Origin of the sequence: Micromonospora costi, from assembly GCF_003626655.1 — a bacterium.
GTDB lineage: Bacteria > Actinomycetota > Actinomycetes > Mycobacteriales > Micromonosporaceae > Micromonospora > Micromonospora costi.
This window is the reverse complement of record NZ_RBAN01000007.1, coordinates 114,072-171,081: the sequence shown is the minus strand read 5'-3', so window position 1 is coordinate 171,081 and position 57,010 is coordinate 114,072. Positions and strand designations below refer to the sequence as shown.

General features: G+C 73.7%; 55 protein-coding genes and 2 pseudogenes (2 of these 57 only partly in view). 37 read left to right on the top strand and 20 right to left on the bottom strand.

Going from position 1 to position 57,010, the window contains the following annotated elements:
• The 13 genes and pseudogenes from D7193_RS29590 to D7193_RS29530 form a co-directional block, all read left to right on the top strand.
• Positions 1–531, top strand: the 3' portion of a protein-coding gene (locus tag D7193_RS29590) for an alpha/beta fold hydrolase (protein WP_120782938.1). It extends 333 nt beyond the left edge of the window; the window shows 531 of its 864 coding nt (coding positions 334–864); its start codon lies beyond the left edge, outside the window; it ends in the stop codon at positions 529–531.
• A gap of 9 nt (positions 532–540) precedes the next feature.
• Positions 541–1,080 (top strand): annotated as a pseudogene (locus D7193_RS29585) (flavin reductase family protein); the annotation flags it as partial.
• 162 nt (positions 1,081–1,242) lie between these two features.
• The gene (locus D7193_RS29580; protein WP_120782936.1) at positions 1,243–1,605 is read left to right on the top strand and encodes a DUF485 domain-containing protein; all 363 of its coding nucleotides are present in this window, start codon (positions 1,243–1,245) and stop codon (positions 1,603–1,605) included.
• Positions 1,583–3,256, top strand: a complete 1,674-nt coding sequence (locus tag D7193_RS29575) for a solute symporter family protein (protein WP_120782935.1) — start codon at positions 1,583–1,585, stop codon at positions 3,254–3,256. The genes D7193_RS29580 and D7193_RS29575 overlap by 23 nt, the downstream gene beginning before the upstream one ends.
• Before the next feature lie 213 nt (positions 3,257–3,469).
• Positions 3,470–4,447 carry an NAD-dependent epimerase/dehydratase family protein gene (locus D7193_RS29570; RefSeq protein ID WP_120782934.1) on the top strand — a complete coding sequence of 326 codons (978 nt, stop codon included), beginning with the start codon at positions 3,470–3,472 and terminating at the stop codon, positions 4,445–4,447.
• A 101-nt stretch (positions 4,448–4,548) separates the two neighbouring features.
• The gene (locus D7193_RS29565) at positions 4,549–5,781 is read left to right on the top strand and encodes an LCP family protein (RefSeq protein ID WP_120782933.1); all 1,233 of its coding nucleotides are present in this window, start codon (positions 4,549–4,551) and stop codon (positions 5,779–5,781) included.
• 207 nt (positions 5,782–5,988) lie between these two features.
• On the top strand, positions 5,989–7,206 hold the full coding sequence (locus D7193_RS29560) for an LCP family protein (protein ID WP_120782932.1): 1,218 nt from the start codon (positions 5,989–5,991) through the stop codon (positions 7,204–7,206).
• A gap of 354 nt (positions 7,207–7,560) precedes the next feature.
• Positions 7,561–8,499 (top strand): LCP family protein, encoded by a 939-nt coding sequence (locus D7193_RS29555; protein WP_120782931.1) that lies wholly within the window; start codon positions 7,561–7,563, stop codon positions 8,497–8,499.
• 117 nt (positions 8,500–8,616) lie between these two features.
• Positions 8,617–8,952, top strand: coding sequence for a rhodanese-like domain-containing protein (locus D7193_RS29550; protein ID WP_120782930.1), 336 nt, complete (start codon positions 8,617–8,619; stop codon positions 8,950–8,952).
• 8 nt (positions 8,953–8,960) lie between these two features.
• Positions 8,961–9,755 carry a glycerophosphodiester phosphodiesterase gene (locus tag D7193_RS29545; protein WP_120782929.1) on the top strand — a complete coding sequence of 265 codons (795 nt, stop codon included), beginning with the start codon at positions 8,961–8,963 and terminating at the stop codon, positions 9,753–9,755.
• A gap of 67 nt (positions 9,756–9,822) precedes the next feature.
• The gene (locus tag D7193_RS29540) at positions 9,823–11,280 is read left to right on the top strand and encodes a sensor histidine kinase (RefSeq protein WP_120782928.1); all 1,458 of its coding nucleotides are present in this window, start codon (positions 9,823–9,825) and stop codon (positions 11,278–11,280) included.
• Positions 11,281–11,344: 64 nt separating this feature from the next.
• Positions 11,345–11,761: an ATP-binding protein gene (locus D7193_RS29535; RefSeq protein WP_241563630.1), complete on the top strand. Its 417-nt coding sequence runs from the start codon at positions 11,345–11,347 to the stop codon at positions 11,759–11,761.
• 62 nt (positions 11,762–11,823) lie between these two features.
• Positions 11,824–12,708, top strand: a complete 885-nt coding sequence (locus tag D7193_RS29530; RefSeq protein WP_120782926.1) for a DUF5926 family protein — start codon at positions 11,824–11,826, stop codon at positions 12,706–12,708.
• Positions 12,709–12,750: 42 nt separating this feature from the next.
• Here the strand turns inward: D7193_RS29530 and D7193_RS29525 are convergent, their stop codons facing one another.
• Positions 12,751–13,962: an arginine deiminase gene (locus tag D7193_RS29525; RefSeq protein ID WP_120782925.1), complete on the bottom strand. Its 1,212-nt coding sequence runs from the start codon at positions 13,960–13,962 to the stop codon at positions 12,751–12,753.
• A gap of 163 nt (positions 13,963–14,125) precedes the next feature.
• On the opposite strand from D7193_RS29525, the gene D7193_RS29520 reads away from it, so the two are divergent.
• The 5 genes from D7193_RS29520 (at position 14,126) to pheA (ending at position 17,597) form a co-directional block, all read left to right on the top strand.
• Positions 14,126–14,866, top strand: coding sequence for a hypothetical protein (locus D7193_RS29520; RefSeq protein ID WP_120782924.1), 741 nt, complete (start codon positions 14,126–14,128; stop codon positions 14,864–14,866).
• Positions 14,867–15,043: 177 nt separating this feature from the next.
• On the top strand, positions 15,044–15,502 hold the full coding sequence (locus D7193_RS29515) for a hypothetical protein (protein ID WP_120782923.1): 459 nt from the start codon (positions 15,044–15,046) through the stop codon (positions 15,500–15,502).
• A 72-nt stretch (positions 15,503–15,574) separates the two neighbouring features.
• The gene (locus D7193_RS29510) at positions 15,575–15,964 is read left to right on the top strand and encodes an ACT domain-containing protein (RefSeq protein WP_120782922.1); all 390 of its coding nucleotides are present in this window, start codon (positions 15,575–15,577) and stop codon (positions 15,962–15,964) included.
• 135 nt (positions 15,965–16,099) lie between these two features.
• Entirely contained in the window at positions 16,100–16,630 is a 531-nt protein-coding gene (locus D7193_RS29505) for a hypothetical protein (RefSeq protein WP_377456416.1), read from the top strand.
• 10 nt (positions 16,631–16,640) lie between these two features.
• Complete coding sequence (gene pheA / locus D7193_RS29500; RefSeq protein ID WP_120783022.1) at positions 16,641–17,597, top strand: prephenate dehydratase; 957 nt, start codon at positions 16,641–16,643, stop codon at positions 17,595–17,597.
• A 45-nt stretch (positions 17,598–17,642) separates the two neighbouring features.
• Here the strand turns inward: pheA and D7193_RS29495 are convergent, their stop codons facing one another.
• From D7193_RS29495 to D7193_RS29485, 3 genes are all read right to left on the bottom strand, one after another.
• Positions 17,643–18,365 carry an AIM24 family protein gene (locus tag D7193_RS29495; protein ID WP_120782920.1) on the bottom strand — a complete coding sequence of 241 codons (723 nt, stop codon included), beginning with the start codon at positions 18,363–18,365 and terminating at the stop codon, positions 17,643–17,645.
• Positions 18,366–18,489: 124 nt separating this feature from the next.
• The gene (locus D7193_RS29490) at positions 18,490–18,837 is read right to left on the bottom strand and encodes a metallopeptidase family protein (RefSeq protein ID WP_174242774.1); all 348 of its coding nucleotides are present in this window, start codon (positions 18,835–18,837) and stop codon (positions 18,490–18,492) included.
• A gap of 111 nt (positions 18,838–18,948) precedes the next feature.
• Positions 18,949–19,380 carry an OsmC family protein gene (locus D7193_RS29485; protein WP_120782919.1) on the bottom strand — a complete coding sequence of 144 codons (432 nt, stop codon included), beginning with the start codon at positions 19,378–19,380 and terminating at the stop codon, positions 18,949–18,951.
• Positions 19,381–19,509: 129 nt separating this feature from the next.
• Here D7193_RS29485 and D7193_RS29480 point away from each other — a divergent pair, with 129 nt between their 5' ends.
• Positions 19,510–20,223: a hypothetical protein gene (locus D7193_RS29480; protein WP_120782918.1), complete on the top strand. Its 714-nt coding sequence runs from the start codon at positions 19,510–19,512 to the stop codon at positions 20,221–20,223.
• A gap of 9 nt (positions 20,224–20,232) precedes the next feature.
• On the opposite strand, the gene D7193_RS29475 is transcribed toward D7193_RS29480, so the two are convergent.
• Positions 20,233–20,754: a GNAT family N-acetyltransferase gene (locus D7193_RS29475; RefSeq protein WP_241563612.1), complete on the bottom strand. Its 522-nt coding sequence runs from the start codon at positions 20,752–20,754 to the stop codon at positions 20,233–20,235.
• A 200-nt stretch (positions 20,755–20,954) separates the two neighbouring features.
• Here D7193_RS29475 and D7193_RS29470 point away from each other — a divergent pair, with 200 nt between their 5' ends.
• Positions 20,955–21,776, top strand: coding sequence for an HAD family hydrolase (locus D7193_RS29470; protein WP_120782916.1), 822 nt, complete (start codon positions 20,955–20,957; stop codon positions 21,774–21,776).
• A pseudogene (locus tag D7193_RS29465) lies at positions 21,776–22,592 on the top strand (HAD family hydrolase). Before D7193_RS29470 ends, D7193_RS29465 begins: the two are co-directional and overlap by 1 nt.
• 7 nt (positions 22,593–22,599) lie before the next feature.
• Here D7193_RS29465 and D7193_RS29460 read toward each other — a convergent pair.
• On the bottom strand, positions 22,600–23,202 hold the full coding sequence (locus D7193_RS29460) for a bacterial proteasome activator family protein (protein ID WP_120782915.1): 603 nt from the start codon (positions 23,200–23,202) through the stop codon (positions 22,600–22,602).
• Positions 23,203–23,285: 83 nt separating this feature from the next.
• On the opposite strand from D7193_RS29460, the gene D7193_RS29455 reads away from it, so the two are divergent.
• Together D7193_RS29455 and D7193_RS29450 are read left to right on the top strand one after the other, a co-directional pair.
• Complete coding sequence (locus D7193_RS29455; protein ID WP_120782914.1) at positions 23,286–24,113, top strand: alpha/beta hydrolase family protein; 828 nt, start codon at positions 23,286–23,288, stop codon at positions 24,111–24,113.
• 45 nt (positions 24,114–24,158) lie between these two features.
• Complete coding sequence (locus tag D7193_RS29450; protein WP_120782913.1) at positions 24,159–25,349, top strand: ABC transporter substrate-binding protein; 1,191 nt, start codon at positions 24,159–24,161, stop codon at positions 25,347–25,349.
• A gap of 158 nt (positions 25,350–25,507) precedes the next feature.
• Here the strand turns inward: D7193_RS29450 and ddaH are convergent, their stop codons facing one another.
• Positions 25,508–26,341, bottom strand: coding sequence for a dimethylargininase (ddaH, locus tag D7193_RS29445; protein ID WP_338324147.1), 834 nt, complete (start codon positions 26,339–26,341; stop codon positions 25,508–25,510).
• 59 nt (positions 26,342–26,400) lie between these two features.
• On the opposite strand from ddaH, the gene D7193_RS29440 reads away from it, so the two are divergent.
• Both D7193_RS29440 and D7193_RS29435 read left to right on the top strand, forming a co-directional pair.
• Positions 26,401–26,859, top strand: a complete 459-nt coding sequence (locus tag D7193_RS29440) for an Lrp/AsnC family transcriptional regulator (protein ID WP_120782911.1) — start codon at positions 26,401–26,403, stop codon at positions 26,857–26,859.
• Between the two features lie 169 nt (positions 26,860–27,028).
• The gene (locus D7193_RS29435; protein WP_120782910.1) at positions 27,029–27,985 is read left to right on the top strand and encodes a zinc-binding dehydrogenase; all 957 of its coding nucleotides are present in this window, start codon (positions 27,029–27,031) and stop codon (positions 27,983–27,985) included.
• Between the two features lie 18 nt (positions 27,986–28,003).
• Here the strand turns inward: D7193_RS29435 and D7193_RS29430 are convergent, their stop codons facing one another.
• From D7193_RS29430 to mobA, 3 genes are all read right to left on the bottom strand, one after another.
• On the bottom strand, positions 28,004–29,119 hold the full coding sequence (locus tag D7193_RS29430; protein WP_120782909.1) for a T3SS (YopN, CesT) and YbjN peptide-binding chaperone 1: 1,116 nt from the start codon (positions 29,117–29,119) through the stop codon (positions 28,004–28,006).
• 125 nt (positions 29,120–29,244) lie between these two features.
• Complete coding sequence (locus D7193_RS29425; RefSeq protein WP_120782908.1) at positions 29,245–29,508, bottom strand: DUF6457 domain-containing protein; 264 nt, start codon at positions 29,506–29,508, stop codon at positions 29,245–29,247.
• Positions 29,505–30,107: a molybdenum cofactor guanylyltransferase gene (gene mobA, locus D7193_RS29420; protein ID WP_120782907.1), complete on the bottom strand. Its 603-nt coding sequence runs from the start codon at positions 30,105–30,107 to the stop codon at positions 29,505–29,507. Before mobA ends, D7193_RS29425 begins: the two co-directional genes overlap by 4 nt.
• Before the next feature lie 51 nt (positions 30,108–30,158).
• Between mobA and fdhD the strand changes: the two genes are divergently transcribed.
• Complete coding sequence (gene fdhD, locus D7193_RS29415; RefSeq protein WP_120782906.1) at positions 30,159–31,013, top strand: formate dehydrogenase accessory sulfurtransferase FdhD; 855 nt, start codon at positions 30,159–30,161, stop codon at positions 31,011–31,013.
• Between the two features lie 16 nt (positions 31,014–31,029).
• On the opposite strand, the gene D7193_RS29410 is transcribed toward fdhD, so the two are convergent.
• A complete protein-coding gene (locus tag D7193_RS29410) occupies positions 31,030–31,755 on the bottom strand; it encodes a GAP family protein (RefSeq protein WP_120782905.1) in 726 nt (241 codons plus the stop codon).
• Between the two features lie 114 nt (positions 31,756–31,869).
• Complete coding sequence (locus D7193_RS29405; protein ID WP_120782904.1) at positions 31,870–32,916, bottom strand: DUF4192 domain-containing protein; 1,047 nt, start codon at positions 32,914–32,916, stop codon at positions 31,870–31,872.
• Between the two features lie 217 nt (positions 32,917–33,133).
• Here D7193_RS29405 and D7193_RS29400 point away from each other — a divergent pair, with 217 nt between their 5' ends.
• The 5 genes from D7193_RS29400 to D7193_RS29380 all read left to right on the top strand — a co-directional run bounded on the left by D7193_RS29400 (position 33,134) and on the right by D7193_RS29380 (position 39,875).
• A complete protein-coding gene (locus tag D7193_RS29400; RefSeq protein WP_120782903.1) occupies positions 33,134–34,048 on the top strand; it encodes a fructosamine kinase family protein in 915 nt (304 codons plus the stop codon).
• Positions 34,045–35,058, top strand: coding sequence for a GTP 3',8-cyclase MoaA (moaA, locus tag D7193_RS29395; RefSeq protein WP_120782902.1), 1,014 nt, complete (start codon positions 34,045–34,047; stop codon positions 35,056–35,058). The genes D7193_RS29400 and moaA overlap by 4 nt, the downstream gene beginning before the upstream one ends.
• Positions 35,055–35,336, top strand: coding sequence for a MoaD/ThiS family protein (locus D7193_RS29390; protein ID WP_120782901.1), 282 nt, complete (start codon positions 35,055–35,057; stop codon positions 35,334–35,336). Before moaA ends, D7193_RS29390 begins: the two co-directional genes overlap by 4 nt.
• Before the next feature lie 11 nt (positions 35,337–35,347).
• Positions 35,348–36,592 carry a metallophosphoesterase gene (locus tag D7193_RS29385; protein ID WP_120782900.1) on the top strand — a complete coding sequence of 415 codons (1,245 nt, stop codon included), beginning with the start codon at positions 35,348–35,350 and terminating at the stop codon, positions 36,590–36,592.
• A gap of 88 nt (positions 36,593–36,680) precedes the next feature.
• Positions 36,681–39,875 (top strand): UvrD-helicase domain-containing protein, encoded by a 3,195-nt coding sequence (locus D7193_RS29380; protein WP_120782899.1) that lies wholly within the window; start codon positions 36,681–36,683, stop codon positions 39,873–39,875.
• A 210-nt stretch (positions 39,876–40,085) separates the two neighbouring features.
• Here the strand turns inward: D7193_RS29380 and D7193_RS29375 are convergent, their stop codons facing one another.
• Complete coding sequence (locus tag D7193_RS29375; RefSeq protein WP_120783020.1) at positions 40,086–40,733, bottom strand: prepilin peptidase; 648 nt, start codon at positions 40,731–40,733, stop codon at positions 40,086–40,088.
• 10 nt (positions 40,734–40,743) lie between these two features.
• Positions 40,744–41,742, bottom strand: a complete 999-nt coding sequence (locus D7193_RS29370; RefSeq protein WP_120782898.1) for an EamA family transporter — start codon at positions 41,740–41,742, stop codon at positions 40,744–40,746.
• Between the two features lie 405 nt (positions 41,743–42,147).
• On the opposite strand from D7193_RS29370, the gene D7193_RS33800 reads away from it, so the two are divergent.
• Both D7193_RS33800 and D7193_RS29360 read left to right on the top strand, forming a co-directional pair.
• A complete protein-coding gene (locus tag D7193_RS33800; protein ID WP_174242773.1) occupies positions 42,148–42,657 on the top strand; it encodes an LppU/SCO3897 family protein in 510 nt (169 codons plus the stop codon).
• Between the two features lie 127 nt (positions 42,658–42,784).
• Positions 42,785–44,026, top strand: coding sequence for an ATP-binding protein (locus D7193_RS29360; protein ID WP_120782896.1), 1,242 nt, complete (start codon positions 42,785–42,787; stop codon positions 44,024–44,026).
• Between the two features lie 55 nt (positions 44,027–44,081).
• Here the strand turns inward: D7193_RS29360 and D7193_RS29355 are convergent, their stop codons facing one another.
• On the bottom strand, positions 44,082–44,633 hold the full coding sequence (locus D7193_RS29355) for a GNAT family N-acetyltransferase (RefSeq protein WP_120782895.1): 552 nt from the start codon (positions 44,631–44,633) through the stop codon (positions 44,082–44,084).
• A 135-nt stretch (positions 44,634–44,768) separates the two neighbouring features.
• Between D7193_RS29355 and D7193_RS29350 the strand changes: the two genes are divergently transcribed.
• Together D7193_RS29350 and D7193_RS29345 are read left to right on the top strand one after the other, a co-directional pair.
• The gene (locus D7193_RS29350; protein ID WP_120782894.1) at positions 44,769–45,314 is read left to right on the top strand and encodes a DoxX family protein; all 546 of its coding nucleotides are present in this window, start codon (positions 44,769–44,771) and stop codon (positions 45,312–45,314) included.
• Between the two features lie 216 nt (positions 45,315–45,530).
• Complete coding sequence (locus D7193_RS29345) at positions 45,531–46,970, top strand: glycosyltransferase 87 family protein (protein WP_120782893.1); 1,440 nt, start codon at positions 45,531–45,533, stop codon at positions 46,968–46,970.
• 51 nt (positions 46,971–47,021) lie between these two features.
• Here the strand turns inward: D7193_RS29345 and D7193_RS29340 are convergent, their stop codons facing one another.
• The 5 genes from D7193_RS29340 to D7193_RS29320 all read right to left on the bottom strand — a co-directional run bounded on the left by D7193_RS29340 (position 47,022) and on the right by D7193_RS29320 (position 53,226).
• Positions 47,022–47,450 carry a molybdenum cofactor biosynthesis protein MoaE gene (locus tag D7193_RS29340; RefSeq protein ID WP_120782892.1) on the bottom strand — a complete coding sequence of 143 codons (429 nt, stop codon included), beginning with the start codon at positions 47,448–47,450 and terminating at the stop codon, positions 47,022–47,024.
• Entirely contained in the window at positions 47,447–48,706 is a 1,260-nt protein-coding gene (locus tag D7193_RS29335; protein WP_120782891.1) for a molybdopterin molybdotransferase MoeA, read from the bottom strand. The genes D7193_RS29340 and D7193_RS29335 overlap by 4 nt, the downstream gene beginning before the upstream one ends.
• A 76-nt stretch (positions 48,707–48,782) precedes the next feature.
• Positions 48,783–49,253, bottom strand: coding sequence for a MogA/MoaB family molybdenum cofactor biosynthesis protein (locus tag D7193_RS29330; RefSeq protein WP_120783019.1), 471 nt, complete (start codon positions 49,251–49,253; stop codon positions 48,783–48,785).
• On the bottom strand, positions 49,250–49,741 hold the full coding sequence (gene moaC / locus D7193_RS29325; RefSeq protein WP_120783018.1) for a cyclic pyranopterin monophosphate synthase MoaC: 492 nt from the start codon (positions 49,739–49,741) through the stop codon (positions 49,250–49,252). Before moaC ends, D7193_RS29330 begins: the two co-directional genes overlap by 4 nt.
• A gap of 353 nt (positions 49,742–50,094) precedes the next feature.
• Positions 50,095–53,226, bottom strand: a complete 3,132-nt coding sequence (locus tag D7193_RS29320) for an AfsR/SARP family transcriptional regulator (RefSeq protein WP_120782890.1) — start codon at positions 53,224–53,226, stop codon at positions 50,095–50,097.
• 444 nt (positions 53,227–53,670) lie between these two features.
• Between D7193_RS29320 and D7193_RS29315 the strand changes: the two genes are divergently transcribed.
• Together D7193_RS29315 and D7193_RS29310 are read left to right on the top strand one after the other, a co-directional pair.
• On the top strand, positions 53,671–56,184 hold the full coding sequence (locus D7193_RS29315) for a putative bifunctional diguanylate cyclase/phosphodiesterase (RefSeq protein WP_120782889.1): 2,514 nt from the start codon (positions 53,671–53,673) through the stop codon (positions 56,182–56,184).
• A gap of 47 nt (positions 56,185–56,231) precedes the next feature.
• On the top strand, positions 56,232–57,010 hold the 5' portion of the coding sequence (locus D7193_RS29310) for a glycosyltransferase family 87 protein (RefSeq protein WP_120782888.1). The gene runs 565 nt beyond the window's last position; only the first 779 of its 1,344 coding nucleotides appear in the window; the start codon lies at positions 56,232–56,234; the stop codon falls past the right edge of the window.

The following is a 57,010-nucleotide window of genomic DNA, read 5'->3' as shown; positions in this document are numbered from 1 at the left end:
CGGATGGCGCTGGCCGACCCGGGCCGGATCACCGGCCTCGTGGTGCAGAACGCGGTGGCGCACGAGGTCGGCCTGAGCCCGCTGTGGGACAGCCGGCGGGAGTACTGGCGGGACCGGGCGGGGCACGAGGCGGCCGTACGGGAGAACTTCCTGTCCCTCGACGCGGCGCGTACCCGGCACATCGGCACCGACCCGGACCCGGAGCGGTACGACCCGGACCTCTGGACCGACGAGCACGCCTTCCTCAGCCGCCCCGGGCAGGCCGAGATCCAACTCGACCTCTTCTATGACTACCGGACCAACGTGGCGTCCTATGCCCGGTGGCAGGAGTGGCTGCGCCGGAACCGGCCGCGGCTGCTCGTCGTGTGGGGCCGCTACGACACGTCGTTCGAGGTGGCGGAGGCGGAGGCGTACCGCTCGGACGTTCCGGAGGCCGAGGTGTACGTCCTGGACGGCGGGCACTTCGTGCTGGACACCCGGGCCGACGAGGTCGCCTCGTTGGTCCGCGGCTTCGCGTCCGCCGCTCGGTGAGCCCGGCGCGCGGGCACAATGTTTCACGTGAATCATGAGCCGGGCGCAGAGATCCACCACGTCGACCCGTTCGCCGTGCCGGCCGGTCAACGCTCGCCCGCGCGTCGGCTGCGGGGCCGGCTGGCATCGCCGGTGACACTCTGGACGGCGCCCGGGCCGGCCGGGCTGACGGTGTCCTCCACGCTCGTCGCCGAGGGCGAGCCGGACCGGCTTCTCGGCCTCATCGACCCGGAGTCCGACCTGTGGGCGGCGGCCGAGGCCGCGGGGCGGTTCGCGGTGGCGCCACTGGCGCCCACACACCGCCAGCTCGCCGACCGGTTCGCCGGGTTGTTCCCGTCGCCCGGCGGGCTCTTCGCCACCGGCACCTGGACCGACACGCCGTACGGGCCGGTGCCGGCCGACGCCGGCGGCTGGGCCGGCTGCCGGCTGGACACCGCCCGGGAGTACGGCTGGGCGCTGCTCGTCGAGGCGATCATCGAGACGGTCGACCTCGTCGACGAGTCCGGGCCGCTGCTGCACTACCGGGGCCGTTACCGCGAGTTGGTGTGAGCACCACCGACCGCTCGGCGAAGTGACCTGAGTCACTCGGCGCAGCCAGCCCGCCGTTCGGCGCAACCGCCGACCGGCGCCGATCTCGGCCTTCCCCGCCGGGGAGCGCGCTTTCTACCGTGCGCGAAAATCCCCGACGCCTGTGAAGGTGGTGATCCACAGATGTCCACGGACACACCCGCGCCGGCCGCGTCCACGCCGGACCGGTACCTCGCCGTACAACGGTCGGACGAGTTCGCCGGGTTGCGGCGCGCCCTGCGCGGCTTCGTCTTCCCGATGACCGTCGCGTTCTTCCTGTGGTACGCGCTCTACGTGATCCTGTCCGCGTACGCACGGGACTTCATGGGCACGAAGCTCTTCGGCAACGTCAACGTGGCGCTCATCTTCGGCCTGCTCCAGTTCGTGTCCACGTTCCTGATCGCCTGGCTCTACTCCCGGTTCGCCGACCGGCGGATCGACCCGGTCGCCGACCGGATCCGCGCCGAGGTGGGGGAGGTGACGCATGAACACGGTCCTCGCGGCTGAGGCGGGCGACACCACCGCCCGCAACCTCACCATCACGCTCTTCCTGATCTTCGTGGCGATCACGCTGGCGATCACCGTGTGGGCCAGCCGGCAGACGAAGACCGCCACCGACTTCTACGCCGGTGGCCGCTCCTTCTCCGGCTTCCAGAACGGCATGGCGATCGGTGGCGACTACATGTCGGCCGCCTCGTTCCTCGGCATCGCCGGCCTCATCGCCCTGTACGGCTACGACGGCTTCCTCTACTCGATCGGCTTCCTGGTCGCCTGGCTCGTGGCGCTGCTGCTCGTCGCGGAGCTGCTGCGCAACTCGGGCCGCTACACGATGGCCGACGTGCTGGCGTTCCGCATGCGCCAGCGTCCGGTGCGTACGGCCGCGGCCGTCTCCACCATCACCGTCTCGATCTTCTACCTGCTGGCGCAGATGGTCGGTGCCGGCGCGCTGGTCGCGCTGCTGCTCGGAATCCGGCCGGGCACCACGTTCCTCGGGATGGACGCCGACGCCGCGAAGGTCGCCACCATCATCATGGTCGGCGCCCTGATGATCATCTACGTCACGGTGGGTGGCATGAAGGGCACCACCTACGTCCAGATCGTCAAGGCGTTCCTGCTGATGGGCGGCGCCGTGATCATGACGGTGCTGGTGCTCGCCAAGTACAAGTTCAACCTCTCCTCGCTGCTCGGCGACGCCGCGTCGTCCTCCGGCAAGGGCGCCGCTTTCCTCGAACCGGGGTTGCGCTACGGCGTCGAGGTCGCCGGCAACTCGACGCAGACCTTCTACAACAAGATGGACCTGCTGTCGCTGGGCATCGCGCTGGTGCTCGGCACGGCCGGCCTGCCGCACATCCTGATCCGCTTCTACACGGTCCCGACCGCGAAGGCGGCCCGCAAGAGCGTGCTCTGGGCGATCGGCATCATCGGCACCTTCTACCTGCTCACCCTGGCCCTGGGCTTCGGCGCGGCGGCCCTGGTGGGCGGCGAGGCGATCACCGCCCAGGACAAGGCCGGCAACACGGCGGCGCCACAGCTCGCCGAGGCGCTCGGCGTGGACTTCCTCGGCGGCGACCTGGGCGGAGCCACACTGCTCGCGGTCATCGCAGCGGTCGCCTTCGCCACCATCCTCGCCGTGGTCGCCGGTCTCACGCTGGCCTCGTCGTCGAGCCTCGCGCACGACTTCTACGCCAACGTGCTCAAGAACGGGCAGGCCTCGGAGCGGCAGGAGGTGAACGTCGCCCGGATCTCCGCGCTGGTGATCGGCGCGATCTCGATCGCGCTGTCCATCTTCGCGCAGAGCCTGAACGTGGCCTTCCTCGTGGCGCTCGCGTTCGCGGTGGCGGCGTCCGGCAACCTGCCGGCGATCCTCTACAGCCTGTTCTGGAAGCGGTTCAACACCTCCGGCGCGGTCTGGGCCATCTACGGTGGCCTGCTCGCCGCGGTGGTGCTGGTGTTCTTCTCGCCGGTCGTCTCCGGGGCGCCGACCGCGATGTTCCCCGACCACGACTGGCAGTGGTTCCCGCTGTCCAACCCGGGCCTGATCTCCATCCCGTTCGGGTTCCTCTGTGGCTGGGTCGGCACCCTCCTCTCCCGGGAGCGTGACGACGCGAAGTACGCGGAGCTGGAGGTGCGCTCCCTCACGGGGGCCGGCGCACACTGACCGACCGCTGGGCGGCACCCGCGCCGCCCAGCGGTCGGGGCTGTGCGGCACCCCCGCCGCACAGCCACCGGGCCCCCTCCGCACGCCGGAGGGGGCCTGTTCGCGTCACGGCGGCGGAGCCGGTCCCCGGCACCGGTTCGACCGGCGTCGGGAGCGGGCCGGCTCTCGCGGCCGACCGGCGGGACGCCGACCACGCTGAGTAAGCTGACCGGCATGAAGGTCGCTCCCCGCTTCGGCTCCGGTCATCGCATCCTCGTCACCGGCGGTGCCGGCTTCGTCCCGTCGCATCTGGTGGACGCCCTGATCGCGCGGGGCTGCACGGTGGTCGCGGTGGACAACTTCGTCACCGGGTCGAAGGAGAACGTCGCGCACCTGCTGGACACGCCGACCTTCACGCTGGTCGAGGCGGACATCTCCGACGGGCTGCCGGCGCACCACCCGGCGTTCGCCGAGCGGTTCGACGCGATCCTGCACATGGCCTCCCCGGCGAGCCCCACCGACTTCGAGAAGCTTCCGGTGCAGATCCTGCGGGTCGGCTCGGTGGCCACTCTCCACCTGCTCGACCGCGCGCTCAACGACGGCGCCCGGTTCCTCATGGCCTCCACGTCGGAGGCGTACGGGGACCCGAAGGAGCACCCGCAGCGCGAGACGTACTGGGGCAACGTCAACCCGATCGGGATCCGCAGCGTCTACGACGAGGCCAAGCGCTTCTCCGAGGCGGCCACCATGGCCTACCACCGCAGCCACGGCCTGGACGCCGCGATCGTGCGGATCTTCAACACGTACGGCCCGCGGATGCGGCCGGACGACGGCCGCGCCATCCCCACCTTCATCGCCCAGGCACTGCGCGGCGCGCCCCTCACGGTGCACGGCACGGGCAGCCAGACCCGCTCGATCTGCTACGTGGAGGACCTGGTCCGCGGCATCCTGCTGCTGCTCGACTCGACCGAGACCGGCCCCATCAACTGCGGGACCGAGCACGAGATGAGCATGCGGCAGCTCGCCGAGACGATCGTGTCGCTCTGCGGCAGCAGCTCCGAGGTGACGTACGTCACCCGCTCGGCGGACGATCCCGAGATGCGGCGGCCCGACCTGACCCTGGCCCGGGAGCTGCTGGGCTACGAGCCCGTCGTGGCGCCCGAGGACGGGCTCCGCCGCACGATCGACTACTTCCGCGACCGACTGGGCTGAGCACGCCGCGCGGCGCAGGTACACACCTGCCGCGGCGCGCGCGGCGGAACCTGGGCGTCGCCTGAGGGCGACCATGGCCGGGGCTACGTACCCTGAGTTACATGTCAGCGACCTCCCCCGCCGAGCTCCCGCACCCGTACCTGCACCGTAGCGCCGGGCGCGCGTCGGTTCCCGGCCCCGCCCGGGGTGCCGCCGGGCGTGCGCGACCGTCGGACACGCGCCGCTACCCGTCGTACGACGAGGAGCCGCTGGGCGGCGGGCCAGCCGGCCCGACGGGTCCCACGGGGCCGGGCGGTCCCGGCGGAGGCGGCGGGCCCGGCCGGCGCGGTCCACGGCCGCGCTGGGGCCGGATCGGCCTGGTCGCCGGCGTGGCGGTGCTCGTGCTCGCGCTTCTGGGCGGAGTCGGCGCCTGGCTCTACGTGCGGAACCTCGACAACGACCTGGCCCGCACCGACCCGTTCGCTGAGATCACCGGCGGGCGTCCGGCCAAGCCGGTGGAGGGCGCGCTCAACATCCTGCTGGTCGGCACCGATTCGCGGGACCCGGACGCCCCGGTCGACCAGGCCGGCAAGTGGCGGGCCGACACGATCATCGTGATGCACATCCCGGCTGACCACCAGTCGGCCTACCTGGTCTCCATTCCGCGCGACCTGTACGTGCCGATTCCCGAGAGCGCCGGCGCCGACTGCGGGTCGGGCCGGCGGGCGAAGATCAACGCGGCCTTCGCCTTCGGTGGGCTGCCGCTCGCGGTACGCACCGTCGAGTGCTTCACCGACGTCCGGCTGGACCATGTGATGTCGATCGACTTCGCCGGCTTCAAGCAGGTCACCGACGCGTTGGGCGGGGTCGACCTGAACGTCGAGCGGACCATCACGTCCATCCACAAGCCCTACCGGACCTTCACTAAGGGCATGAACCACATGGATGGCGCCGAGGCGCTGGACTGGATCCGGCAGCGCAAGCAGTTCCCGGACGGCGACTTCGCCCGGATGCGCCACCAGCAGGAGTTCCTGCGCGCTCTGCTGGACAAGGCGGCGAGCAGCGGCACGCTCAGCAACCCGAGGAAGCTGAACGCCTTCCTCCAGTCGGTGACCGACGCCGTGACCGTCGACCGGACGTTCTCGTTGGTCGACATGGCGGTGCAGTTCCGCAGCCTGCGCGGTGACAACCTGACGTTCGTCACCAGCCCGAACTCGGGCAGCGACACGATCGACGGTGAGTCGGTGGTGGTCTCCGACCGGGAGAAGGCCCTGTCCATGTACCAGGCGATGTCGGCCGACACGATGGCGGACTGGGTCAAGGCCAACCAACCGAAGAACACCGACGGCGGCTGACGGGGGCCGGGGGCGCTCACGCCGGATGGTGAGGATCTTTCCAGTTACTGAAAGGCGGTGACCTACCGGTCGCCCGGGAGCCGGCCGATCGGTCAATATCCTGGGTGACTTTCCGGGTAACGGCAGTTTGCCGTCCGACGAACTCGCCAGGACCGGAAAGTGTCCGTACAGTGATCCCGCCCCCTGATCACGCGAGCTGGAGCACGCATGCCGGTTCAGACCAGCCGTCGCCCTCCGTCGCTGGACTCCACCCGCCCGCCCGCCAGCGGGTCCGCGACCATCCCGCCGCAGGCCCGCACCCGCGGTGGCGCCGATCCCGTACCTCCGAAGAAGCGTCCCGGGCGCCGGGACCCGCTCTGGGCCCGGCTCACCGTCGTGTTCGGCGCGGTGCTCATGCTGACCAGCGGGATCGCCATCGTCGGCAGCAAGGCGCTGATCAGCCAGGCGACCGGCAACATCGCCCAGCGGAACCTGCTCGGTGACGCCGGCAAGTCCGACGCCGAGGGCGGCGCGAGCCTGGACGGCCCGATCGACATGCTGCTGCTCGGCGTGGACGCGCGGGAGCGGTGGGCGGCCGACGACGTCCGCTCGGACTCGATCATCGTGCTGCACATCCCGGCCACGCACGACCAGGCGTACCTGATCTCCATTCCCCGGGACACCGAGGCGCAGATCCCGCCGTTCGCGAAGAGCAACTACCCGGGCGGCACCGACAAGATCAACGCGGCCTTCCAGATCGGCGCCCGTAACGGCGGTGGCTGGGAGGGCGGCGCGCAGCTCATGGCACAGACCATCAAGAAGCTCACCGGCGTGAGCTTCGACGGCGCCGCGATCATCAACTTCGGTGGGTTCAAGAACGTCATCGACACCCTGGGCACCGTGCGGATCTGCGTGAAGCAGGAGGTCAAGTCGCACCACATGTCGTACGTCGACGGCAAGCCCATGTGGAACGCGGACGCCAAGAAGACCGGCAAGAAGATGACCCCGGTGGTGCACAAGAAGGGCTGCCAGGAGATGGAGGGCTGGGCGGCGCTCGACTACGCCCGGCAGCGCTACGGCCTCACCAACAGCGACTACGACCGGCAGGCGAACCAGCAGCAGCTCATCAAGGCGATGGCGAAGAAGGCCACCGAAGGGGGCATGCTGACCAACCCGCTCAAGCTCCAGCAGCTCATCAAGGCGGCCGGCAAGGCGTTCGTGCTGGACACCGGCGGGGCCGCGATCGAGGACTTCGTCTTCACCATGCGCGGCGTCACCGCCAACGACCTCACCATGCTCAAGACGAACAACGGCACCTTCAACGGCAACGGCAACGGCCGGGAGGTGCTCAGCGCCGAGACGTTGGACATGTTCCGGGCCGTCAAGCAGGACAAGCTCGCCGAGTTCGTGTTCACCCACCCGGAGGTCATCTCCACCCGGAAGTGACGCCGACTCGTGATCGACTCGGGTTGCGTGGATGTCGCGGTGTCCGGGTCGGGTGGACACCGCGACTTCGCGGATGTCGAGTCGATCAAGCTGGCCCACCGGGCCCGGCAGCACGGCGGCCGCCGAGCGCGTCGGCGCTCGGCCCGCCTTCCCATCGGTAAGTCGGCAAACCGGACCAACCCGGGCGGTCCCGCCCGTAGCCTGACGTGAGCAGGTCTCACATGGCGGCTGCGGGGAGGAAACACGTCCAGGTCGGGCCGGGACGACGCGCAGGGGGTCGAGGCGGATGCCCCGGCCGCCCGGCCGCGGCGCGCCCGCTGGCCCCGCATCCTGCTGGGGATCGGCCTGACCCTCGTGGTGCTGGCCGGGCTCGCCGTGTTCGGGCTCCACGCCCTCACCGACCGGTACGACCGCAGCGTGGCCCGGGAGGAACTGCTCGACCCGGGCGCGCGCACCGCGCGGCCGAACCTCTCCGGCCCCCTCAACTACCTCCTGATCGGCACCGACAAGCGGCCCAACGACACCACCTCGGAGCAGCGCGCCGACACCATCCTCATGGTGCACGTGCCGGCCGGGCTGCGGGAGGCGTACCTCGTGTCGATCCCCCGGGACCTGCTCGTCGCCATTCCCGCCGGGCACGGATACGGCGGCGGTCAGGACAAGATCAACGCGGCGTACGAACACGGCGGCGGCGGGCGCTCGGGCGCCCAACTGCTGTCGGCCACGCTGACCCGGATGACCGGGGTCCGCTTCGACGGGGCCGCCCTGATCGACTTCTCCGGGATCCGGAAGGTGGTCGACCTGCTCGGCGGCGTCCGGATGTGCGTGGACCGGGAGGTCCGCTCGATCCACACCAACCGGGTCTTCAGCCCCGGCTGCCGGCAGATGAACGGCGCCGAGGCGCTGGACTACGTCCGCCAGCGCTACGACCTGCCCGGGGGCGACTACGACCGGCAGCGGCACCAGCAGCAACTCCTCCGGGCGCTGCTGGACCGGGCCGGCGAGACGAACCTGCGCAACAACCCGGTCAAGCTCGACCAGGTCATCCGTGCGGTGGGCGAGTCACTGACCGTGGACACCAACGGCGCTCCCCTCGACGACCTGGTCTTCGCGCTGCGCGGGCTACCCGCCAACGCGTTGCAGGGAATCCAGGTGCCGTCGTACCCGCAGGTCATCGACGAGGTGTCGTACGTCGTGCTGGACAACGGGGGCGACGGCCTCTTCGCGGCCGTGAGCGGCGCCCGCATGCCCGACTGGGCCCGGGGCAACCCCCGCTGGGTGGTGCGGCTGTGAGCGCGAGGAGTGCAGCGAAGCGGAGCCCCGCAGTCGCGAACGACGGACGGCTCCTGTGAGCGCGGCGACGGCCGGGTCGGCGGCGATCCGGCCGACGAGGTTCTAGGCTTGGTACCCGTGTTCGGACCCCAGGTTCCCACCATGACCGTGACCGACGTCGCCGACGACACCTACCTGCTCGACGTCCGGGAGGACGACGAGTGGGCCGCCGGCCACGCGCCCGACGCCCACCACCTGCCGATGATGGAGCTGCCGTCCCGGCTCGCCGAGGTGCCGACCGACCGGGAGGTGGCCGTCATCTGCCGTTCCGGCGGCCGCTCCGCCCAGGTCGTCGCCTACCTCATGCGTAACGGCTGGGACCAGGTGCGCAACGTCCAGGGCGGCATGGGCGAGTGGCTCGCCGCCGGAAAGCCCGTGGTCGGCGAGAACGGGCAGCCGGGCCGAGTGCTCTAGGGCGGGACATGGGCGACCAACCCCTGGTGTTCGCGCACCGCGGCGCCTCGTACGACCTCCCCGAGCACACCCTCGCGGCCTACCTGCGGGCCCTCGCCGAGGGCGCCGACGGGCTGGAGTGCGACGTACGGCTAACCCGGGACGGGCACCTGGTCTGCGTGCACGACCGCCGGCTCGACCGCACGAGCAACGGGCGGGGCCTGGTCAGCGCGCGCACCCTGGCCGAGCTGGAGATGCTGGACTTCGGGTCGTGGCACCCGGGGTGCGTGCCGGCCGAGGGGGACGAGCCGCCGGACGAGTCGCACACACGGCTGCTCACGCTGGAACGGCTGCTCGACGCGGTGCGGGAGGCCGGCCGTCCGGTGCGACTGCTCATCGAGACCAAGCACCCGACCCGGCACGGCCGTGACGTCGAACGGCGGCTGGTCGCGGTGCTGCGCCGCCACGGGCTGTCCGAGCCGCGGCCGGACGACCTGGTCCAGGTCACCGTGATGTCCTTCTCGCCGCTGGCCGTCCGCCGGATCCGTGAGCTGGCCCCCACGCTGCCCACCGTGCTCCTGCTCGAGGTGTTGCCGCGCTGGCTCCGGCTCGGCCGGCTGCCCTTCGGCACCCGGATCGCCGGGCCGGGCATCGGCCTGGTCCGGGCCCGTCCGCACCTGCTGCCGGCGCTGCGCGCGGCCGGCAACCAGGTGTACGTCTGGACGGTCAACGAGCCGGCCGACCTGGATCTCGTCCTCACCGCCGGGGTGGACGGGATCATCACGGACCGTCCCGCGCACACCCTGGCCCGCCTCGGCCGCTGACCGCCGGGGGATCCGGGCGGCCCGGCCGGGGGTGCCCAAAACCGGGCCGGCGGGGCACACTCGGGGCATGCCGGAGCGCACCGACTTCGCCGCTCTCATCGCCGGCCACACCGTCGTCATCGAGATGATCAACTCCGGCGACGCCGGGCTGCCCGTCCTCACCCAGCTGCTCCGGGTGGCGCAGCCGGCGCTCGGCGCGGCCGCCATGGCGTTCGTCGAGTTCGGCCCGACCGGAGGCCGGGTGATCTCCGCGACCGGCGCCGCCGAGTGGACCGTGGGCCGCCCGCTGCCCGCCAACGACCCGGCCACGGTGTGCCTGCTCTCCGGGCCGCGGGTCCAACAGGTGCGGACGGACCAGCTCGACGGCAAGCTGCTCGACGAGCTGGCCGAGCGGGGGCTGCGCCGGATGGTCGTGTCGCGGGCGGAGATCGGCGGGTACGCCGTGGGCAGCCTGCACGCGCTCTACGAGGACGGTGACGACGAGCCGGTCGCCGAGCAGCACGCCGTCGTCGCGTACCTCGCCTCCTGCATCGCCCACATGTACGGCGACCAGACCGGCCTGCCGGTGCACGGCGACGGCCCGGTCGTCGCGGCGCTCGCCGACGGGCTGGCGGTGGTCGACCGGGACGGCCGCGTCCGGCTCTGGAACCCGGCGGCCGCCCAGGTGACCGGCCGGGCGGGCAACCAGGCCCTCGGCCGCCCGCTGCCGTTCCCCATCCCGCCGTCCGGGCAGGTGCTCGACCACCGCCTGCCGGACGGGCGCTGGCTGCGGATCACCTCGGGCGAGCTGCCCGGGCCGGGCGCCCTGTGGGTGGTCACGTTCCGGGACATCACCGACCAGCAGCGCCGCGACCACGAGCGCGACCTTTTCGTGGCGGTGACCAGCCACGAGCTGCGCACACCGGTCACCGTCATCAAGGGGTACGCGGACACCCTCACCGACCACTGGGAGTCGCTGACCGACGCCGACCGGCGTCAGGCCGCGCGGGTGATCGGCCAGCGGGCCAACGAGCTGGCCCGGCTCGTCGACCGGCTGCTCTCCTCGGCGGCCGAGTCCGGGCCGGGCGACGAACCGCCCGCCCCCTTCGACCTGGGCGAAGCGCTCCGGGTCGCGGTCACCGACCTCCCCTCCGAGCTGCGCCACCGGCTCGTCCTCGACCTGCCGGCCGACCTGCCCAAGGCCCTGGGCCACCGGCCGAGCCTGGCCACGGTGCTGACCGAACTCGCCACCAACGCCGGCAAGTACTCGGCACCGGGCTCGCCCATCGAGGTCAGCGCACGGGCGGACGGCCAGATGGTCTCCGTCCGGGTCAGCGACCGGGGCATCGGCATCCGGCCGGAGCACGTCGAGCGGGCGTTCGACCGGTTCTGGCAGGGCGAGTCGGGCGACCGCCGCGGCTACCCGGGCGCCGGACTGGGTCTCTATCTCGTCCGTCGGATCGTTGAACAGCAGAATGGATGGGTATCCCTCCGACCGAGGGCCGGTGGCGGTACGGTCGCAGAGGTGCGGCTGCCGCGCGGGTGACCGGCGACGGCAGGGGCGTGAAGGGGCGGCGGTGGCGACGGGAACGGGCGAGCGGGCCTGGTGCGTGGTGGTTCCCCACCACGCCAGTGGCGCGCGGCTGGCCCGGCACCGGCTCGCCGCCGATCTTGCCGACCTGGTGCCGCCCACTCTCCTCGCCGATCTCGTGGCGGTCCTGGCCGAGCTGGTCGGCAACGCGGTCCGGCACGCCCGCCCGCTGCCCGGTGGCGTGGTGCGGGTGGCCTGGCGGTTGCGCGGGTCGGTCGACAGCCCGGGGATCCAGCTCCGGGTCACCGACGGTGGCGCCGGCGAGGGCCCGCGCATGCGGACGGCCGACCCCGACGCGGCGGACGGCCGCGGGCTGCACATCGTCGCGGGGCTGGCCAGTCGCTGGGGAGTCGACCGGGACGGGCTCGGGCAGAGCGTCTGGGCCGAATTCGACCCGGCCGGGTTGACGCGCCCCGACCTCGTCGTGGCCGGCTGAGGCCCCCTCGTGGGGCGGGTCCTCCCCACGCCGGTCGCCCCGGGCCTCTAGGCTGTCTCGCCGTGAGCAAGCGTCGAAAGAGCCAGCGGGCCGCCGAAGCCACCCCGAAGCGGGAGAAGGTGCGCGACATCTTCGTGCCGCGCCCGTTCGAGGGGCTGGTCGACGAGCCCGAGTGGATCGCGCTGCGCGAGCTGGTGCCGGCCGCGTCCGCGCCGCTGCGGCTCACCCCCGCGCTGGTCGAGGAGTTCGGCGACCGGCCGGTGACCCTGGCCACGGTGCTCCCGATGGCCGCCCCCGCCATGACGAAGCCGGACGGCCGGGTGTTCGTCGGGCTCCAGCGTCACCAGCAGTCCGGTGACGTGTCGCGCGACCTCGCCGAGGCGCTGCTGTGCGCGCTGCGCACCGAGCCGGGCGACCCGGTGACCGTGCCGCCGCTGCCCGGCCCGGGCCCGCGGTTGCAGGACGTCCTGGTCGACGGTCCGCTGGAGATCACCATGCACGACGGGTTCGAGTTCTGGCTCGACCCGGGCGCCACCGACGACCCGAACGTGCAGGCGTCGCTGGAGCGCGCGAACGCCGCCATCTACCCGACGGTGCGGCTGGGCGCCGCGAAGGCCGCGTACTGGTGCCAGGTGCCGGAGAAGGCGCACGTGCGCTGGGTGCTGCCCGAGGACGAGGACACCGCGCTCGACGCCCTCGCCCGCCTCGGTGCCGCCGGCACGTTGACCATCGGGGACGACACCCGGTTCGCCGGCATGTTCCGCGCGCACGGGCGTCTCGTGCCGGTCTGGGATCTGCCCGAGCAGACGCCCGCCGCGGACTGGGAGGAGCCGGTCGCCCAGTTCGGCAAGCGGTACGCCGAGGCGCTGGCCGACACCTCCCCGCTCGACGCGGCCGGGCGCCGCGCCCGGCAGGGCCTGCTCGGCCGCCAGCTCACCCTGCGCTGAGGCCCGTCGGGCGGGCCGGAACCCGGCCCCACCCGCGGGCTCTCAGCGGCGCAGCGGCTCGCGGACCATGGGGCAGGACATGCACCGGGGGCCGCCCCGACCCGAGCCCAGCTCCGAACCGGCGATCGGGATCACCTCGATGCCGGCGCGCTCCAGGTGCGCGTTGGTCTCGACGTTGCGCTCGTAGCCCACGCAGAGCCGCGGGGCGAGGGCGAGGGTGTTGTTGCCGTCGTCCCACTGCTCCCGCTCGGCGGTGACCGGGTCCAGGCCGGTGTCGATCACCCGGAGCTGGTCGAGGTCCATGGCGTCGGCGGCGGCACGCAGGAAGGGCGCGGGGCCGTCCACCCGCGGGTCCTCCCCGTCCGCGCCGGCGATGACGGTGTACGCCGACAGCGTGTCGGCCACGTTCGGGTACATGAGCACCGCGTCGACGTCGACCATCGTGCAGACCGTGTCCAGGTGCATGGTGGCGCGCTCCTGCGCGATGGGCACCACGAGGATGGTGTGCGCGAGGCCGGCGGCGAAGACCTGCCGGCCGAGCCGTTCCGCTCCGGCCGGCGTGGTGCGCTCGCCGACCCCCACCGCGAGCACGCCGGGTGCCAGCAGCAGGACGTCGCCACCCTCGAGGTGTTCGAGGCCCGGGTGGTAGACGAACTCGGTGCCGGCGAAGCGGGGATGGTGGCGGTAGATGGCGTTGGTGATCGTGCTCTCCCGGCGCCGGGCCGGCATGGCCAGGCTGGTGACGCCGACCCGGTCCCGGATCCAGAGCGACGAGTCCCGGGTGAAGAGCAGGTTGGGCAGCGGGGCGATGACGAAGTCGTGCCGGTCCATGAGCGTGTAGACGAGGCCGCCCGGCCGTTCGGGGCTGATCCGCAGCTCCTCGTGGGCGAGGCCGGCGATGAGGACGTCGGCGAGCGCGACCGGATCCAGGTACGCGAGGTGGTCGGCGACCCGCGCGCGCAGCGAGTCGCCCAGCCGGCGCGACCGGAGCACCTGCTCGGTCAGCTCGGCGCGCGCGTCGGCCACCGCCAGCGTCTCGGCGAGCAGGGTCGCGAGGTAGAGGACCTCCACGCCGCGGTCGCGCAGCGCGGCGGCGAAGGCGTCGTGCTCCTCCTGGGCCCGCCCCACCCAGGGGATCGCGTCGAAGAGGAGGGAGTCGTTGTTGCGAGGGGTGAGCCGGGCCAGTTCCGGGCCGGGGCGGTGCAGCAACACCGTTCCGAGCCGGCCGACTTCACTGTCCACGTAGTGGGTCACCCTGGCAGCGTAGGGCAGGGTTTGGCGGCATCCGGCAAAAGAACTGTGGATGAATATGGCATTCATCCACAGTCACTCCGGCGCTCCACCTTGCCGAGCCCCCGGAGTGGCAACGTAGGGTAGTGAGGACATAACTTCGAGGGACCTTTTGCCGGAGGTCGCGATGACTGTCTTCCCCGCTCGACGAGCCGTACCCACCGCCCGGGCACTGCCGCCCGCCACGGTGCCACACCCACGGGTGGAGTCGCCGGGGGTTCTCGACCCGGCCCGTCCGACACCGTTGGAGTGGGCCCGTCGGCGGCGGGCGGAGCGCGGCGCGCGGCGTCTGGAGGCGGCGGGTGCCCGCGCCCTGGGCCAGCTCGACCATCTGGGGCCGGCCTGGCACGTCATCGAGTGGCCCCGCACCGACGCGGCCGACGTCCTGCTCGACCGGCCGCACGAGGAACGCGCCGGGTTCCTCGCCATCGGGCCGAGCGGCCTCTTCGCGGTCACCATCGCCGATCACGGCCGGGCCCGGGTGCTCGTCGCCGGCGACGTGGTGCAGATCAACGGCAAGCGCCCGCCGTACGTGGCCGAGGCCCGCCGCGACGCCAAGCGCGCGAGCAAGGCCCTCTCCGATGCGGTGGGCCTGCCGATCCCGGTGACGCCGGTGCTGACGTTCGTCGGCTCCGGCGTCATCAGCGTCTACGGCCTCCCCAAGGACTGCCTCATGGCCACCCACCGCGAACTGGACCGCCTGCTCGTGGCCGGTGGCAACCGGATCAGCCCGGCCACCGCCGAGAAGCTGTCCCGGGTGGCGCAGCACCCGAGCACCTGGCTGAACGGCACGTACCGTCCAGCGGCCGACTACCGGTGGTACGAGGACGGCCGAACGGCCGCTGACAAGCCGGCCAACCGCCGGTAACGTCATCGAGGGACGTCACGCGGTGCCGGTCGACGCCGGCACCGCGGCTCCGCGCCATCGCCGGCCGCCCGGTCCGGGCGCTGCCCGCGCGTCGCGGCCCGGCGGCTGCGGCGCGCTCGGCAACCATCCCGGTGACCGGCTAGCGTGGACAGTCCCTCGGTGCACATAGGAGGCGCGGTGGCCCACGTCGAACTCTCGCTATCGGAAGTGTTCGTACCGGCGGCGGGGGCCTCGACAGAACCCGACTCGGACAACTTCGGCCGGTGGTCCGCGACCGTCTCCGACGCCGACGAGCCGTGCCTGCTGATCGACGCCGACACCAACGTCGTGGCGATCTCCGCGGCCGGCTGCGACCTGCTCTGCCTCGGCGAGCCCGACGTCGTGATCGGGTTGCCCCTGCTCGACGGCGGGCTGCGCCTGCTCGACTTCACCGCCAACCGCCTCGAGCTGACCGAGCAGGAGATCGACAAGATCCCACCGCTGCTCGCGCTCTCGTCCGGCCGGCTGGCCCGCGGTCTGCTCCGGGTGCAGGCGGCGACCGAGGGAGCCCCCGTGACGACCGTGGACGCCGTGTCCACCCCGGTGGCCACCGACGGCGTCGTGGCCGGCTCGCTCACCTTCTTCTCGGCCGTCTGACCTGCGGCGGAGTGGCGTTCGCCGCACGCGGCGAAGCCGGGCGGACCCGGATCGAGGCCGTAGGGTGCCCTCATGCTCGATATCGCTCTGCTGCCGGGTGAGTACGCGGTGTGCCGGCTGGCCGCCGGCTCCGCCCTGCCGCCCGCGCTGTCGAGCGGGCTGGGTGCCGCCGAGGTGGTGACGGTGAGCTGGACGGCGGACGGCATCTCGGTGATCTGCCCGATGGAGCGGGCGCCCTCGCCGGCCGTGGTGGAGACCGCCTGGCGCTGCCTGCGGATGGCCGGCCCGGTCGGCGTGGCCGTCACCGGCACCCTCGCCGCGCTGGTGGACCCGCTGGCCGGCGCCCGGGTGAACGCGGTGGCCTTCTCCACCTTCGACACCGACTACCTGCTGGTCCCGGCCGTACGCCTCGGCGAGGCTACCGCCGCGCTGGAGCGCGCCGGGCACCGCGTCCTCGGTTGACCTTCACGGCCGCGGCGGTTCCTCCTACGATGGGGCACGGCCACCCGGCCGTACCGTCCCCGCTGCCCCCAGGATCGGCCCGTGCCGCCCACCCCGCCGCCCCGCCGCCCCGCCTCGTCGTCCTCCACCGGCCGGCTGCCGAGCCGACCCCGTACGCTGGCCGCGCTGGCCGCGCTGGCGTTGGTGACCGGCTGCGGTGCGCCACCCGCCCTGAGCCAGCCGGCCATCCCGACCGGCACGCCGTCCGCCCCTCCGGCCCCGACCTCGGTGCCCACACCTCCGGTGTCACCGGCCACCGGCCTGCCGTCCGCCCTCCCCGGCCTGACCTCGCCCTCGACCGATCCCGGGCTGGTGGCGGCCCCGTGCCGGAGCGGGCCGACCGGCCAGCGGATCATCGACCTGCTGCGCGGGCCCGCCGCGGTGCTCCCCGACGGCGTCCGGGTGCGGGTCACCACCGGGCCGCTCTGCGCCGCCGACTGGCAGTACACGGTGCTCGACGTGACCGGGCACGAGGAACTTCAGGTGGTCACCCGGGGCCGGTCGAGCGCACCGGAGCTGGTGACCGCCGGCACGGACGTCTGCACCGCCGAGGTGCGGGCGGTCGGTGCGCCCGGCATCCGGACCTTGGCCTGCGACGGCGGCACGGTGGGCATGACGGGTGCGTAGGCTGGTCGGCATGCCGGGAACTCCGCCGACGCGCTTCGTCTACCTCGGGCCCGAGGGCACCTTCGCCGAGCAGGCGCTGCGTACGCTGCCCGCCGCGGAACGCGGCGCCCGCACGCCCGCCCGCAGCGTCGGGGAGGCGCTGGAGAACGTACGGGCGGGAGACGCCGACGCGGCCCTCGTGCCGCTGGAGAACTCGATCGGCGGCGCCGTGGGGGTGACCCTCGACGAGTTGGCCGAGGGCGAGCCGCTGGTGATCACCCGCGAGGTGATCCTGCCCGTGGAGTTCGTGCTCGGCGCGCGTCCCGGCACCGATCCGTCCACGGTCGGCACGGTGGCGGCCCATCCGCAGGCCTCCACCCAGTGCCGGAACTGGCTGCGCACCCACCTGCCCGACGCGGCCGTGGTCGACGTGCTGTCCAACGGTGCCGCCGCGGCGGGGGCGGCGGCCGGCGAGTACGACGCCGCCATCTGCGCGCCGATCGGCGCCACCCGGCACCGGCTCGCGGTGCTCGCCGACAAGATCGCCGACCATCCGGACGCGGTGACCCGGTTCGCGCTGCTGTCCCGCCCCGGCCCGCCCCCGCCGCCCACCGGGGACGACGTCACCTCGCTGGCCGTCTACATCGCCCACGACCGCGTGGGCGCGCTGCTGTCGGTGCTCATGGAACTGGCCGTACGCGGGGTGAACCTCAGCCGGATCGAGTCCCGCCCCACCGGTGAGGCACTCGGCCGTTACGTCTTCTTCCTCGACTGCACGGGGCACGTGGCCGACGTGCGGCTCGGCGAGGCGCTGCAGGGGCTGCGCCGGGTGTGCGCCGACGTACGCTTCCTCGGCTCGTACCCCCGGCACCGCTGGACGGAGGCGGCGGGCGACCACCCGGTGCCGCCGCCGCCCGGCCTCTCCGACGTGGACTACGCCGACGCCGCGGCCTGGCTGGCCCGGCTGCGCGCCGGCGAGCTGAGCTGAGTCGGCACCCGGCCGGAACGGCTCCGGCCGGGTGACCCGCGATCCTCAGCTGAGCAGGCCGCCGAGCAGGCCGCCCTGCTGCTCCTGCGCGCCGCTGCCCATCACGGGCGGCTCCTCCGAGGGCTGCACCACTACGAAACCCTGGCCGGCGAAGCTCATCGTGAACGCCTCGCCGGTACGCCGGCCGAGCAGCGTGCCGAGGCCGAGCTGCTCGGCCCGGTGGTAGCCGGTCTGGAGGTTGGCCGACCAGCAGACGGCGGCCTGCGGGTCGACGTACGTGGGCTGGTCGACGTTGAGCACGACCGGGGTGCCCTTGGTGGTGATCGCGATCCGGCCGTGGCCGGTGAAGACGCAGTTGAAGAGGCCCGAGGAGGAGGCCATGCCGGCGCCGCCGACCATCCGGATGTCGTACTGGAGGGTGGAGTCGAACGCCAGCACGCTGGACCCGTTGATGGAGAGCGCGTCGCCCGGCTCCAGGTCGATGATGTGCACGTCCTTGGCCAGTTCGGCCAGGAAGACGTCGCCCTGGCCGGTGACCCTCATGAGCGGCACGCCCTCACCGGTGAGCTTCTGCTTGAGGAACTTGCCCAGCCCGCCGGAGCCGAGCGCCTGGAACTGCACGTTCCCCTGGTAGGCGACCATGGACCCGACCCGGGCCATCGCCTCGCCGTTCAGCTCGATCTTCAACATCTTGGAGTTCTGCAGCCGCATGCCGGGCTGGGCGGACTCCTTCTCCAGGTTCTCCGCGGAGAACAGCGCGCTGCGCATGGAAGTGCCTCCTGAGGTCGCGTTACCTGCCACGACGGTAGGCGACCCCCGCAACGAGGGGCCATCGGACGTGCGGCGCGGTGACCCGCGCGGATGGCGTACGGTGACGGGACGACCGGCTGGCTCAGGCCCAGCCCAGGGCGTGCAGCCGCTCGTCGTCGATGCCGAAGTGGTGGGCGATCTCGTGCACCACCGTGATCGCCACCTCGTCGACGACGTCGTCGTCGTTGTCGCAGATGCGCAGGATGGGGCGGCGGTAGATGAAGATCCGGTCCGGCAGCACGCCGGAGTAGTCCCAGCCCCGTTCCGTGAGGGCGTGGCCCTCGTAGAGGCCGAGCAGGTCCTCGTCGCCGGGCGGCGGGTCGTCCTCGACGAGGATCACCACGTTGTTCATGAGGCCGAGCAGTTCCTCGGGCACCTCGTCGAGGGCGTCGCCCACCAGCTCCTCGAAGCGCTCGCGGCTCATCTCCACCGGCACTCCGCCATTCTGCCCGACGTCACCGCGTTCCGACCCGTCCAAGATCCACCGCCACGGAAAGAGCGGCCCGACGGCCGCTCTTTCGTGGACGTGCGGCTCGGGGGGTCAGGACACGAGACGGGCGCTCAGGGTGATCTCGGCCCCCGGCGAGAGCAGCCGGGAGATGGGGCAGTTCGCCTTGGCGGCCTCGGCGAGCTTCTGGAACTCGCCCTCGTCGATGCCGGGCACCTCGCCGACGGTCTCGAGCTCGATCCGGGTGACGCTGAACCCGGCGTCGGTCTTGTCCAGGTGGACCTTGGCGGTGGTCTCCACCGAGGTGGCGGTGGAACCGGCGTCGGCGAGCGCCTTGGCGAAGGCCATCGAGAAGCAGCCGGCGTGCGCGGCGCCGATCAGCTCCTCGGGGTTGGTGCCCTCGCCCTCCTCGAAGCGCGACTTGAACGAGTAGTTCCCCTGGAGCCCGCCCTTGCCGGTGCGGACCGTGCCGGACCCCTCGGTGAGGTTGCCCTGCCAACGTGCGGAAGCGGTACGGATAGGCATGGACTGACGCTAGCCGAAAGCCGATCCGCCTGCGACGGGACTCCGCCGAGGCCGGCCTGCGATCCCCGTCACCGGGCGTCCCCTGTGCCATGATTCGAACGAGGCGCGTGAGTGGCGGAAGGACCCGCGATGTCCCGAGAGATCCCCATCCCACGGCAGGACGACCGGTCCGACGGCACATCTGTCGTCGAGTGGGGAGCCGTCGAGCCGGCGTCACCGACGCGCCCTCGCCGATCCCTCGCCGGCCTGGGCCGGGACCGCCGGCTCCCGCCGCTGCTCGCCGGCCTGGCCGCGGTGGCCGGCGTCGCCTCGCTGATCGGCGAGTGGGTGGTCATGACACTGCCCAACGGCGGCCCGGCGGGCGCCCAGATGAGAGTGCCGGCCGGGGTCTCCGAGATCGGCGGCCTCGGGGTCGGCTACCTGGTGGGCCTGCTCCTGCTGGCCTGCGTGGCGGCGCTCGCGCTGCGCGGCACCCCGGCCGTCCGGCAGAACGCCCGGGTGGCCGGGCTCACCCTGGCCGCGGCGCTGCTCGCCCTGCTCACGGCCACCGCGTTCGAACTGGACGACTCGGGCCACGGCACCCTCTACTACGCACCGGACGCGGGCTTCGGCGTCGAGTACGGCCGGGGCCTCGTGATGGCCTTCGTCACCTGCGTGCTGGCCGGCGCGGCCCTGTGGCTGGCCGCCGTCGCGAACCCGGTCGACGAGGACGCCCCGGCCGGGCCGCTGTTCCGCCGGCGTCGCCGCCCCCGCGAGGAGCCCGACGACGACGTGCCGCCCGCGCCGGCCGACCTGACCGTGCAGCCGACCGTCCCGTTCGCCCGCCCGGAGTCGCCGCTCTGAGCCACCGGCTCAGGGGCCGACCCAGCGTCGCTCGCCATCGACCAGCACGTCGGTGGCCCGCAGCCCGAGCCGCTCGGCGACCCGCGCCGAGGCGCGGTGGTCGGGGTGCACGTGCGCGATGAGCGCGGTGACGCCCTGCTGGTCGAGCCAGCCGATCATCCCGGCGGCGGCCTCGGCGGCGTACCCCCGGCCCTGCTCGGGCGAGATCACGACCCAGGCCAGTTCCGCGACCGGCCGTTCGCCGTCGAGCCGGACGGTGGCCTGCACGTAGCCGACCGCGTCCCCAGTCTCGCGGTGCCGCAGGATCCAGTTCAGCCAGCCCTCGGCGCCGTCCGGCGAGCGCCCGACGGACTGGCGCGCGTACCGGGACCGCAGCTCCTTCGGCGTCGCCGGGCGGCCGCCGACGAACTCGTGCAGGCGCTCGTCGCGCAGGAGCGGGGCCATCTCGTCCGCGTGCTCGACGCGCAGCGGCTCCAGCACCAACCGCTCGGTCTCGATCGGCTCCGCGACCGGCCAGTGACCCACCACCACGCCTCCAACCGTACGGTCGGACGGGGAAAAGCGGGCCGGGGACCCGACATCCCGGGGCCGCCACGGGTTGGCACCCGATTCGCCTGGAAGCCATGGTTGCGACCGGTTCGGCGAGGTACGGTTGCTGCCCGCCGTCACTCCGGGTCGACGATCGACCACTGAAACGGCTGGTTGCGACGGCGGCGGGCGAAGGAGGAACCATGACCCGCCCGGGACTGCCCAAGCTCATCGCCACCGACCTCGACGGGACGCTCGTCCGCAGCGACGACACGGTGTCCGCGTACACCCACGGGGTGCTCGACCGGGTGCGGGCCGCCGGGATCCCGGTGGTGGGCGCCACCGGTCGCGGCCCCCGGCTCACCGAGCTGACCCGCAACGACATCCGCGCGGCCGACTTCCTCGTGATGGCCGGCGGCGGGCGCGTGGTCGACCAGAGCGACCCCGCGGGGCCCGTGGTGCTCCGCGACGAGCGACTTCCCGGCGAGGTGCTGGCCCGGCTGCTGGCCGACCTGGAGGCCGAGGTCGGGCCGCTCACCGTGATGGTGGAGGCGTCGGACGAGCACGACGCCCCGCTCTGGGGCGACTACCACCCGAGCTGGCCGTACCAGGACCGGTTCGAGGCGCGCACCCGGGCGGAGTGCCTCTCCACCGACGTGATCAAGGCGTTCGCCCGGACCGCCGACCACCACGTGGACGAGCTGCTGGCGGTGGCCCGTCGGATCGTGCCGCCGGAGGTGGCCACGCTCACCCAGGCCGGGCTCGGGTTCGTCGAGATCTGCCCGCCCGGCGTGGACAAGGCCACCGGGCTGACCGTGGTGGCCCAGGCGCTCGGCGTCGACCCGGGGGACGTCCTGGTCTTCGGCGACCAGCCGAACGACCTGCCGATGTTCGCGTGGGCCGGCTGGTCCCGGGTGGCCGTCTCGAACGCCCACCCGGCCGTCCGGGCCGCCGCCGACGAGGTGACGCTGCGCAACGACGACGACGGGGTGGCGGTCTATCTGGACCGACTACTCTCCCGGTGATGGGAGAGACGCCACGCCTGGTCGCCACCGACATCGACGGGACGCTGATCCGCGACGACCGCACGGTCAGCCCGCGCACCGCCGAGGTGCTGGCCCGGGTCGCCGCGGGGGGCACGCCCGTCGTGCTGGTCACCGGCCGCCCGATCCGCTGGCTGAAGCTGGTGTACGACCAGCTCGCCGAGCCGCTGCCGGCGATCTGCGCGAACGGCGCGGTGGTGTACGACCCGTTCAACGACGAGGTGCTGCGGGCGGACCCGCTCGCGCCGCAACTGCTCGCCGAGGTGGCCCGTCGGCTGCGTGCCGAGGTGCCCGGGGTGACCTTCGCGGTGGAGATCACCGACAGCCGGCAGATGCGGCACGAGGCGCACTACCCGCTGCGCTGGGACGCCGACCACGACGCGATCCGCGTGGTGGACTCGCCGGAGGAGCTGCTGGCGATGCCGGCGGTGAAGCTGCTCGCCCGGGCCGGTGAACAGGACCCGGACGCCTTCGTCGAGCTGGTGGCCGCTGCGCTTGGCAACCTGGCCGAGGCCACCCACTCGTCGTACTCGGGGCTCGTGGAGATCTCCGCGGCCGGCGTGACCAAGGCGGCCGGGCTGGCCTGGTACTGCGCCCGGCTCGGGGTCGACGCCCGGGACGTGCTGGCCTTCGGCGACATGCCCAACGACGTGCCGATGCTGACCTGGGCCGGCCGGCCGGGCGGTGGCCGTGGCCAACGCGCACCACGCCGTCCTGGAGATCGCGCACGACGTGGCGCCCGCGAACTCCGAGGACGGCGTGGCCGCGTACCTGGAGAAGATCTTCGACGTGGCCTGAGCGGGGCTCAGAGGTACTGGCCGGTGCCGTGCCCCTCGCCGCCCTGCGGCTGCCCCATGCCCGGCATGCCGGGCACCACCCCGCCGGGACCGCTGGGCAGCGCCGCCCGGCCGGAGCGCATCTGCTCCAGCTGCACGCGGGCGGCCATCTGCTGGGCGACCAACGCGGCCTGGATGCCGTGGAACAGGCCCTCCAGCCAGCCGACGAGCTGTGCGTGGGCGATCCGCAGCTCGCCCTCGCTCGGCGCGCCCTCCTCGGTGAAGGGCAGCGAGATCCGCTCCAGCTCCTCGCGCAGCTCGGGGGCCAGGCCCTCCTTGAGCTCGACGATCGACCGCTCGTGGATCTCCCGCATCCGGTTACGGCTGGCGTCGTCGAGCGGTGCGGCCTTGACCTCCTCCAGCAGCTGTTTGATCATGCTGCCGATCCGCATCACCTTGGCGGGCTGCTCGACCAGGCGGGTCGGGTCCTCCCCCTGCCCCTCGTCGGTCTGCACCGTGCCGACCGGCCGGCCGTCCGGCCCGACCACCACCACGGTTCCCGAGTGACCGGTGCCCTCGTGGCCCGGCTCGTCATTCTGTCCAGCGGAGCGCGCTTCGGTCATGGGATCCATCTTTACCCAGCGCCCCCCGCCGACGCTCGCCGGGACCGGCTCCCCGGCGGGAACCACCCGCCGGAGCGCGCTACCGTCGCGCCATGCCCGCCGATCCGCGCGACGTCCTCACCCGGCCCGCCCCGGAACCCGCGCACACGGTCGCGTACGGCGACCACCCGGACCAGGTCGCCGACCTGCGGGAGCCGGCCGGCGAGGGTCCCGCCCGGCCGCTGGTCGTGGTGGTGCACGGCGGCTTCTGGCGGGCCGAGTACGACCGGCGGCACACCGGACCCCTGGCCGCCGCCCTGGCCGCGCTCGGTCACCCGGTGGCGCAGCTGGAGTACCGGCGGACCGGCCAGCCGGGCGGCGGTTGGCCGAACACCCTCACCGACACCCTGACCGGCGTGACGGAGCTGCCCAGGCTGGCCGCCGCCGCGATGCCGGGCCGGGTCGCCCCGGTCGCGCCGATCCTCGTCGGTCACTCGGCCGGCGGCCACCTCGCGCTCTACGTGGCGGCCACCGCACCCGCGGCGGTCGGCGGCGTACTGGCGCTCGCGCCGGTGGCGGATCTCGTCGAGGCGTACCGCAGGGACCTGGACGGCGGTGCGGTGGCCGCGCTGCTCGGGGGCGGGCCGGAGGAGTTCCCGGAGCGCTACGCGGCCGCGGATCCACGGATGCTGGTACCGATACGGCCACGCACCGTAGTCATCCATGGTGGGCTGGACCACCAGGTGCACCCCGGGATCAGCCGGGACTTCGTGGCGTCGGCCCGGGCTACGGGTTCCGATATCACCCTTGTTGAGCTGAATGAATGCGAGCATTTCGGGCTCATCGACCCCGAGTCGGCCGCCTGGCCCGCGGTGGTGGAAGCGTTGCAATCCCTACACGATGATCACCATCCGATTGACGCAGCGTCGCCGAGCAGGTAGAACGCCGAAGGGGCGAGCCGCCCTGCATCTTCCTGGAAGGACTCGGTGTCGCAGATGAACCGCAGGCGGGCGCTCCAACTTCTGGCCGCGCTCGGTACGACCAGCCTCGTCGCGGCGTGCGGCAACGACACCGACGGCGAGACGGGCGCAGCCAAGAGCCCGATCAAGATCGGCCTCATCACCCCGCAGGCGGGTGGTTTCAAGACCATCGGCGACGAGATCGCCAACGGCTTCCAGCTCTTCCTCGACCTGCACGAGCAGCGGCTGGGCGGCCACCCGGTGACGCTGATCACCGCCGACGAGGGCGAGAGCGCCAAGACCGGCAAGGCCGCGGTCGACGAGCTGCTGCGTCAGGGTGTGCTCGCGCTGACCGGCGTCGTCAACTCGGCCGTCATGCTCGGCATCAGGGACACCGTCGAGCAGGCCCGCGTACCGCTGATCGGCTCGAACGCGTCGCCGAGCACCCTCCAGAGCGTGGTCTACATCTGGCGGACGTCGTACGTGCTCGACGAGGCGGGCCGGGCGCTCGGCGGCTACTTGCGCGACAAGCTCTCCTCGAAGAGCCGCGTCGCGATCATCATGCCGGAGAACGTCGGCGCCCCGGACGTGGTGCGCGGCTTCCGGCAGGAGTTCGGCGCCTCCGACCCCCGCATCGCCGACCCGGTCGTCTGGACCAGCGCCGCCACCAACCCCGGCAAGACCGCGTTCACGGCGGACATCCGCACGGCGCTGAACCGGCGGCCGAGCGCCGTCTTCTGCTTCTTCGCGGGCGAGGCGGGCGTCGAGTTCATCAAGCAGCTGCGCAACGAGGGCTACCGGGGGCCGGTCTACGCCCCGGGCTTCCTCACCGAGGGCACCGCGCTGGACAGCATGCGCAACGACGCCGCCAACATCCAGACCGCGCTGAACTACTCCGCCGACCTGAACAACGCGGCGAACCGGGTCTTCGCGTCGGCGTACCGGAAGAAGCACAACACCTCGCCCACCACGTACGCCATGGCCTCGTACGACGCGGCGCAGGTGCTGCACCAGGCGATCGAGCTGGCCGGCGAGGACCCGAAGCCGCAGGAGGTCAACCTGGCGCTCGGCAAGCTCGGGCAGATCGACAGCCCGCGCGGCATCTGGCAGTTCAACCAGCCGCGTACGCCGCAGCAGAAGTGGTACCTGCGCCAGGTGCAGCGCGACGGCCAGGTGATGTCGAACGTCGTGGTCACCGAGCTGGCCACCCTGGGCTGATCCGGCCATACCCGGACGCGACAAGGGGCCGGTCTCCCGAGCGGGAGACCGGCCCCTTTCGCGTGGCGCCGGAGCGGGTCAATGCCGGTCGGCGCCGCACCCCGATGGGCGCCTGTCGGCGCCGCAGCCCGGTGGGCGCCGGTCGGCGCCGGCGCGGGTCAGTGCCGCAGCTCGGCGATGCAGCACTTCACGCTGCCGCCGCCCTTCTTCAGCTCGGCCAGCTCGACCGGCACCGGCCGGTAGCCGGCGGCCTTCAGCTTCTCGGCGAGCCCCGTGGCCTCGCTGTTGAGCACCACGTTCCGCCCGTCGCTCACGAGGTTCAGGCCGAACGCGATGGCGTCGGCGTCGTCCGCGATCACGGCGTCCGGGAAGAGTTGGGCGAGCACCCGCTGGCTGGCCGCCGAGAAGGCGCCCGGGAAGTACACGATGTTCGCGTCGTCGATCGCCGCGAGCGCCACGTCCAGGTGGTAGAAGCGGGGGTCGACGAGGCGCAGCGACACCACGGGCCGGCCGAGCGCCTCCTGCGCCTCGGCGTGCGCCGGCAGCTCCGTACGGAACCCGTGCCCGGCGAGGATCAGCCCGCCGTGCGCCTCCGGCACGTACGCGAAGTCGCCCTCGCCCTCGTTGGTCTCGCTCGGCGCGATGAACCGCCAGCCCTGCGCCTCGTAGAAGGCCCGGTGCGCGGCGGCCTCAGCGGTCCGCTGCTCGTGCTTGAACTGCGCGCCGTAGACGGTGCCGTCCACCACGAAGGCCCCGTTGGCGGCGTACACCATGTCGGGCAGACCCCGCTCCGGGGTGAGCAGGTGCACCTCGTGGCCGAGGTTGACGAGGGTCTCCCGCAGCCGATCCCACTGCTTCACTGCCAACTCCGGGTCGACCGGCGTGGCCACGTCCATCCACGGGTTGATCGCGTACTCGACCGCGAAGTGCTCCGGTGAGCACATGAGATATGTCCGCTTTCGCGGCACTCGCTGCTGGTTCACGGTGACCAAGGGTAGGTACCGTAGAACTTTGGTAACAGCCACAACCATTGCTTCCCAGAGGCGGAACGTTGCAGATAGACGCCGTTGACCAGCGGATCATTGCGTTGCTCGTCGCCGACGCTCGAGCGTCGTACGCCGACATCGGCACCCGGGTGTCACTGTCCGCCCCGGCCGTCAAGCGACGGGTCGACCGGCTCCGCGCCGCGGGGGTCATCCGGGGATTCACCGCCGTCGTCGACCCGGCCGCCGTGGGGTGGACGACCGAGGCGTTCGTCGAGCTGTTCTGCGCCGGCCGCACCACGCCCGCGCAGATCGGCGCGGCGGCCCGGCGACACCCGGAGGTGGTGGGCGCGTACACCGTCTCCGGGGAGGCGGACGCGCTCGTCCACCTGCGGGCCGCCGACATCGCCCACCTCGAGGCGGCGTTGGAGCGGCTGCGGGCCGAGACCTTCGTGACCTCGACCCGCAGCACGATCGTGCTCTCCCGCCTGGTCGAGTCCCCCGGCGTAGGCCCGTCCTCGCCCTGACGCCGGCCATGCCCCCGCGATCTTGCAGTTTGTGCCCCTGAGATGCGTCGTTCGCACCTTTTGCCGGGGCCGAAACTGCAAGATCGCGGGGGTGTCGGGGCCGCGGCTTGACTTCATGTTGGGTTCAGGGTGTTGGCTCTCTCCCTGAGTCGGGTTTTGGGGAGGGATTGTGCGGGCTGTCTGGATACGGGGGTTCGGCGGGCCGGAGGTGCTCGTGCCGGAGGCGGCGCCGGATCCGGTGGCCGGGCCGGGCCAGGTGCTCATCGACGTGGCGCACGCCAACATCACCTTCGTGGAGACCCAGTTCCGGGCCGGCCGGTCCGGGCCGTTCGGGGGCACCCCACCGCTGATCCCCGGCAACGGGGTGGGCGGCGTCGTCACGGCGGTGGGCGAGGGCGTCGACCCGGCGCTGATCGGCCGGCGCGTGGTGAGTGGCACGGGGGGCTCCGGGGCGTACGCGGAACGGGTCGCCGTGGACGCGGCCACGCCGATCGAGGTCCCCGACGGGCTGGCGCTCGACACCGCCGTGGCGCTGCTGGCCGACGGGCGCACCGCGACCATGCTCGTCGACGTGGCGGGCGTCCGCCCGGGCGAGCGCGTCCTGGTCGAGGCGGCCGCCGGCGGGGTGGGAAGTCTGCTGGTGCAGCTCGCCGCGGCGGCGGGCGCCCGGGTGGTGGGGCTCGCGGGAGGCGACCGGAAGGTGTCGCTGCTGTCCGGGCTCGGCGCGGCCGTGGCGGTCGACTACCGCCGCCCGGGCTGGGCCGACCGGGTCCGGGACGCCACCGGCGGCGTCGACGTCGTGTTCGACGGCGTCGGCGGTGAGATCGGCCGGACAGCCTTCACGCTGCTCGACCGTGGTGGGCGCATGGTGAGCTTCGGGCTGGCCAGCGGCGAGTGGGCCGCGATCCCGGCCGAGGACGCCGCGGCCCGGGGCGTCACGCTGGTCCGGCCCGACGTGCCGCCCGCGCGGCTGCGCGCGTACGCCGAACGGGCGCTCGCGGAGGCGGCGGCCGGGCGGCTGCGCCCGCTGATCGGCCAGCGGTTCCCGCTGGAGCGGGCCGCCGACGCGCACGCGGCGATCGAGTCCCGGGCCACGGTGGGCAAGACGCTGCTCGACGTCCGCTGACCCGCGCCCGGACCCCGGTCAGAGGTACATGCCGGTGCGGTGCTCACCCTCGTCGCGGCGCACCGGCTTGTCGCCCTCGCCGAAGAACCGCTTGCCGCCGAACTCGCCGTGCAGCCGGTCGTCCAGCTCGTCGGCGAGCCCGGTCATGACCTGCACGGCCAGCATGAGGTGCGTCGGCTGGAAGTTGCGGCCGAAGACCGGGATGGACGCCCACACCGTGTCGTCGGCGCAGTAGAGGCGACCGATCGGCATCCGGTTCGTCAGCTCGGAGAGCTTCACGTAGAGCCGCTCCGTCGGCTGGACCTCGGTGAGCACCGGAGAGAACACGTCGACCAGGGGCGGATTGTCCCGGACCCGGACGAAGACCATGGCGGAGCCGGCCCGGATGTTGATGTCGCCGTCCGAGTCCACCTGGAGGCGGTCCGAGTCGGACCTCAGCATCGTGGAGACGACGGTGCGTACCCGCTCCTCCAGCGCCAGCACGTCGCTCTGCTCGGACTGCGTGGCGACGGCCTCGACGAGCGCCTCGTCCAGGTCGGCGGCGACATCGCGGCCGGCGCCGAACTCGCTGCGCGCGGTGCCCAGCGGCTCGCCCGGCAGCGGCTCCCCCTCGGCGTCGTGGATCAGGTAGACGAGGAACGCGGGATGCGGCGCGCCGTAGACGTCGCGCAGCGTACGGGAGAGCAGCGCGGCGATCCGCGGGGCCGCGGCGGTCGTGCCGTCCAGGCCGAAGTACTCGCCGGAGCCCTCGATCACGCCCGGCGGCGACCAGCCCAGGGCGATCATGTCCGCGACCGCCATCCGGTCGAGCCGGTAGCCGTCGGGCAGGCCGGCGTTGCCGACCGCGCGGGCCGAGAGCGCACCCTCCTCACCGACGTCGACCCCGATCGAGTAGACGGCGTCGCCGGTGCCGGAGGCGGTCGGGTCGAGGGTCAGCTCGACGTGCGCGCCGGCGGGGAGCGCTGGCAACCGTTCGGCGAGGGCCCGCGCGAACTCCTGCCACGCCTGGGTCACCTTCGCCCGCAGGTCCGCCGTGCTCGGCTCGTCGAGCAGGATCGACTCCAGGTGGTCGGGGTGGGCCGGGGCGGCGCCGGGCGGTTCGCCGGGCGGCGCCGAGGGGTGGTCTGCCGTCATGATCGCCTCCGTCCGTCACGGTCACCCTACCCACGCGGAGCGGAGGCCGAATCAGCCCCGACCGTGATCGGACAACGCCGTACCGCGGATCGGTCAGTCGGCCGCAAATCCCCTGGTGGCAGCCCTCACGAGGTCGGGTCGGGGCGGTCGGCGCCCAGCTCGGCGGGCCAGTTCGCGGCGAGGGCGCCCAGCCGTGCCGCGGCGGCCGCCGGGTCCGCGCCACGGCCCACGGCCACCCCGAGGAGGTACGCGGACACCGGCGCGCCCGGCCGGAGGACCTGGTGGGCGACGTCCTTCGCCAGCCCCAGCACGGCCGGCACCGGCACCTCCGCCGGGTCGAGGCCCAGCTCGGCGCACGCGGCCGTGACCCAGTCGTCCATCACCGTCATCGTGACCACTCCTCCGCCCGGCGTACGTCCTGGTCAGTGTCGCAGTCGAACCACGGCGGCGGACCCCCGCCGGCCCAGGCCACCTCGCGCACGCGCAGCCCGTCGAGCAGGGCACGCACCGGGGCGCCCGCAAGTGAACCTCCCCGTGCCACGGCGACCCGGTCCAGCGCGGACCGGAGCGCGTCCGCCCGCCACACCCCGCAGAGCGTCTGCCGGCGGCCGTCGGCGTCCACGTAACAGGTCCCGTCGACGCCCTCCGACCCGGCCAGCTCGCGGCGCAGCACGGCGACCGCGTCCCCGGTCAGCAGCGGCAGGTCGGCCGCGAGCAGGGCGACCACGGTCGTGGCGGGGTCGAGCAGCGCGAGCCCGGCCGCCGCGGCGGCCACCGGGCCGCCTCCGGGCGGGTCCTCCCGGGTGACGCGTACGCCCGGCGGGGTCGCGTCGGCCGGCCCGACCAGGATCCGCGGCTCGGCGTCGGCGACCGCGGCCAGGACCCGGTCGCGCATCGGGCGGCCGCCGACCGGCACGGCGGGCTTGTCCACCCCGCCCATCCGCCGGGCCGCGCCGCCCGCGAGCACCACCGCCGCGTACGTACCCACCCGGCCACGGTAGCCGTGCGGACGCCCGGCCGCTGGGTGCAGGATGGCGGGGTGGGACGGGCAGCTGACCGACGTGGCGTACTCCGGATCGATCTCGACGCGACCGACGGCCGCACCTCGGTGCGACGGCCGGACACCCTCGCGGTGGAGGAGCCGCTGGAGATCCGCGTGGGCCGGGCCGGGCCGGGGCGGCGCTCCCCGCTCGCGGTGACCATGCGGACCCCTGGCGACGACCTCGACCTCGCCATCGGGTTCCTGCTGACCGAGGGGCTGATCCGGTCGACCGACGACGTGCACACCGCCCAGCTCTGCGCCGGGGCGGAGACACCCAACACGTACAACGTGGTGGACGTGGTGCTCGCGCCCGGCGTGCCGGAACCGACGACCGACCCGGCCCGCAACTTCTACACCACCAGCTCCTGCGGCGTGTGCGGCAAGGCCAGCATCGACGCGGTCCGTACGCGGTCGCTCTTTCCCGTGGCCGACGACCCGGTCGCCGTGCCGGCGACCGTGCTGGCCGCGCTGCCCGACCGGCTACGCGCGGCGCAACGCGGCTTCGACCGCACCGGCGGCCTGCACGCGGCAGGCCTGTTCACGGCCGACGGGGAGCTGGTCGTGCTGCGCGAGGACGTGGGACGGCACAACGCCGTCGACAAGGTGATCGGCTGGGCGGTACGCGAGCGGCGGCTACCGCTGGCCGGTCATGTGCTGATGGTCTCCGGCCGGGCCAGCTTCGAGCTGACCCAGAAGGCGTGGATGGCCGGGATGCCGCTGCTGGCGGCGGTCTCGGCGCCGAGCAGCCTCGCCGTCGACCTCGCCGAGGAGGCCGGCATGACGCTCGTCGGCTTCCTGCGCGGCCGGACCATGAACGTGTACGCCGGCCCGCAGCGGGTGCTCACGAGCTGACCCGGCGGGCCGGCCGTCACCAGTTGAACAGGTCGATCTCGACGGCGCCGCCCAGCAGGCCGAGGCGGTAGGCGGCGTCGCGGGCGATCAGGAAGCCGGCGATCCCGAGGACCCAGCCCAGCGCTCCGCCCGCCTTCTGCGTGATCCACCTGTTGAGCCGCCCGAGCAGCCGCTCGATGGGCGCGGGAAAGGCCAGCCTGGCGCCCAGTAGCAGCAGCGCCGGCACCACCATGACCACGCAGTAGCCGGCCAGAACGGCCACCACGGCCGGGCCGCTGAGATCGGCCGTCGACACCAGGGTCACCGCGCCGAGGTACGGCAGCATGGTCGCCACCTCGGCCAGCGCGGCGAGCAACGCCAGCCCGACCAGCCAGCGGGCCGAGGCGTCACCGGAGGTGGCCCGATCCCGCCAGCGCAGCACCCCACCGGAACGGCGCTGCCGCTTGCCGTCGTAGCGGAAGCTGAGCACGAAGAGGCCCACTCCGAGCGCGAGCTGCGCCCAGAGCACCGGCCGGTGGTCCAGTGCCCCGCCCAGCGCCTCGGCCAGCCGCGTGCCGCCCCAGACGAGCAGCAGCCCGACACCGAGGTAGAAGCCGGCGATCGTGCCGAGGTAGGTGAGGATCCGCCCCACGCGGATCGGGCCCGGCGTCAGCAGCAGCCAGACCGGGATGAAGAGCGTGCCGATGCTGGTGCTGTCGATCAGCGCCAGACCGGCGAGCGTCAGCAGGAGACCGACGGTCATCGGATCACCGAGGGGAGAGGCAGCACCTGCCGATCGTCGCGCCGCCGCGGGCCGGGCGAGTCGGCCACGGGAACGAACACCGCCTACATCCTTCGACGGACCGGAACCCGTCGGCTATCCCCTCGCACGGCGCCGCCGTCGGCGGGGGCGGACCACGCCGGGCGGCCCGACCGCCGGCCAGCCGTCCAGCTCCGACGGTGGCACGCCTCGGCGGAGCAGGTCGTCCAGGAGGAGAGCCAGCGGGTAGTCGGGGTGCTCGGCGAGCGCCCGCTCCAGCGCGACCGCCGCCAGCGCGCCCTCCCCCAACCGCCAGGCGGCGAACGCCAGCAGGCTGGCCGGTGCGGCCGTCAGCTCCGGCTCGGCCCGGCGCAGCACGTCGGCCCAGAGGGCGACGTCCCGGTCCCGCCCGTCGGTGCGCTCCCAGGCGTGGTCCCGCACCGGCAGGTGGGTCAGGAGCAGGGTCAGCCAGGCCACCTCATCGTCGCCCAGGCGCTCACCCCGGCGCTGGCGGCGCAGCGCGTCGCGCACCGCCGCCACCCCGGCGGCGTGCAACGACCGCCCGCCCGGCCGATCGCCGGCGGATTCGGCCTCCACGAGGCGCACCAGCCGCCGCTCGGCCTCGTCGGTCGCCCGCCGCATGGCCGCGCGGGCCGGCCCGTCCACCGGTGCGACCCGGGCGGCCAGGGCGGCCCGGTCGGGGAGCGCGACCTGCCCGGCGAGGACCGCGGACGCGGTGACCTGGCTGGTGCCGGGGTCGTACGGCCGGCCGTCGGGCGGGCAGCAGACCGGCTCGGCGCACAGGTAGGACCACCAGCGGCCGTCGGTGACCCGGAGCGCGTCCAGCACCGTGAGCCCGAGTTCGCCGAGCGCCGCACGGACCGCGTCCACGGTGGGCGTCACCCTTGCCGCGGGCCCGTACCCGACCACGGTGGCGGAGTCGACGCGCTGGCGCCGGACGACCCCGGCGAGGTGCCGGGCCGGGTGGGCCGGATCGTCGGGCGCGGCGGGCAGGTCGGCCCGGGCGGCGAAGACGATGCGCCGGCCGCGCAACGCCACCACGACCACGCTGTCAGCGGGGTGGAAGCCGAGCAGGTACGGCACGGCGGCGAGCAGGTCGGCGGGTGAGCGGACGGCGAGCCGGGGGCGGTCGGTCGAGGTCATGCGGGCAGCGTGCGACCGGATGGCCCGGCGCGGCTGCCCCTGTGGACGACACGCTCGTCGTCCACAGGCACGCAGCGTAGTTTCCCTGGTCACGCGCTCGCACCGGGTCGACGGCACCGCCGGCCTCCGGACCGCGACGCCCACCGGGAGCCGCCGACCCCCACCGTGTCGCGCTCCGACGGCGGCCGGTGTCGGCGCCACGGGTTACGGTGCGCTGATGGACCTCGCGTACCTGCGGGCGCACCCGGCGCAGCTGCCGACCTTCCTGACCCATCAGCGGATCCGGGAGACCCCGGTCTCCGGCGGTGACATCTGCGCCGCCTCCCGACTCACCCTGGACGACGGCCACTCTGTCTTCACCAAGAGCTGGCCGGAACACGCCCGCCGCCCGGTGCCCGAGGGCTTCTTCGGGGCCGAGGCCGCCGGGCTGCGCTGGCTGCGCGAGGCGGGCGCGGTTCCCGTACCCGAGGTGATCGTGGCGCTGCCCGACCTGCTCGCCCTCGACTGGGTTGAGCCCGGTGAGCCGAGCCCCGAGGCGGCCGAGCGCTTCGGCCGGGAGCTGGCCAACCTGCACCGGGCCGGCGCGCCGTCCTTCGGGGCGGAGTGGCCCGGCTACATCGGGGCACTTCCGCAGGACAACACGCCCGACGGGGGCGGTTGGGCGCGGTGGTTCGCCCAACGACGTCTCGTCCCCTACCTCCGCCGTTCCGTCGACGGCGGCGCGCTGACCGGCGCCGAGGCGGCACTGGTCGAGAAGGTCATCGACCGCGTCGGCGAGTTCGGCGGGGACGAGCCGCCGGCGCGCGTGCACGGCGACCTGTGGCCGGGCAACGTGCTGTGGGGCGCCGACGGTCGGGTCTGGCTGGTCGACCCGGCCGCGCACGGCGGGCACCGGGAGACCGACCTCGCCCAGCTCGCGCTCTTCGGCGGCGCGCCGTTCCTGGACCGGATCCTCGCCGCCTATCAGGAGGTCTGGCCGCTGGGCGACGGCTGGCGGGAACGCGTGCCGCTGCACCAGCTGCACCTCCTGCTGGTGCACACCGCGCTGTTCGGGGCCACCTACCGCGATGCGGTCAACCGCGCCGCCCGAGCCGCCCTCGCGGGCCTCGGTCGCGCTACGGTCGACAGGTGAGCGTCGCCCGCCCGACCGACGGCGTCCTCGTCGACCGGTACGGCCGGATCGCCCGGGACCTCCGCGTGTCGTTGACCGACAAGTGCAACCTGCGCTGCACGTACTGCATGCCGGCCGAGGGGCTGCCCTGGCTGGCCGGGCCCGAGCTGCTCACGGACGACGAGGTCGTACGCCTGATCCGCGTCGCGGTGCAGCGGCTCGGCGTGACCGAGGTGCGCTTCACCGGCGGTGAGCCGCTGATCCGGCCCGGGCTGACCGGCATCGTGGCCGCCGTGGCGGCGCTCGACCCGCGTCCCACGATCTCGCTGACCACGAATGGCATCGGCCTCGACCGGCTCGCGCCGGCGCTGCGTGCCGCGGGCCTCGACCGGGTGAACGTCTCGCTCGACACGCTGGACCCGGACCGCTTCGTCCGGCTGACCCGCCGTCCCCGGCTCGACGCCGTGCTCGCCGGCCTGGCCGGCGCCGCGGCGGCCGGCCTCAGCCCGGTGAAGGTGAACAGCGTCCTCATGCGCGGGATCAACGACGACGAGGCCCCGGCGCTGGTCCGCTTCGCCGTGGCGCACGGCTACGAGCTGCGGTTCATCGAGCAGATGCCGCTGGACGCGCAGCACGGCTGGAACCGCACCGACATGGTCACGGCCGACGAGATCCTCGCGTCGCTGCGCCGCGCGTTCGACCTGCGTGCCGACCCGGCCGAGCGCGGCTCGGCGCCCGCCGAGACCTGGCTGGTCGACGGCGGCCCGGCCCGGGTCGGCGTGATCGGCAGCGTGACCCGCCCGTTCTGCGGCGACTGCGACCGCACCCGGCTGACCGCCGACGGCCAGGTCCGCGCCTGCCTCTTCGCCACCGAGGAGTCCGACCTGCGCGGCGCGCTGCGCACCGGCGTGGACGACGACGGTCTGGCCGAGCGGTGGCGCAGCGCGATGTGGGGCAAGCGGGCGGGCCACGGCATCGACGACCCCACCTTCCTGCAGCCCACCCGGCCCATGTCCGCCATCGGAGGGTGACCGTGACCGACCCGACGCCGCGGGCCACCGCGGCACCGCTCACCGTGCGCTATTTCGCGGGTGCCCGGGCCGCCGCCGGCCGCAGCGAGGAGGTCCTACCCGCCGGCCGCTCGCTCGACGACCTCACGACCGAGCTGGTCGGCCGGCACGGCGACCGTCTCGCCGCCGTGTTGCGGGTGGCGAGTTTTCTCGTGGACGGTGTGACCTGTCATGATCGTCAGGCACCGCTGCCCGCCGGGGTGACCGTCGATGTCCTGCCTCCGTTCGCGGGCGGCTGAGGGAGGCGTACGTGCTGTCGGCTCTGGCGTTCGTGGGCACCATCGCCCTGGTCATCGGCCTGGTCCACCTGTACCTGTGGAAACGGCTGGTCCGCGACACCACCCGACCGGGTCGCACACGGCGGATCGGCGGCCTGGTGGCCCTCGTGCTCGCGCTGCTCGTACCCGCCACGTTCGCCGGTACGCGGGCCGAGCTGCACTGGCTCGCCTGGCCCGGTTACCTCTGGCTCGCGCTGATGTTCTACCTGCTCGTGGTGCTCGTCGTGCTGGAGCTGCCGATGCTGGCGGCCCGGCTGGCGCTGCGTCGCCAGGCCGTGTCCGCCGAGTCCACCGCCGCCGCGCCGGAGCCGGCGCTGGTCGGCGCGTCCGGGCCGGCCGATCCACCGGCCGCCGAGGCGGTGGCAGGTCCCGACCACGACGCGTCCCGCCGGCTGCTTCTCGCCCGCGGCGCCGCCATCTTCGCGGGGCTCACCGCCGCCGGGGTCACCGGCTACGGGGTCCGCACCGCCCTCGGCCCGCCGCAGCTGGACCGGGTACGCATCCCGCTGGCGAGGCTGCCCCGGAGCATGGACGGGTTGCGCATCGCCACCGCCTCCGACATCCACCTGGGGCCGCTGCTGGGCCGGGCGCACACGGAACGGATCGTGGCCGCCATCAACCGGCTCGACGCCGATCTCGTCGCGGTGGTCGGCGACCTCGTCGACGGCACGGTCGCCGAACTGGGGGGAGCCGCGGCACCCCTACGCGACCTCCGTTCCCGCCACGGCAGCTTCTTCGTCACCGGCAACCACGAGTACTACTCGGGGGTGGAGGAGTGGGTGCAGGAGGTGGACCGCCTCGGCCTGCGCGTACTCCAGAACCAGCGGGTCGAGATCGCCGCGCGGGGCGGCGTGTTGGACCTGGCCGGCGTCAACGACCTGTCGGGCAACGGGACCGGCATCGCCGCCGGGCCGGACTACCGGGCGGCGCTCGGCGACCGGGACCCGTCCCGCCCGGTGGTGCTGCTCGCCCACCAGCCGGTCGCCGCCGTGGAGGCGGCCAGGTACGACGTGGACCTGCAACTGTCCGGGCACACCCACGGCGGCCAGATGGTGCCGTTCAACCTGGCGGTCCGGCTCGAACAGCCGATCGTCGCGGGGCTGGGCGAGGTGGACGGCACGAAGGTGTACGTGACCAACGGCGCCGGCTTCTGGGGTCCACCGGTCCGGGTGGGCGCGAACCCGCAGATCAGCCTCGTCGAACTCCGCAGCGCCTGACCGCCACCGGCCGCCGCGCTCGGATTGCGCGGGTCACGTGTGTGCGTGGCGGCGGGCGGGCGCCGGGCCGCGCGTGACAGGATGCGGCGTGCCTCCGTTCAGCGCCGCACCCCCCGGTGGCCTCCCGCCGTTCGTGGCGGACCTGCACATCCACTCGAAGTACTCGCGCGCCTGCAGCCGCGACCTCACCCTGCCGAACCTCGGCTGGTGGGCCCGGCGCAAGGGCATCGGCCTGCTCGGGACCGGCGACTTCACCCACCCGGCCTGGTACGACCACCTGCGCGAGACCCTGCACCCGGCCGAGCCGGGCCTGTACCGGCTCAGCCCGGAGGCGGAGCGGGACATCGCCCGGCGGCTACCGCCCCGGCTGGCCAGCGAGGCGGAGAGCGACCCGGTCCGGTTCCTGCTCAGCGTGGAGATCTCCACGATCTACAAGCGGGACGACCGGACCCGCAAGGTGCACCACCTCGTCTACCTGCCGGACCTGGACGCCGTGGCCCGGTTCAACGCCGCGCTCGGCCGCATCGGCAACCTCGGCTCCGACGGCCGTCCGATCCTCGGTCTGGACTCGCGCGACCTGTTGGAGATCACTCTCGAGGCGAGCCCGGACGGCTACCTGGTGCCCGCGCACATCTGGACGCCCTGGTTCTCGGCGCTCGGCTCGAAGTCCGGCTTCGACGCCATCGCCGACTGCTACGCCGACCTGGCCGGGCACATCTTCGCCGTGGAGACCGGGCTCTCCTCCGATCCGGAGATGAACTGGCGTGTCGGCAGCCTGGACGCGTACCGGCTGGTGTCCAACTCGGACGCGCACTCCCCGCCCGCGCTGGCCCGGGAGGCCACCGTCTTCGCCACCGCCCGCGACTACTTCGCGGTACGGGACGCGCTGCGCACGGGTGACGGGCTCGCCGGGACCATCGAGTTCTTCCCCGAGGAGGGGAAGTACCACGCGGACGGCCACCGGCTCTGCGGGGTCAACTGGGCCCCGGAGCGCACCCGCGAGGCCGGCGGGCGCTGCCCCGAGTGCGGCAAGCCGTTGACCGTGGGCGTGCTGAGCCGGGTCGAGGAGCTGGCCGACCGGCCGGTGGGGCACCGGCCGGACCATGCTCGGGAGGTGACCCACCTCGTACCGCTCGCCGAGATCCTCGGCGAGATCAACGGCGTGGGCGCCCGGTCCAAGCGGGTCGACGGCAAGCTCAACGAGCTGCTCGCCGCGCTCGGCCCCGAGCTGGAGATCCTCACCCGTACGCCACTTGACGAGATCACCCGCGTGGGCGGCGACCTGCTCGCCGAGGGCATCGGCCGCTTGCGCCGGGGCGAGGTGCGCCGCGTGCCGGGCTACGACGGCGAGTACGGCGTCATCACCCTCTTCGACCCGGCCGAGCTGCGCGGGACGTCGGCCGGTGGGCAGGCGGAGACGCTGTTCGACGTACCCGTGCCGGCGCAGCGCACGCCAGCGGAGCCCGCGCCGAAGCAACGGACCCGGCGCCCGGCGGCGGCCAAGGCCGAGCCGAAGCGCAGGACTCCGCCACCGCCTCCGCCGCCGATCGCCCCGCCGCCCTCGCCGCACGAGCCGTTCGAGCCGATGCTCGCCGGCATGGAGGAGGTGGGCACCGGGCTGCTGGACCGGCTGGACGCCATGCAGCGGGTGGCGGCCTCCGCGCCGGGCGGCCCGCTGCTCATCGTGGCGGGGCCGGGCACCGGCAAGACCCGGACGCTGACCCACCGGATCGCTTACCTCTGCGCCGAGCTGAACGTGTTCCCGGAGCACTGTCTGGCGATCACGTTCACGCGCCGGGCGGCCGAGGAGCTGCGGCACCGGCTCGACGGCCTGCTCGGCCCGGTGGCCGAGGACATCACGGTCGGCACGTTCCACTCGCTGGGGCTGACCATCCTCCGGGAGAACGCGGCGGCTGCCGGGCTGCCGGAGGAGTTCCGGATCGCCGACGACGCCGACCGTGCCGCCGCCCGCACCGAGGCCGGCGACGACCCGACCGCCTACACGGCACTGCTGCGCAAGCAAGGCCTCGTCGACCTGGACGAGCTGCTCACCCTGCCGGTGGCGCTGCTGTCCGAGGACCGGGCGCTGGTCGAGCGCTACCGGGACCGCTGGCGGTGGATCTTCGTCGACGAGTACCAGGACGTCGACGCCGTGCAGTACGACCTGCTGCGCCTGCTGAGCCCGCCGGACGGCAACCTCTGCGCGATCGGTGACCCGGATCAGGCCATCTACTCGTTCCGGGGCGCCGACGTCGGCTACTTCCTGCGCTTCTCCCAGGACTTCACCGACGCGCGGCTCGTGCGGCTGAACCGCAACTACCGCTCCTCGGCCCCGATCCTGGCCGCCGCCGTGCAGGCGATCGCGCCGTCGTCGCTCGTGCGCGGCCGCCGGCTCGACCCGGCCCGGCTCGACCCGGAGGCCCCGCTGGTCGGCCGGTACCCCGCGGCGTCCGTCGCCGACGAGGCCGATTTCGTGGTACGCACCATCGACGACCTGGTCGGCGGCCTCTCCCACCGGTCGCTGGACTCGGGCCGGATCGACGGCCGGTCGACGGCGCTCTCGTTCGGCGACATCGCGGTGCTCTACCGCACCGACGCGCAGGCGGCACCGATCGTGGACGCGCTCGCCCGGGCCAACATCCCGGTGCAGAAGCGCTCGCACGACCGGCTGCGGGACCGCCCCGGGGTGGCCGCCATCGCGCGGGAGCTGCGGCACGCCGGTGGGCTGGAGGGTGGCCTGGCCGCGCGGGTGCGGCTCGCCGGCCAGGTGGTGGCCGAACGCTTCGCCACACCCACGCTCGACGGCGGCGGCGCGGTGCGGCCCGAGGACGTACGGGTCGCCGTGGACCTGCTCACCCCGCTCGCCCGCCGCTGTGGCGACGACCTGGAGCTGTTCCTGTCCCAGTTGGCCACCGGCGCCGAGGTGGACGCGCTCGACCCGCGGGCCGAGGCGGTCACCCTGCTCACCCTGCACGCCGCGAAGGGGCTGGAGTTCCCCGTCGTCTTCCTGGTCGGCGTCGAGGACGGGCTGTTGCCGCTGCGCTGGCCCGGCTCGACGCCGGACGAGGACGCGGTCGCCGAGGAGCGGCGGCTCTTCTTCGTGGGGCTCACGCGGGCGCAGGACCGGCTCTACGTGAGCCACGCCGCCCGGCGTACGCGACAGGGGGCGGAACGGGAGTGCACCCCGTCGCCGTTCCTGGACGCCATCGACGCGGGCCTGTTCGAGCGCTTCGGCGAGGCCGAGCCCCGCCGCCCCCGGGACCGTCAGCTCCGGCTGCTCTGAGCCGGACCGCCTGCTCCGGGCCGGGCGCGCTCCGCCCTGAGCGGGCGGTTCGCGCTGAGCCGGCGATCCTCCGGGGGCGGAAGGGTGCGCGGGCGTGATGCCTCAGAGTCATAAATATGCCTGTGAGGCATCGCGCTCGTCGCGGCATGACCGCCGCGCCGCGCCTCCACGTCCACGGCGGCGCCGGTCCCTCGTCACCCTCCCGGGGGGTCACGTCAGCAGCAGGGCGAGCCAGGCACCGGCCAGGATCGCGGGGCCGAAGGGCAGCGCGGTGTCCCGGCGGATCCGGCGGGTGGCGAGCAGCGCGAGCGCCGCCACGCCGCCCAGAACGTGCGGAAGGACCAGCCCCCACCCGACGGCCGGCCAGCCGGACCAGCCGAGTGGCAGGCCGAGCACCGTCGCGAGCTTGACGTCGCCGAAGCCGAGCCGGGAGCCCGGCAGCAGCGCCAGGACCACGTGCACGCCGAGGGACACGCCGGCACCGGCGACGGCCGACGCCAGTCGGTCGGGCGTACCGGTGATGAGCGCGACCGCGACCAGCCCGAGCGTGCCGGCGGCCGCCGCACAGGCCACCAGGAGATCGGGGAGCCGCAGGCAGGCGACGTCGACGGCCGCGAGCACCAGGCCGAGCGCGGCGACCAGCAGGAACACGGGCAACGCCGGGTCACCGGGGCGGGCGGCGGCGAGCCCGCCGAAGGCCACCGCTCCGGCGGCCGCCAGAGCGGGACGGGCCACGGGTGCCGTGCGCGCGGTGCTGCCGGGACCGGCCGCCGTGACGAAGGGGCGGGCGAGCGCGGGTACGGCCGCTCCGGCGAACAGGCCGACGAGCGCGGCGACGGTCGGCGGGCCGGCGGACACCGGCCGCACGTTACCGGCGTGCCGGGTCCGGCGCGGTCCCCCGACGCGGGCGTTCGGTGGTCACGACCAGGGCCACGCCGGCCACGATGACCGCGCCGCCGAGGAGCACCTGCGTGGTGATCGGCTCGGCCACCAGCAGGGCCCCGAGCGCCACGGCCACGGCCGGGTTGACGTACGCGTACGTCGCCACGAGCGAGATCGGCGCGTGCTGCAGCAGCCAGACGTACGCCGTGAAGGCGACCAGCGAGCCGGCGACCATGAGGTACGCGAGCGCCAGCCAGGAACGGGTGCTCACCTGGGCCGGATGGAACTCGCGCAGCTCACCTCGGCACACCGCGAGGACGGCGAGCACCGCCGCGCCGGCGAGCATCTCGTAGACGGTGGCCACGAACGGGTTGGCCGGCATGCGGATCCGCCCCGAGAGGAACGATCCGACCGACCAGGAGACGGCACCCGCGACCACGGTGAGCGCCCCGGCCAGCGGCACGGCACCCGACCCGTCGGTTGGCACGACCAGCAGGACCAGCCCGAGGAAGCCGAGCGTGACCCCGGCGAAGGTCCAGAACCGGGGCCGGTCGCCGGTGACCGTGCGGAGCAGCACCACCAGCAGCGGCACGGTGGCGACCAGGAGGGCGGCGATGCCGGAGGGCACCGCCGTGCCGGGCGGGCCGGACTCGGCGAGCACCACCAGCCCGTTGCCGCCGGCGAGCAGCAGCACACCGACCAGCGCCGCGGAGCCGAGCTGCCGCCGGTCCACGCGGAGCGCGCCCGGCCCGCCCCGCAACCGCAGGACGAGCGCGAGCACCGCGGCCGCGGCCGCGAACCGGAGCGCCGCCGAGACGAGCGGCGGCAGGGTCTCCACCGCAATCCGGATGCCCAGGTAGGTGGAACCCCAGAGCACGTACACCAGGACCAGCGCGGTCCAGACGAGGGCGGGGCCGGGTCCGGTGGCGACGGACAGGCCGGCGGGGTCGGCGGTCCGGGTCGCACGTGGGGGAGTCGAGCTCATCGCTGGTCCACGCTACGGTGACGTCGGCGTCGGTGTCCCGCGTTGGTGGCCGGCCTCTCACCAGTGTCCAGGAGGGCGTTCATGGCGAACTACGGATCACCGGGCGACAACGTCCCGGACCCGTGGCGCGGGCAGCGGCCGTACCCGGCGTACCCCGGCCCGGAGCAGCAGGCCGGCTACCCGCCCGCCGAGCCCCGGCCGCACTACGGCGAAAGCCCCCGATACGAGGGCTTCCGCCACGACGAGCGACCCCGCTACGCCCCCGGGCCGCCGTACGCGGCCGAACAGCCGTACGCGAGCGAACCGCGCTACACGGCCGAGCAGCCGTACGCGCCCGAGCAGCCGTACCCGCCCGCCGGGCGGGAGCCGGCGTACGGTTCCGGCTGGGATCCGGGCAGCGGGTCCGTGTCGTACGCCGGTGACCCGGAGCCACCGACCGACCGCCGCGGACGGGGTCCCCTGATCGCGGTGCTCGCCGTGGTGGCGCTGCTCGTGCTCGCGGGTGGCGCGACGCTGTACGTCCTGCTCGGCCGCGACGACGCCGCTCCGGTGGCCGCGCCCACCGATCCCGGGCCCACGGAGCCGGCGCCCGGCGAGTCGGACCCCGACGTGGCGGATGCCCCGGCGCCGGCGCCCAGCGTGGCGGCGCCCGAGTCGTCGGCCGACCCGCGCTTCGTCAAGGTCGGCCAGTGCGTCCGCAACGAGGGCACGGCCGGCGGGAAGCCGAAGCTGCTGATCAGCGGCTGCGCGCCGAACACGTACGAGGTGCTGCGCCGCATCGACGGCACCACGAGCGGCGAGAAGGACGCCGAGGCGAAGTGCGCCAAGGTGCAGGGCTACACCAACTGGTACTTCTTCGACAGCGAGCTGGACACTCTCGACTTCGTCCTCTGCCTCAAGGAGCGGAAGTCGTAGTCGAAACTAGGGCTGTCTAGCGTGGATGCTAGACAGCCTTAGTTTTGTGTCGACGGTCTCGACACGCCGGTAGCCCCATCTATCCATATCTAGCCCGTCAGCTAGACGGCCCGATACTGTGCGATGCGTGGATCCGGTCCGCAACCCGTACGCACCGGGCGCCGGCCAGCGCCCGCCCGAACTCGCCGGGCGGGGGCGGGAACTGGACGTCTTCGACATCGTCCTGGAGCGCATCGCCCGGGGGCGGCCCGAGCGGAGCCTCATGCTGACCGGCCTGCGCGGCGTGGGCAAGACCGTCCTGCTCAACACGCTGCGCTCCCAGGCGATCAACCGGCTCTGGGGGAGCGGCAAGATCGAGGCGCGGCCCGACCAGTCCCTGCGCCGCCCGATCGCCGCCGCACTGCACATGGCCGTGCGCGAACTCGCCCCCCGGCACCGCGCGCCCGACCGGATCGACGCCTTCCTCGGCGTCCTCAAGGCGTTCGCGCTGCGCGCCGCGCCCACGGGCCGCGGCGGTGCCGCCCCGAAACTGCGCGACCGCTGGCAGCCCGGCATCGACGTCCCGGCCAGCAGCGGTCGCGCCGACTCCGGCGACATCGAGATCGACCTGGTCGAGCTGCTCACCGACGCCGCCGCGGTGGCCAGCGACGTGGGCACCGGCATCGCCGTCTTCATCGACGAGATGCAGGACCTCGGCCCCGAGGACGTGTCCGCGCTCTGCGCCGCCTGTCACGAGCTCTCCCAGATCGGTGCGCCGCTGATCGTGGTCGGTGCCGGCCTGCCGCACCTGCCGGCCGTGCTCAGCGCCGCCAAGTCGTACTCCGAACGCCTCTTCCGCTACCAGCGGATCGACCGGCTCGACCGGATCGCCGCCGACCAGGCGCTCTGCGCCCCGGCCGAGCGCGAGGAGGTGGAGTACGAGCAGAAGGCGCTCGACCTGCTCTACGAGAAGTCCGGCGGCTACCCGTACTTCGTGCAGGCGTACGGCAAGGCCACCTGGGATCATGCGCCCCGCTCCCCGATCACGGCGGCGGACGTCCGGGTCGCTGCCCCGGAGGCCGAGGCCGAACTGGCGGTCGGTTTCTTCGGTTCGCGCTTCGAGCGGGCCACGCCGGCCGAGCGCGAGTACATGCGGGCCATGGCGACGCTCTCGCTCGTCGAGGCCGAGGCGGGTGGCGCGGCCCGGGACGACATGGACGCGGCGGTGCCGACGGCCGAGATCGCCCGTGCCCTCGGCCGCAAGCCGGCCAGCCTCTCCCCGGCCCGGGACGCGCTGATCAAGAAGGGGCTCATCTACTCGGGAGAGCGGGGCACGGTGGCGTTCACCGTCCCGCACTTCGGCCGGTACCTGCGCACCCAGCCGGCCTGACCGCGACCCGGCGGCCGGCGACCGGGCGGGCTCGGTGGCGGCAGCGGCGCCGGTGTCAGACCTTCGACCAGGGCGGCGGGAACAGCACCTCGCCCTGCGGCGGCGCGGGCGCGTCGCTGGTCGCCGGGGGCAGCACCAGGGCCTGCCACGGCTCACCCAGGCCGGACCAGGGGCTCGTGAGGCCCATCCGGTCGGCCCGGCCGAAGCCGAATCGCCGGTAGTAGGCGGGGTTTCCCAGCACCACGACCAGCCGCTCGCCCAGCTCGGTCGCGGCGTCCAGGGCCGCCTGCACGACGGCGGTGCCGTGCCCGACGCGCTGCCGGTGCGGCGCCACCCCGACCGGCCCGAGGGCCAACGCCGGCGCCGGCGTGGGATCGCCGTCGGACTTCACCCGTACGCGGGTCAGCAACGCGTAGCCGACCACCTCGCCGCCGTACTCGGCGACCATGGCCAGCTCCGGGATCCAGGCGTCGCTGTCGCGCAGCTCGTCGACGAGGCCCACCTCCGGTGGCGTGGCCACGTCCGGGCGGGCGAAGGCGGCGGCGAGCACGCGCCGGACCGGGCCGGTGTCGGCCGGGTCCTCGGGTCGCAGCCGCAGCGTCGTCACGCGCGCGACGTTACCCGCCGGAAGCCGTCCATCCGCGACTGTCGCTGAATTCGGCGTGGCGCGACGTGTACGCCCGCCGATGGCGGATCGGCGGTTGCAGGGGTGGCCGGGGCCCCGAGAGGGTATGACTGAGCCATGAAACCCGTACGCTCCCTCGCCCGCGCCATGTTGAGCGGCATCTTCGTGGTCAGCGGGTACCGCAACTTCATGAACCCCGGGCGGCTGGTGCCGGCGGCCAAACCGATCACCGATCGGGTGACGCCGATGCTCCAGAGCGCCAACCCCCGCATTCCGACCGACACGGAAACGCTCATCCGGGCCAACGCCGCGGTCCAGGTTGGCGCCGGGTTGATGCTCGCGACCGGACGGCTCACCCGGCCGGCCGCGCTCGTGCTGGCCGGCACGCTGGTGCCCACCACGCTCGCCGGTCATCCCTTCTGGAACACCGACGACCCGATGGCGCGCAACAACAACCAGGTGCACTTCCTCAAGAACCTCGGGCTCTTCGGCGGGCTCCTGCTGGCCGCCGTGGACACCGAGGGCAAGCCGGGGCTGCGCTGGCGGACGGGTCACCGCATCGGCCACTCCCGACGTTCGGTGCAGCGGGCCGTCCGCACCGCCCGGCGGGAGGCGCGGATCGCCGCCCGCGCGGCGGGCACCGCCCGCCGACTCCCCGGCTGACCTGCGTCTATGCCTCCCCTCGACACACCTCACCCCCACCCAACACCGCGAATCACCTGAACCGCCCGGTAGGCGTTAACGCGGTGGAAATGTCAAAAACATGTGTGGGATCGGACACGGTCGCATAACGCGGGAGGCACTAACGTGAGGCGCCGTTCTAGGCTCCGTGCGGGACCTGGACGGGTAGGACGAGCTTGGTACGGGGGTGGCGACGCCATGCCGGCGACCGTCGGGAGACGGACGGAGCGCCTCGCCACAGTCCGGCGCGTGACGCGTGGGATCGATCGCAGGACGATTGTCCGTGCCAGCGTCGTGACCGCCGTCGTCTATGCCGCGTGGCTCGCGGTCGGCGCCTTCGGGCGGCCGTACAACTTCTTCGACATGAAGATCTACCACGGCGCCGTGGTGTGGTGGGCCACCGGTCACGAGCTGTACGGGTTCGTCGCGCCGGACACCACGCTCGGGTTCACCTACCCGCCGTTCGCCGGTCTTGTCATGCTGCCGATGGCGCACCTGCCGGTGGCGGCCGCCGGGCTGGTCAACGCCGCGGCCAGTCTGGCCGCGCTCGCCGTCGTGCTCGCCGGGCTGCTCCGCCCGATCGTCGACCGGCTGGCCTGGCCGCTGTGGTTCACCGTGGCCCTGGCCGTGCCGCTCGCCGCCGCCATCGAGCCGGCCCGCGAGACGCTGGGCTACGGGCAGGTGAACCTGCTGCTCTTCGGGCTGGTCATGGCCGACATGATCGGCCTGCGGTGGCGTTCCCGCCGGGGTCCGCACACCGACGCGGAGGACGGCCCGCTGTTGCGCTTCGTCTACAGCGGCGCGTGGGCGGGCGTCGGCATCGGCCTCGCCACGGCGGTGAAGCTCACCCCCGCGCTCTTCATCGCCTATCTCATGATCACCCGCCAGTGGCGGGCGGCCGTGACCGCCATCGTCACCACGATCGGCGTCACGATCGGCACGTTCGCGATCGTGGGCGCCGAGTCCCGGACGTACTTCGGCAGCGTCCTCTGGCAGACCGAACGCGTCGGCGCGGCCGACATGACGCCCAACCAGTCCCTCGCCGGGCTGCTGGCCCGCCTCTACGACTCGATCGAGACGCCCGGCCTGCTCTGGCTGGCGTTCTCCGTGCTGATCCTGGCGCTCGGGCTGTCCCGGGCCGCCAACTCGCACGCTGACGGCGACGAGTTGACCGCGTTCACCCTGGTCGGCCTCACCGGCAACGTGATCAGCCCGATCTCCTGGACCCACCACCTCGTGTGGGTGATCCCGGCGATCATCGTGTTGGCCGACGCCGCCGTACGCCGGCGCGAGGCGAGCCGCGGGCTGGTGCACCGCACCCTGCCCGCGTCACCGAACGGCTCGCTGCCCACGGTGAACGGCCCGCGCTCGCCGATCTGGTACCCGACGCTGACCGGGCTGCGCCACGGCATCGCCGCCGTGGGTCTATACCTGCTGTTCCTGATCTCGCCGATCTGGCCGTACGAGCACCAGCTGCCGGAGGTCTCCCACTACCAGGACGGCCTCTTCGGCGCGCTCATGGAGAACTCGCTGGCGGTGGCCCTGATCGTGCTGGTGGCCGCACTGCCCTGGCGCCCCGGCGCCGAGCCGGCGTTCTACGCCGACCGGATGGGCCGGGTGGCCGCCGCACGCCGCTGACCGGGCCGGTCGAGTGACCGGGGCCGGTCGAGCGGGCCTGGTGGCCACCCGTCAGGGGCAGTTGACCCACTCCTCGGTGCCGTCGGCGAACACCTGACGCTTCCAGATCGGCAGCCGCGCCTTCACCTCGTCGACCAACCGGGCGCAGGCCGCGAACGCCGCGCCCCGGTGCGCGGTGCTGACGGCGGCGACCAGGGCCACGTCGCCGATGGCGAGGGGGCCGACCCGGTGCGACACGGCCACCGCGTACACCTCCGGGTCGGCGGCGATCTCCGCGGCGACCTCGCGCAGGATCCGCTCGGCGCTCGGGTGCCCCTCGTACTCCAGGCTGGTCACCACGCGGCCGTGGTCGTGGTCGCGGACGACGCCCTGAAAGGAGACCACGGCGCCGGCACGCGGGTCGGCGACCGCGGCCTCGTGCGCGGCCAGGTCGAGCGGCCGGTCCGTCACCTCGCCGAACACGAGCGTCGGCGCGGTCACGACGCCCGCTCCCCGGGCAGGAGCGGCAGCGGCACCACCGGCACGCGGGAGCCCTGCTCTCCGGTGGTGCCGGGGCCGATCACCGCGAAGCCGTCGGCACCGGCCAGCCCGCGCAGCATCGCCGAGCCGACGTGCCGCACCGGGTGGGCGGTGCCGGCGGCCCGGTCCAGCCGGACGAGCGCGAGGTGCGTGTAGTCGCCGCGACCGGACACCGGCTCGGCGAGGGTCGCGTGCGGCAAGACCGGCATCGCCCGGCCCTGGAGGCCGGCGAGCAGCGGCGCGACCAGGGAGACCAGCGCCACGATCGCGGACTGCGGGTTGCCCGGCAGGCCGGCCACGAAGCGGGCCCGCCCGTCCGGCCCGGTCAACCGGGCCATCAGCATCGGGAAGCCCGGCCGCACGGCCACCGTGTTGACCACGTAGTCGGCGCCGAGGTCGGCCAGCGCGGGGTGCAGGTGGTCGACCGGGCCGTGCATCGTGCCGCCGGTCGTGCAGACCACGTCGGCGTCGGCCAGCGCCGTGCGGAGCGCGGCCACGTGGGCCGGGAGCGTGTCGGCCACCGGGCCGACCACGTCGGATGGACCGACCTCGCAGCCGTAGCGGCGCAGCCAGGCCGGCAGCGCCGGCCCGAGCGCGTCGCGGACGCGGCCCGCTCCGGGCGGACCGGCGGTCAGCAGCTCGTCGCCGAAGACCAGCAGCGCCGCGCGCGGCGCGCGGCGCACCGGCAGGGTGTCGTACCCGCAGGAGGCCGCCAGGCCGATCACCGCCGGGTCCACCGGCGTCCCGGCCGGAAGGAGTTCCTCACCGGCGTACGCCTCCTCGCCCGGCTCCCGCCATTCGGGCGTGGCCCGCGGGGTGCCCGTGACCAGGCCCTCCGGCGTCCGGTCGGACTCCTCGACCCGCAGCACGGCGGTGCCGCCCCGGGGCACCATGGCGCCGGTCGCGATCTCGACGGTGGTGCCGTCCTCGGTCAGCGGCGGGGGCGTGCCACCGGCCAGGACCCGGCCGACGACCCGCCAGGGCCCGGCGCCGCGCACCGCCCAGCCGTCGACGCTGGAGGTGGGGAACGCGGGCAGGTCGGTGCGGGTGGTCAACGGCTCGGCGAGGGTCAGCCCGTCGGCCTCGGCGATCGGCCGGGCGGTGACGGGCAGTGCGGCGGCGAGACCGACCGCGTACACCCGGGAACGCGCCTCGGCCCACGCGGCCGGCGACGGCGCGGCGGCGCGCTCGGCCGCCGGTGCGGTTTCCGTGCTCACCCGCCGAGCCTATCGGGGCGACGGGCGTCGCGCCGGGCCAGTGGTCGTGGCCGGGAGACGGTGGCCGGCGTGCCGCTCAATGGTCCCCGCCGCGGAGCTGGTCGACGGCGTGGCCGAGGATCGGCCCCAGGACGGCCAGACCGTCCCGAGCGCCGCCGGTGGAGCCGGGCAGGTTGACCACCAGCATCCGGCCGGCCACCCCGGCCAGCCCCCGGGAGAGCGCCGAGGTGGGGACGCGGTCCCGGCTGTGCGCCCGGATCGCCTCGGCGATGCCGGGGATCTCGTAGTCGAGCAGCGCGCGGGTCACGTCGGGCGTCCGATCGGACGGGGTGATGCCCGTGCCGCCGCTGGTCAGCACCACGTCGATCCCGTCTGCGGACGCGGCACGCAGGGCCGCGCCGACCGGCTCGCCGTCGGGCACCACCACCGGCTCGTCGACCTCGCAGCCGAGTTCCCGGAGGCCGGCCACGAGCAGCGGGCCGCTGGTGTCGGCGTAGACGCCGGCCGCGGCCCGGTTGGAGGCGACGATGACCCGGGCGCGGATCACGGCCGGTCCTCCGGGCGGACCCACTCGCCGGTCTTGCCGCCCTCCTTGCGCAGCACCCGCACCGCGTCGACGGAGGCCGCCGGGTCGACCGCCTTCACCATGTCGATGAGGGCGAGGCCGGCGACCGCCACCGCGGTCAGCGCCTCCATCTCCACACCCGTCCGGTCGGCGGTGCGCACGGTGGCGGTGATCTCGACGCTGTCGGCGGTGAGTGCGAGGTCGACGGTCACCCCGTGCAGGGCGATCGGGTGGCAGAGCGGGATCAGGTCGGGTGTGCGCTTGGCCCCCATGATCCCGGCGATACGCCCGACGGCCAGGGCGTCACCCTTCGGCAGGCCGTCGCGGCGCAGCAGGTCGATCACCTCGGGGGTGGTCCGCAGCCGGCCGGCGGCGACGGCCGAGCGGCCGGTCACCGCCTTGGCGGACACGTCCACCATGCGGGCCGCACCGGCGGCGTCGACGTGGCTGAGCTGCGCGGGCCCGGACAGCTGCGCGGATTCGGTCACGGCCGCGAGCCTATCGGTCGGGTACGACCGCCCGGAGCCAGCTCGCGGGCCGTCGCCCATCATCCGGCGCGGCACCGCCCGGTGCCGGCGGGCCGGAGCCGGCGATGGGGAGGAGCGACGCGTGGCGACGGTCGTGACTCGGTGCTGTCCGCACGGCCGCCCGCCGTGGCGCCGCTCCTCCCACATCACCCGCCGCCGAAGTCGCTGGGGGGGACCCGAGCGGCGGGCGACACGGCGACCCGGTTCTGACGGCATGCCAGAACCTCCCCCGTTCGCCGACCCGTCGGACCCTAAGGGGAGTGTCGATAAGAATTCGATAAGCGCCGAACCGCAGGTCAACCGGGTGCGTGCACCTCGGCGAGCCGGCGTTCGACCTCGGCGCGCTCCGGGACGCCCATCCGGCGGAAGATGGCCAGCGCCCGCTCCCAGTGCCGGCGCGCCTCGGCCGGGTCGGTACGCGCGAAGTGCTCGCCGAGGCCCGCCAGGGCCCGGCCCTGCTCGTACGGTGAGGGGATCTGGGTGGCGAGCCGCAGCGCCTCCCGGTACCTGCGAACGGACTCGTCCTCCCTGCCGGCGGCGGCCAGCGTCCGTCCCAGCTCGTTCAGCGCGGCCGCCTCGACGTACCGCTCGCCCGACTCGCTGGCCAGGGCGCGCGCCAACTCGTGCTCCCGCTGCGCCTCGGCCAGGCAGCCGAGAGCGCGGTACGAGGCGCCGAGGTCGTTGCGGACCTCCGCCTCCGCGTACCGGTGTCCCGTCCGGTCCCGCAGCGCCAACGACGCCTTCAGCAACCGGATGGCCGGGCGGTGCTCGCCGAGTCGCACCCGCACGCCGCCGATGTGGGCGAGGGCGTTCAGGATGTGGAAGTCGTTCCGGCGGATCCGCGACCAGTACAGGTGCAGGCGGTGGATGCGGAGCGCCTCCGCGAAGCGCCCGCTCGTCGCGAGGGCGAGCCCGAGGTTGGGCAGGCCCGCCGACAGATCGTGCCCCCCGTCGGCCCGTGGATCCCGCAGACTCTCCAGGCCGACCGCGACCGCCTCGCGCAGGTCGCCGCGGAACATGTAGACGACGGCCAGGTTGGCGCGGTACCGGAACAGGTTGTCGCTGTCCTGCTCCCGCTCGCAGATCGCCACTGCTCTCGTGACGTGGTCGAGTGCCGCGCGGTGGTCACCGGTGCGGAGGTGGGCGGACGCCAGGTAGTTGTGCATGGACGCGAGGCCGTGCGCGTCCCCGCAAGCCTCGGCGGCAGCCAGCCCACGCCCGTGGGTGAGCAGGATGTCGTCGAAGTAGGCGCGGATGTAGCAGAACCGCCACATGGTCCGGGCCAGACGCCAGGCGTGACCGTGGTGACCCTGCTCCTGGGCACGGACGACGAGGGCGACCAGTTCCGCCCGCTCGCGCTCCAGCCACTCGACCCCGACGGTCCCGATGGCGTCGAGCAGGTCGGGGCGGCGCGGGGGCGGCGGTGTCACCTGGCCCCGGATGAAGTCGGGTTCGAGGCGCTCGGCGGCACGCAGCGCGGTGTGCAGCATGACGTCGAGCAGCTCGGCCAGGGCGGCCCGCCGGTCCGCGGCGGGGTCCACGCGCGAGGCCAGCTCGGACGAGTACTGCCGGAGCAGGTCGTGCATCCGGTAGCGGCCGGTCTCCACCTCCTCGACGAGGTGCCCGTCCACCAGCTCGTCCAACGCCTGGGCGGCGACGCCGTACGGCAGGCCCGTCAACGCCGCCGCCATGGCCGTGCTCACCCGACCGCCCGGGTGCAGGCTCAGTGCCCGGAACACCCGCCGCGCGGTCGGGCTCAGCGGCTCGTACGACGTGGCGAAGACGCCGCCGAGCGTCCGCTGCTCCTCGGAGAGCTGCCCGAACGCGCTCGCGTCGTCGGCCAGGAGACCGGCGAGGTGGGCGAGACTCCAGGTGCGGCGGCGGGTGAGCCGGGAGCCGGCCAGCCGGATGGCCAGCGGCAGGTGACCGCAGCGCCGGACGACCTCGGCGGCCGCCTCCGGGTCGGCGGCCACCCGTTCCCGGCCGGCCGTCCGGGCGAGCAACGCGAGGCCCTCGTCCGGGGTCATCACGGGCAGCGACTCCGGCGGCCCCACGTCCAGACCCGTGAGACGCAGGCGGGAGGTCACGATGAGGACGGTGCCGGGCAGCACCGGCAGCAGCGGGCGGACCTGGTCGCCGCTGGCCGCGTTGTCGAGCACCACGACGCAGCGGCGGCGGGCCAGCTCGCGCCGCCACAGCTCCACCCGGCACGCCGCCGTGACCGGAATCTGCTGGCCCGGTACGCCCAGTTGCCGAAGCAGGGTGGTGAGCGCGGCGGCCGGCGCGACGGGATCCTCCCCGCCGTGACCGCGGAGGTCGATGAAGAGCTGGCCGTCGGGGTAGCGGTCGGCGAGCCGTCCGGCGACGTGGACGGCGAGGGTCGTCTTCCCGCTGCCGGCCATGCCGTCGATCACGTGCACCGCCGACGTGTGGCTCTCCACCCGTCGCGTCTCGGCCAGCAACCGCTCGATGGCCTCGTCGCGGCCCACGAAGTCGGTCACCGGTCGGGGCAGCCAGTTGACGGCGGTGGGTGCCGGAGCGCCCGGCCCGTCCGCCGCGGTCCGTTGTCGTGGCGGCGCGGCGTCACCCGGGTTTCCGGCCCGCGGGCCGTCCATGGCCCGACGGAGGAGCTGGAGCTCCGCGCCGGGGGCGATGCCGAGTTCCCCGCGCAACGCCTCGCGGGCACGCTCGTACGCGGCGACCGCCTCCGCCCGGTCGCCGCGGTCGTACAGCGTCCGCATGAGCAGCAGGTGGGCGGACTCCCGCAGGGGGTGCCGGCCGAGCATCTCGCGTAGCAGCGGTACGGCCCTCTCGCCCTGCCCCGCGCGGCGCCACGCGTCGGCCAGCAGCTCGGTGGCCGCGAGTCGTTGCTCCTCGCCGGCGGCCACGCGGGCGGTCAGCACCGGTCCGAGGGGTACGCCGGCCAGCATCGGCCCCCGCCAGCGGCCGACCGCCCGCTCGGCCAGGTCGACGGCCCGGGTGAGAGCGCCCTCGTCGAACCGGAGTCGCGCCTGCCGGTGCTCGACGTCGAATTGGTGTACGTCAATCGACTCGGGTTCCACGCACAACCGGTAGCCCTTTCCCTGCCGGAACAGGACACCGGCCGGGGCTCCCGCCGCCGCGAAGTTCCGGCGCAGATTGGCGGCGTACGTACGGACGTTCGGAACAGCCGAGGGGGGCGGTTCGGCCGGCCAGAGTTCGTCAATCAGTTCGTCGACCGTCACGAGTTGTCCCGGGTGCGTCACGAGCATCGCGAGAACTGTCCGCTGTTTCGGCGTCCCCAACTGCAGGGTGCCTGAGGAAAGTTGCACCACGAGGCCGCCCAGAACGTGAATCTTCACCGGTCCCTCTACTTTGGCGCGGAATTGGGTATTCACATGATCACGTACCGGAGCGTAGGACTCAATGGACCAGATCGGGCACCACATTCCCGATCCCTGCCATCACGCTCAGTAGCGTTGCCCCTCCGCCCGATCTGAGTAGTCGACGTACCCAAAGTGCGGATGAAGGATCCGGCCACCTCCGCGACACTGGAGAGGCAACCCACCGTTAACGTTCATCGGCACCCGCGATGAGACCCTGGATTGCACCGAATGGGTTAAGCGCTCTCCGCTCAGGAGTGCGGACAGAACGTAACAAATCAGCCTTAGCTTGGCTTATGTTGCGCATACCGACATTAATGCTTTCGTATTGGGCGCCATGGCTCCTAGGCTCCCCTCATCACACGAAAGGCCACCCCCAGGGAGGCCCGCCGTCGACGAGGAGGACGTGCCATGCGCAGCACCGAGTGGAACTGAGTTCTTATCGCTCCGGAACACACGGAGTACGCTGCCGGTCATCGGATACTGACGGTCGGCAACGGATGGGGTCGTGTGAGCCGGGCACGTCGCAATGAGGGACGACGGCTACAGCTGCTGGTCGGCGTTCTCGTCGCCCTGGCGTGCATCGTCGCGCTGGGCGCGGGGCTCGCCGTCCAGAGGAATCCCCCGACGTCGGTCGACGACCTGACGACACTCGCGGCCGTGGCCGTGATGATCGCTCTCGGGGCGATCGTCAAGGCGCCGCTGCGCATCAGGTCCACCGCCTTCTCCATCGCCTGGGTGGAGACCGCGATCGTCGTCGGCCTCGCACTGGCACCGCCGCCGCGGATCATCATCGCCACCGGCGTCGGCATCGCCTGTGCGTCGTTCCTCACCCGACTGTCCGCCATCAAGACCGCGTTCGGCATCGCGAAGCACACGCTCGTCGCAGGAGGTGCCACCGCTCTGATCCTGCTCCTGGGTGACCGCTGGCCACCGCAGGGGTTCTGGAACGTGATCGTCGTCCTGGGCGCGGTGTACCTGGTAGCCGCGCTCCTGGACGATCTCCTCGCCCAACCGGTGATCGCCCTCGCCGCGGGCAACAAGATCTCCCGGCAGTTCACCAGCGGCCTCGACCTCCGGCTCGCCGGTTTCGGAGTCCGGTTCGTGGTCGCCGTCTGCACGGTCTTCATCATCCGGGCCGACCCGCGGCTGCTCCTGGCCGTTCCGCCGCTCGTACTGAGCCTGCACCTCGCGTACTCGGCCCGGATCAGGGGCCGCACCGAGCAGCAGGCGTGGCAGCGACTCGCCCGGGCCACCGACGCGCTCAACGTGGTCGACCTCGACAAGGTCCTCACGACCGCGGTCACCCAGGCCGCCGAACTCTTCTCCGCCGACGAGGTCGAGATCGAGCTACGGGACGGCGGCCGCCGGGTCCGCGGCGACGCCAGCGGGTCCATCACGTACGACGGGCCGGGCGACCGGCCCACCACCGTCGACGGCACCGTGGTCCCCGCCCCGCTCGAGGGGCACGACCGGGCCATCGACGTCGGCGTGCTGCGGCTGCGGTTCCGCGGGCCGGTACAGCTCTCCGAGCGGGAGCGCTACACGTTGCGTACCTTCGCCTCGGCCCTGTGCACGGCCGTCCGCAACGCCCAGGCGTACGCGGAACTGGCCCGCGTCGCGGAGGACCACGCCCACGCCGCCAGCCACGACGCGCTGACCGGCCTCGCCAACCGCCGGCACCTCCTCGAACAGGGCACCGAGCAACTCAGCGCCCGCCACGCCGAGGGCGTGACCGCGCTGGTGCTCATCGACCTGAACCACTTCAAGGAGATCAACGACACGCTGGGACACGCCGCCGGCGACCAGGTGCTGGTACGGGTGGCCGAACTGCTGCGCGGCGCGGCCCAGGCCAACGACCTCGTGGCCCGGCTGGGCGGCGACGAGTTCGCGGTGCTGCTGCGCGGCCTCCCGGCGCCCGCCGTCGCCGCCCACCGCGCGGAGGGCCTGCTCGCCGCGCTCCACGAACCGGTCGACCTGGACGGCATGCGGATCAGCGTCGAGGCGAGCGGCGGCATCGCCGTCGCGCCGGCCAGCGGCGGGATGCCCGAGCTGCTCCGCCGCGCCGACGTGGCCATGTACCAGGCCAAGCGGGCCGGCCAGCGGATCTCCACGTACGCACCCACCCGCGACACGGCCGACGTCGGCCGGCTCACCCTCGGCGGCGAACTGCCCCGCGCGGTCGCCGACCACGAGTTCACGGTCAACTTCCAGCCCATCGTCGACCTCGGCACCGGCGAGATCACCGGCGCCGAGGCGCTCGCCCGCTGGCACCACCCCACGCACGGGCTGATCGACCCGCTGCGCTTCCTGGAGGCCGTCGAACGCTCCGGCCTGCTGCCCGCCTTCGCCGAGGCGATCCTCGACCAGGCCCTCATCGCCGCCAAGACGTGGCAGGACGCCGGTTTCGACGTACCGATCGCCGTGAACGTCTCCCCGCGCAGCCTGCTGGACGCCCGGTTCCCCGGCTCGGTGCTGGCCCGGCTGCGCGCGCACGACCTCCCGCCGGACCGGCTGGTCCTGGAACTGACCGAGACGCTCACCCTCAGCCAGCTCGACGTGGTCGACCGGGTCCTCAGCCGCCTGCGGGACGAGGGCGTACGGCTCGCCCTGGACGACTTCGGCACCGGCTACTCCTCGTTGAGCCTGCTCTCCCGGATCCCCGTGCACGAACTCAAGATCGACCGGAGCTTCGTGACCGCCATGGAGACGTCGGCCGAGGCCGCCGCCGTCATCCGCTCCACCCTGGACCTCGGCCGCAGCCTCGACCTCGCCGTGGTGGCCGAGGGCGTGGAGAACGAGCCGCAGCGCCGGGCGCTCTGGGAGCTGGGCTGCGCCGCCGGCCAGGGGCACCTCTTCGCCCGTCCCATGCCCGCCGGCACGCTCCTGGCGGCACTGCAGCGCGGCTCCGGCGGCAAACCGGGCACCTTCGCACCGCCGCTCCACGACGCCGGCGCCGTGATCCGCCTCGGACGGCGCGCGACCGGCCGCGGCCGCGAGCGGCTACCGCACCAGCCGGCCTGACCACACGTACCCCGGCGGCACACCTGCCATCTGCCAGACTGGCCCGCGTGACCGCCGCAGCCCCGCCCTCCCGCCGCCGAGGCTGGCAGGCCCTCGACGCCGCCGCCGGCGGCCTCGCCCTCGACCTCACCCTGTACGCCGCGTCCGCGGCCTTCGCCGCGGTCACCGCGGCCACCTCGACGCTGCTCCCGCACCGGGCGTGGGGCGGCATCGCGGCCGTCGGCTACCTCGTGGCCGCGCTGGCCGTCACCGGGCAACTCCTGGTCCGCCGTCGCGATCCCGGCTCCCGGCTCGCCGGGCTGCCGGCGCGGTGGGCGGTCACGGCGTTCGCCTGGGCGGCCGCCACCCTGCTGCCGCTGGTCACCCAGAGCGTCGAACGCGCCTCCGGCCGCGCCGACCGGGCGCAGGAGGAGGTGCTCGTCGTCGAGCAGGCCGGCAGCCGGCTCGCGTCGCACGGCACCCCGTACCTCGGTCACGACGCCATCGCCGCCCTGCCCGCCGACGAGCGGCTGCTCGGCTACACCCCCTACCAGCCGGGCATGGCGCTCTTCGGCCTGCCCCGCGCGGCGGCCGGCGGCTGGTGGACCGACGCCCGCGTCTGGTTCGCGATCGGCACCGCGCTGGCGCTCGCCCTCGCGGTCCGCGTACTGCGCGACCGGCCGCGGCGGCTCCCCGCCGCGGCCGACCCACCCCGTCACGCCGCCGCCCTGCTGCGCGCCGTGCAGGCCGCCACCGTCCTGCCGATCTGCGCCCTCACCCTCGCCACCGGCGGCGACGACCTCCCCGTGCTGGCGCTGTGCCTGCTCGCGCTCGCCCTCGCCGCGAC

Excerpts from the sequence above, each read along its gene's own strand:
- D7193_RS29575 (WP_120782935.1), top strand. The coding sequence starts at position 1,583 with ATGAACACGGTCCTCGCGGCTGAGGCGGGCGACACCACCGCCCGCAAC.
- pheA (WP_120783022.1), top strand. The coding sequence starts at position 16,641 with ATGCCGGGAACTCCGCCGACGCGCTTCGTCTACCTCGGGCCCGAGGGC.
- D7193_RS29570 (WP_120782934.1), top strand. The coding sequence starts at position 3,470 with ATGAAGGTCGCTCCCCGCTTCGGCTCCGGTCATCGCATCCTCGTCACC.
- D7193_RS29480 (WP_120782918.1), top strand. The coding sequence starts at position 19,510 with ATGTCCCGAGAGATCCCCATCCCACGGCAGGACGACCGGTCCGACGGC.
- D7193_RS29470 (WP_120782916.1), top strand. The coding sequence starts at position 20,955 with ATGACCCGCCCGGGACTGCCCAAGCTCATCGCCACCGACCTCGACGGG.
- D7193_RS29520 (WP_120782924.1), top strand. The coding sequence starts at position 14,126 with ATGACTGTCTTCCCCGCTCGACGAGCCGTACCCACCGCCCGGGCACTG.
- D7193_RS29580 (WP_120782936.1), top strand. The coding sequence starts at position 1,243 with ATGTCCACGGACACACCCGCGCCGGCCGCGTCCACGCCGGACCGGTAC.
- D7193_RS29345 (WP_120782893.1), top strand. The coding sequence starts at position 45,531 with ATGCCGGCGACCGTCGGGAGACGGACGGAGCGCCTCGCCACAGTCCGG.
- D7193_RS29425 (WP_120782908.1), bottom strand. The coding sequence starts at position 29,508 with ATGACGGTGATGGACGACTGGGTCACGGCCGCGTGCGCCGAGCTGGGC.
- D7193_RS29400 (WP_120782903.1), top strand. The coding sequence starts at position 33,134 with ATGGACCTCGCGTACCTGCGGGCGCACCCGGCGCAGCTGCCGACCTTC.
- D7193_RS29495 (WP_120782920.1), bottom strand. The coding sequence starts at position 18,365 with ATGCGCAGCGCGCTGTTCTCCGCGGAGAACCTGGAGAAGGAGTCCGCC.
- D7193_RS29455 (WP_120782914.1), top strand. The coding sequence starts at position 23,286 with ATGCCCGCCGATCCGCGCGACGTCCTCACCCGGCCCGCCCCGGAACCC.
- D7193_RS29510 (WP_120782922.1), top strand. The coding sequence starts at position 15,575 with ATGCTCGATATCGCTCTGCTGCCGGGTGAGTACGCGGTGTGCCGGCTG.
- D7193_RS29320 (WP_120782890.1), bottom strand. The coding sequence starts at position 53,226 with ATGTGGTGCCCGATCTGGTCCATTGAGTCCTACGCTCCGGTACGTGAT.
- D7193_RS29560 (WP_120782932.1), top strand. The coding sequence starts at position 5,989 with ATGCCGGTTCAGACCAGCCGTCGCCCTCCGTCGCTGGACTCCACCCGC.
- D7193_RS29545 (WP_120782929.1), top strand. The coding sequence starts at position 8,961 with ATGGGCGACCAACCCCTGGTGTTCGCGCACCGCGGCGCCTCGTACGAC.
- D7193_RS29430 (WP_120782909.1), bottom strand. The coding sequence starts at position 29,119 with ATGACGGCAGACCACCCCTCGGCGCCGCCCGGCGAACCGCCCGGCGCC.
- D7193_RS29405 (WP_120782904.1), bottom strand. The coding sequence starts at position 32,916 with ATGACCTCGACCGACCGCCCCCGGCTCGCCGTCCGCTCACCCGCCGAC.
- D7193_RS29485 (WP_120782919.1), bottom strand. The coding sequence starts at position 19,380 with ATGCCTATCCGTACCGCTTCCGCACGTTGGCAGGGCAACCTCACCGAG.
- D7193_RS29370 (WP_120782898.1), bottom strand. The coding sequence starts at position 41,742 with ATGAGCTCGACTCCCCCACGTGCGACCCGGACCGCCGACCCCGCCGGC.
- D7193_RS29410 (WP_120782905.1), bottom strand. The coding sequence starts at position 31,755 with ATGACCGTCGGTCTCCTGCTGACGCTCGCCGGTCTGGCGCTGATCGAC.
- D7193_RS29540 (WP_120782928.1), top strand. The coding sequence starts at position 9,823 with ATGCCGGAGCGCACCGACTTCGCCGCTCTCATCGCCGGCCACACCGTC.
- D7193_RS29565 (WP_120782933.1), top strand. The coding sequence starts at position 4,549 with ATGTCAGCGACCTCCCCCGCCGAGCTCCCGCACCCGTACCTGCACCGT.
- D7193_RS29350 (WP_120782894.1), top strand. The coding sequence starts at position 44,769 with ATGAAACCCGTACGCTCCCTCGCCCGCGCCATGTTGAGCGGCATCTTC.
- D7193_RS29460 (WP_120782915.1), bottom strand. The coding sequence starts at position 23,202 with ATGGATCCCATGACCGAAGCGCGCTCCGCTGGACAGAATGACGAGCCG.